Source organism: Halomonas korlensis (genome assembly GCF_900116705.1).
Classification (GTDB): domain Bacteria; phylum Pseudomonadota; class Gammaproteobacteria; order Pseudomonadales; family Halomonadaceae; genus Halomonas; species Halomonas korlensis.
Genome location: NZ_FPBP01000012.1, coordinates 1 through 56,194, shown reverse-complemented (window position 1 = coordinate 56,194; position 56,194 = coordinate 1). Strand labels below are relative to the sequence as shown.

The window sequence follows — 56,194 nt, the reverse complement described above, 5'->3', positions numbered from 1 at the left end:
GGTTCTGCTGTACGGCTTCCGCCCAGCGCGTCCAGGTCTCGCCGTAGGGGAGCGGCAGCAGGCGAACCTCCTCGCCGTCATAGCCCATCTCGTCGAGCAGCTCACGGGCCTTTTCCGGGTCGTGATCGTAGGGCTCGAGGTCTTCTTTCTGGAACTTGGCATTGGAGCCGAAGGCGCCGAGCGGCACCTTGCCCAGGCCATTCCAGAGCACGTCACGGGCGAACTCGCGGTCCATGGCGTACATCACCGCCTGACGGAAGCGCTTGTCAGCGGTGGGTCCCTCGCGATTGTTCATCCACAGCATGGCGAAGGGGCTGAAGTATTCGTGGCCTTGCTCGGTCACGCAGGTGTTGTCCATCTCGGTGAGGCGCGGGATGTCGAAGTTTTCCACGGTGCCGTAGGGCAGGACATCCACCGTGCCATTCTCGTAGGCAATGGCTCGTGAGGCGCCATCGGGAATGATGTGCCAGTTGATGCCATCCAGGTAGGGCAGCCCTTCCTCGTAGTAATCCTCGTTCTTGACCAGCTTGATGACCGTGCCGCGATCCCATTCGTCGAACTTGAACGGCCCGGTGCCGATGGGGTGATTGTTGGCCTCGTTGTTGCGAAAGTCGGTACCGGCATAGATATGCTCGGGCACCATGGTGAACGTGCCGGCCTCGAAGGAAAGGGGGAAGGGGCCAAAGGGTTCGGCGAGCGTGAATTCGACGGTGTAGTCGTCGATAGCCTCGATGGATTCGATGTGCTGCAACACGGCACGGGCACTGGGATTGAGATCACGATGGAAGACGTCCGCCGAGAACACCACGTCCTCGGCATTGAATGCCTCACCATCGTGCCAGGTCACGTCTTCGCGCAGATGGAAGGTCCAGGTGCGGCCATCGTCGCTGACCTCCCACTCCTTGGCGAGCTGCGGCATGGGTTCCAGGTCGGTGGTGTAGCGCATCAGGCCTTCGTAGATATTCCCGGCTACCGTGCGGGTCGGGGCGTTCTGGATCATCCCCAACACCAGGCCAGGGGGTTCCGGCTGGATGATGGTATCGATCACCCCGCCGGATTTCGGCTCTTGGGCAAGGGCGGAGGTGACGTTCATGGCCGCAGCGGTGATGGCCAGGGCAAGGGGAGTCTTCATGAAGCATTCCTCGATTGTTTGTTGTAATCACACTGGAAGTTATAGCTCACCTTGTTTGAAGCTAGCAGGCGCAACCCAGGCTGTCGACAGTCGACAAGTTGTGGCTATCCGCCATACTGACTCCATGACAACATGCCCCATAACCCCTCGTTACATAGAAGGAACGCGCCGCAATGCCACGAACGACCGCGACCAATAGCGGCGCCTTCATTCAGCCGACCAACCTCGTCGAGCAGGTCGCCGACTATCTGACGCAGGCGATCATCGGGCAGCGTTTCGCCCCAGGAGAACGACTCTCCGAGGTACAGCTCGCTAGAGATCTGGGGGTCAGCCGCGCCCCGGTCCGCGAGGCGGCACGGTTGCTGGAAAGCCGCGGTCTGCTGGTGTCGAAGCCGCGCAAGGGCGTGTTCGTGCGCGCCCTTGATGCGAGTGAACTGAACGATATCTATGACCTGCGGTTGTGCCTGGAGCGACATGCCACGGAGCGTCTGACCGTTTCTTTCACCGATGAGATCGAGGTCTCGCTACGATCCCAGGTCGAGAGGCTATGCGAGGCGGCGAGCCATGGCGACGAGACGCAGCGCATCGAGGAGGACCTGGCCTTTCATCGCCTGATGATCGCCTGGACCGGCAATCGTCGCCTGCTCACGTCTTTCGATGCGCTTTCGCATGAACTGCGCCTCTGCATCACCCTGATCACCAAGACCCACGAGGACCCCGACAGCATCGCCGAGTGCCATCACCTGCTGCTCGACGCGCTGAAAAGCGGCGATACGGGGCGATGCCGAGAGGCCGTCGATTACCATATCGGGGTGGCGCGCGACTATGTGATCAAGGCCGTGGCGGAATCTCGAACCTGAGAGGAGTCGACGATAATGCAGGATAGAGAACGCCGGGTGCTGGCGCAGTGCGACGAGGTTCTCGACCAGACACTGGAGATGACGAGCGATCTGGTGCGCGAGTACAGCGTGCTTGGCCATGAGAGGGGGGCGCTGGAGGTGATGGAAGGGTGGTTCGAGCGCCTGGGGCTGCCAGTGGAGCGCATCCCCCTCGATGATCCTTCGCTGGCGCAGAATCCGCATCATGCCCCGGTGGATTGGCCCCTGGGGAACCGCTATAACCTGGTGGCAGCGCTGAATCCCGAGGCCAGCGGGCCTCACCTGGTGTTCAATGGCCATCTCGACGTGGTACCGGCGGAGCCCACCGATACCTGGACTCGGCCACCCTGGGAGCCGTGGCAACAGGAGGGCTGGCTTTACGGCCGCGGCGCCGGCGACATGAAAGCCGGGATTGCGGCGATGGTGATGGCAGTCCATGCGGTACGCCAGGCCGGCGTCGAGATCCGCCTGCCCCTTACCCTGCAGACGGTGATCGAGGAGGAGTGCAGCGGTAACGGCGCCCTGGCGTGCATACATCGTGGCCATGGTGGCGATTTCGTGTTGATTCCCGAGCCGTTTGGCGCGCGCATCTACTCGGGGCAGGCTGGGGTAGTGCGCTTTCGCGTCCGCGTCGACGGCGTGCCGGCCCACGTGCTGGATACCTCCGCCGGCAGCGACGCCATCGAGACCATGCAACGCTTGTTCCCCGCGCTCAAGAAACTGGAAGCGGAGCTCAATGCCGAACGCCTGCCGCCCTATGACGTTATGGCGCATCCCTTCAATCTCAATATTGGTCGCTTCGAGGGGGGCAACTGGGCTTCCAGCGTGCCCGCCCATGCGGTGATCGAGGGGCGTATCGGCTTCGCCCCGGAGGCCTCGCCGGCGAGCGTGATGCAGCGCCTGGTCGTTGCGGTGCAGGACGCTCATGTGGAGCTCGAACTTCCTGGCGAGCCGCCGCGGGTGGACTTTCATGGCTTCCGCTCGGAGGGCCATCTCGTCGATCTTGAGAGCCCCGGTGTCTGCCTGCTGGAGGCCTGTCACCGCGCACTTACCGGGCGCGACGCCGAGCACTACCTCTCCACCTGCACCACCGACCTGCGTGCCTTTCATGTCGCGGCGGGTGTCGCCGGGACCTGCTACGGCCCGGTGGCCGAGCGCATCCATGGCGTCGATGAGCGTGTGAATATCGAATCGATCCGTCACACGCTCAAGGCCTATGCGCTGTTTCTCTGTCGCTGGCAGCAACAAGTCGTTGCACCATGAGCGGCGGGGAGGAGATTTTATGTCCACTCTCGATCCCGACTATCTTCTCGACTGTCTGACCCAGATGCTGGAGATCCCTTCGCCTTCGCTGCACGGCGAGGCGATGGTGGCCTGGCTAACCCCACGGCTCGAGGCCGCCGGGCTGGCGGTGACGCACACGGTGCGAGGTGATCTGCTCGCGCAATGGCCCGGCGATTCGCCGCGTCGGGCGATCACTACACACCTGGACACGCTGGGGGCGATGGTGGTGCAGCTCAAGGCTAGCGGGCGCCTGGCGGTGCGCCCGATCGGCCACTGGAATGCCCGTTTCGCCGATGGCGCCAGGGTACGGGTGCACGGCGATGACCAGGGTGTCGCGGCGCTGGGCACGCTGTTGCCACTGAAGGCCTCTGGGCATGTCTACAACGAGGCGGTGGACGCGCAGCCCTCGGCATGGGATCACCTCGAGCTGCGTCTCGATCTGGTCGATACCACGCCAGCGGGGCTTGCCCGTCAGGGCATCGAGGTAGGCAGTCTGGTCAGCATCGAGAGCCAGACGCGCCTCACCGATACCGGCTTCATCAATGCCCGTCATCTCGACAACAAGGCGGCGATTGCCTGCGTGCTGGCGGCGCTGCGGGCCGGGGCGAGCGTAAAAGGCACGCGGTTGGTCTTCTCCTGTGCCGAGGAGCTGGGCATCGGCATGAGCCGTCCGATGCTCGAGGGTATCGAGGAGGTGCTGAATCTGGATATCGCCGCCCAGGGCGAAGGCCAGAACCTCTGCCACGATGGCGTCACTATCGCCATGATGGACTCATTGGGACCGCTGCATCCGCGGGCCACCCAGGCGCTGCTGCGACTCTGCGAGCAGCACGGTATCGCCCACCGCCGTGACTGCTTTCCGTACTACTTCTGTGATGGTGATTCGGCATCCCAAGCTGGCATGGATCTGCGTAATGCGCTGGCCTGCTTCGGCGCCGATGCCTCCCATGGCTGGGAGCGCGTGCACATCGATTCCTTGATGGCGCTGTCCCGGCTGGTGGAGGTGTGGCTGGCCACCTCCGACCGATGATGCGCTCACCCGGTGATCCGCCGAGTCGTCAGTCCCGCGACGCGTCGGGGTCATGTTCTGCCTCGCCGGAGCGATATGACAAGTCGGGACGATATGACAAGTTGCGCAGCGCCAGGTATTCGCGGCTGGGGCCTTGCGTTGATGCCTCGTCGGCCTTGAAGAATGCCTTGTCGAGCATCGCTTCGCGTGACTCCATCAACGCCTGGGCCGTGAGCATGTGGTCGGCCATGATGGTCCGTGCCTCGTCGATGTTTCCCTGGCGCAGGGCGCCAAGCAGCTGGCGCTGGTAATCGTGTCCGCGGCGGCGTAGCTCGGGGTAGGGTTGCTGGTAGATGCGCTGGCAGGTGGTCAGGCTCATCAGCAGGCGAATCGGGAAGCAATCGGGAAGCGGCACATTAGGGCAAGCAGCGGATTGGGACAGTAGTCAACGAGCAGCAGGTGAAACTCCAGCTCCTTGATGCGCTGCAGGCGCTCTTCTTACAGCGAGGCGGGCGGGTGGTCGTAGAAGGCCATGACCGCCTCGAGGCGCGCGAACGCGTCGTCGTCGAGAACGCCGCCGAGGCTTGCCACCAGTGTTGGCTCCAGCTGCTTTCTGACCTCGTAGATGTCGTGGATCGTCGGTGGGCGAAAGAAGAAGTAATTGCCGAGCAGCTCCATGGCGCGGTTGTCGCTTGCCTCGGCGATGAAGGCGCCGCCGCCCGGGCCGGTGCGCGTCTGCAGCAGCCCCTCGGATTCCAGGCCGCGCAACGCCTCGCGGATCGTGCCCTTGGCGGCGCCCAGCGCCTCGACCAGATGTGACTCCTGGGGCAGCCGGTCGCCCGGCCCGAGGCCATGCACGGCGATGTACTCCTTGATGGCCTCGCCGATCACTTCGGTACGCTTGCGACGCTGGGGCTGACGCGTGGGTCGGTTCATTCGCGGCCTTCCGCCACCGCCTGGATCGGCGGGCCGCCGGGAATCGGCGCGCTGCCGAGCAGCAGCCGGGTGTAGGGGTGGGCTGGCAAGTGGAACAGCTGGCGGGACGGGGACTGCTCGATGACACGATCGAAGTACATGACGGCGATGCGATCGCTGATGGTCTCGACCACCGCTCCCTGCGTCGCGGGATCGGTGATGCCGAGCGGCTTGATATACCGCACCCGGCGGCCGGCGTCGGTGGCGATGAGCTCGATGTCGCCGCGCCGACAGGCCGGCTCGACAAGCTCGCAGTGATCGGCGAAGGCGCAGCCTTCCGGCACCGGCGGAACCTCGACCATCATCATCTCGGCCACGCGGGTATTGGCATCGGTGATCGGCCGGAAGACCACGGCCTCGAGCGACGGCGGGCCATCCCAGTAATTCTCGTTGCGGCTGGCGACGACTCGGCTGTTGCTCTCCCACTCCTCGAACCGAAACGGGCCGGTGCCGGACGGGTTGCGCCCGAAATTCTCGCCGTGCTCCTCGACCGCCGCGGGCGAGACGATCAGGCCGGTGGGATAGGTGAGGTTGGAGAGGAAGGGCGCATAGGGTTTATCGAGGGTGAAGGTGACTTCATGTTCGCCGGTCGCCTCGACCTCCGCGATCGCATCGAAGAAGAAGGCGAGCGGGAAGGGGCCGGTATCGTGATAAGGATGGTCCTCATCGAGCATGCGCTCGAAGTTGAACACCACCGCCTCGGCATTGAAGTCGCTGCTATCGTGGAAGACCACGTCGTCACGCAGGGTGAAGGTATAGATAGAGGGTGCCGTCTTCGCTGATGGACCACTCGCGGGCCAGCGGAGGCTCGACATTCATGGTGCCGTCGGCGTAGCGCACCAGGCCGTCGTAGAGGTTCATCATGATGCGAAGGTCATCTTGTCTCTCCTGATGTCCTTGTTGTCGATCGGCAAGGCAGACGAGGGGTTCTTGTGAGCGGCGGTGTTCTTTGTCAGCGCGAGCGGCTAGGCTGAACATATCGCTTTATTTATCATGACAAATTTGCCTCTATACCTATGGCACAGCCTCGGTGACCCTGCAAGTTGCCCTCGGCGCTGTTCTGGAGCTCGCCATGACGTTCAGCCTGATCGCCATCGATCACGCTACCCAGGCGCTCGGTGTTGCCTGCGCGACGGGAGGGCCGGCACTCGGGGGGTTCGTCCCGCACTTGTTGCCCGGTGTGGGGGCATGCATCACGCAGGGCTACAGCACTAATGTACTGGCCGCCGAACGCGGGCTCGACTTGCTGGCCCAGGGTTGGTCGATCGAGGCCGTCATCGAGCAATTGCGAAGCGATGACCGCGGCCAGGCGTTTCGTCAATTGGCGTTGATGAACGTGGCGGGCGAGAGCAGTGGCTGGACCGGCGACAGCAACGAGCCGGCGATGGCGATGCACCTCGAGCCTGGCTTGGTGGTCGCCGGCAACATGCTCGGCAATGCGCGGGTAGTGCCGGCGATGGTGGCGGCGTTTCGCGAGGGCAACGCAAGAGGCGAGACATTGCCCGAGCGGTTGCTGGCCGCCCTGGCGGCCGGCGAGCTCGCCGGAGGCGACTATCGCGGCGTACGCTCGTCGGCGCTCAAGGTACGCGCGAAGGGTGGCATCCCGCTCGATCTGCGCATCGACGATGCGCACGACGCCGTCCCCGCCCTGGTTCGACTCTATCGGCGTATTCAGGACGATGCGGACTTCCAGGCCTTTCTGGCACGGCTACCTACCGCCGAAGCACCGCATCGCCACTGAAGCCCCGCTCGATACGCGCAGGAGACTGCTCATGAGCCCCACGCCTTCCAATGACTCTTTTGGCAAGCGTCTGATGGCGCGCCTCGACCAGGCCGCTGCGTTTCCCAGCCGGGGGCCGGGGTGAACGTCCTCGGGTGTGTTGAGTCTGAGGGGCGTGCATTGTCGGGAGTCATTCATGTCGGGAGAGGGTCATGATCGATAGAATTCAACGCTTCTTTCAGCAGTCGCTGGCGCAGCCAGGCAGTGAGTCCGGGACTGCGCCGAGTCTTGAGCTCGCGACGGCGGCGCTGCTGTGCGAGGTGGTGCGCGCCGATTACCATATCGATGACGCGGAGCTCGATGCCCTGCATCGGCTGCTCCAGTCGCATTTCGGGCTCTCCGATGCCCAGGTGGTCGAGCTGATGGAGATGGCCCAAGAAGAAGTGGACGATGCCGTCGATCATTACCAGTTTGTCAGCCTGATCAAGGACAATTACGACTACGCGCAGCGTTGTGAACTGATCGGGATGATGTGGTCGCTGGCGCTGGCCGATGGCGAGCACCACCATCTGGAAGAGCATCGGATCAGACGACTCGCCGATCTGCTGCACGTGGCGCATGCCGATTTCATTCGTGGCAAACTGCAGGCCCAGGGCAGCCAGGACTGACGGCACCCATAGACTCATGACAGGCCGATGGACACCCGCCGTTTTTTAAAAGGCATCCAGCGGCGAAGATGAACACCGGCATGCAGGAGAACATCATGTCTCGCGAAATCATCGTTGTTGGGGCCGGGATGGTCGGGGTATCGATTGCCTGGCATCTGGCTCGTCGTGGCCACTCGGTGGTCCTGGTGGACCGACGCGAGCCGGGGCGTGAAACCTCCTTCGGCAACGCCGGCATCATCCAGCGCGAGGCGGTCAAGCCATATCCGTTCCCGCGTGATCTGGGCACCCTGGCACGAGTGCTGCCGAATCGCGCCGTGGATATCCGTTACCGGATCGGCGGTGTCATGGGGTCGGCGCAGTCACTGCTGGGCTACTGGCTCAATTCTTCACCGCGCCGCTACGAGGAGATCGTGCCCGAGTACGCCTCCCTGATCATGCTGTCTCTCGAGACGCACGGTCCGATGATCGAGGCGGCGGGCGCCGAGTCGCTGATCAGCAAGCAAGGGTGGCTCGAGCTCTATCGCAGTGCCGAGAGGCTCGATAACAAGTTGCGCGATGTCGAGGAGGTCACCGAGCGATTCGGTGTGGGACATCGATTGCTCAATGCTGCCGAGCTGAAAACCCAGGAACCACATCTGTCGGGAGATCTGGCCGGCGCCATCCATTGGACCGATTCTTGGACGGTCAGCGATCCCGGTGCGCTGGTACACGCCTATGCGCAAGCCTTTCAGGCCGAAGGTGGTCGTCTGGTGCGTGCCGAGGTGCGTGACATGGCGCGCTCGGGGCAGGGCTGGCGAGTGACGACCGATGACGGCCCGCTCGAAGGCAGCGATCTGGTAATGGCCATGGGACCCTGGTCGGGTGACTGGCTGGCTCGCCAGGGCTTATCGCTGCCGCTTTTCGTCAAGCGTGGCTATCACATGCATTACGCGTCGCGCGAGGGTGCGCATCTCAATCATTGGATCATGGATGCCGAGATCGGCTACTTGCTGGCGCCGATGCATGCCGGGATTCGGTTGACCACGGGTGCTGAGCTGGCGCCCCGCGAGGCGCCCGCCCACTACGGCCAGCTCTCGGCGGCCGAGGCCGTTGCACGCAAGCTGTTTCCGCTGGCGGAGCGCCTTGATCCCGAGCCCTGGAAGGGCGCGCGTCCGTGCTTTCCGGACATGAAACCGGTGATCGGCCCTGCGCCGGGCATCGAAGGGCTCTGGCTCGCCTTTGGCCATGGGCATCAGGGGTTCACGCTGGGTCCGGCGACGGGACGCCTGCTGGCCGAGATGATCGACGGTGAGTCGACGGCGGTCGATATGACGCCATTCCGGGCCGATCGGTTCTAGTGGCCGGTTCTGCTGGAGAGCGTTTCAGGCAGGGCTCGGTTCAGGCTGAGTGCGTTTCAGACGCCGGCTTCTCGGCGTCGGTTGAGGCGGTGCATGATCCACTTGACCAGCAGGGTCAGCACGAAGACGCCCCATCCTGCGGTCGCCATGGCGTTGAACAGCAGCATCTTCTGCTCGCCATCAAGCGGCGTGAAGAGGATCTCGATGACGATGGCGATCAGGAAGGCCAGCGTCAGAGGCAGAGCGAGGATATGCATCCACATTTCGGTGCGGCGCTTACGCACGTGATAGCGGCGCAGCAGCACGCGAATGGGGCGATGCACGAAGCTGACCAGAATCATGCTCCCCAGCGCCAGCAGGGCGGCCAGGAAGGGTTCGATGCTGCCGAGGTGGGCGGAAATGCTGATGGACCAGAAGACCACCAGCCACATCAGCCCGGCCAGCGTGGCGACCAGATCAGCATATTGGCGCACCTTGGGCATGCAGTCTCCCTCGATTGATCTGGCGGCATGATACGGGAAAACCGCCACGGAGGAAGCCCTTGGCGGGCTTGGCAGGTCAACGCCGTCGCGTTGCTGCGGTATACTGACGCCATCTCGCTCACTGACTTCAGGAGTCGCCGTGACTTCGATCACCCTGACCCGCCCCGACGACTGGCATCTGCATCTGCGCGATGGCGAGGTGCTCGACGCCGTGCTGGGCGCCAGTGCCCGGCAAATGGGCCGCGCGATCATCATGCCCAACCTCACGCCGCCGGTCACCACGACCCAGCAGGCGCTTGCCTACCGTGAGCGAATCCTGGCGGCGTTACCGGACGGCAGTCGCTTCGAGCCGCTGATGACACTCTATCTCACCGACGATACGCCAGCGGCCGAGATCGAGCGGGCCAGCGCCAGCGGTCTGATCCATGCCGTCAAGCTCTACCCCGCGGGGGCGACCACCAATTCCGCCTCAGGGGTGACCGACCTTGCCCATTGCGATGGGGCAATCGCCGCGATGGCGCGGCTTGGCATGCCGCTGTTGATGCATGGAGAGGTGACCCATGCCGACATCGATATCTTCGATCGTGAAGCCGTGTTCATCGAGACGGTGCTGGTGCCGCTGCTCGAGCGTCACCCCGACCTGAAGGTGGTCTTCGAGCATATTACCACCCGCCAAGCCGCCGAATTCGTCGCCAAGGCACCTGCCAACGTGGCCGCGACCATCACCGCGCATCATCTACTGTTCAATCGCAACCACATGCTGGTCGGTGGCATCCGCCCGCATTATTACTGCTTGCCGATCCTCAAGCGTGAGCGCCATCGGCAGGCGCTGCTCGAGGCGGCGACGTCCGGTTCCGGCAAGTTTTTCCTGGGCACCGACAGTGCGCCTCATGCCCAGGGCGACAAGGAAAGCGCCTGCGGCTGTGCCGGCGCCTATACGGCGCCGGCTGCCATCGAGCTTTACGCGACGGCCTTCGAGCAGGTCGACGCCCTGGAACGGCTGGAAGGTTTTGCCAGTCACCATGGCCCCGATTTCTACGGCCTGCCGCGCAATGCGGATACGATCACCCTGGTGCGAGACGCCTGGCAATTGCCGACGTCGTTGCCCTATGCCGGTGGCAGGCGCATCGTCCCCTTGATGGCCGGCGAGTCACTGGCCTGGAAGTTCAGTACCCAGTGATCTGCCCCAGCAGTTAGTGACGCAACTGGCTAGCTGGGCATGGGGTCGGCACAGAGGGCATCTTCCAGGGCCAGGCGTTCGACCATGGCCACGACCATGCGCGCCGAGTGGTCAGCCGCCTTCTCGAGAAACTGCGCGAACGAGAGATGGTTGTCGACCCCGCCGGCGATATCCGACAGCGAGCGAATGACCACGAAGGGGCAGTGATAGAGATGGCATGTCTGGGCGATCGCCGCGGCTTCCATCTCGGCGGCCAGCATGGTGGGAAAGCGCGAGCGTGTCTTGGCGACCAGTTCGGGGCAGGCCATGAAGACGTCACCGGTGGCGATCAGCCCTTCGACGACCTTGACTTCCCCGAGTGACTCGACGCATTCCCGCGCGATCGTGATCAGCCTGCGGTCGGGTCGATAGGCGGCCGGCATGTCAGGTACCTGGCCGTGCTCGTAGCCGAACACCACGGCGTCGACGTCGTGGTGGCGAACCTCTGTCGACACCACGACATCACCGATGGCCAGCCCTTGGCCGAAGCCACCGGCAGACCCGGTGTTGATCACGACCTGGGGTCGATACATGTCCAGCAACAGCGTGGTGCCCACTGCGGCGTTGACCTTGCCGATGCCCGATTGAAGGATCACCACGTCGATGTCATGCAGGCGGCCGATATGAAAGGTCGAACCGACATGCGTCGTCGTCCGGCGATCTTCCAGCATGGCGGCCAGGCGATCCACTTCCTGGGCCATGGCGCCGATGATGCCAATTCGTTTCATGGATTCAGTGTGCTCCGCACGGTCGTGAGTGGATCAGGCAAAGACCTGTGTCCATTCATCGCGCTTGGCCAGAAAACCGCGGGCGATCTCCTTGGCGCCTTCGAGGCTGTGGCTAGCCGCCCAGCCACACTGCATCTCGTTGCAGGCAGGGACTTCCTCGGCGACAAGTACGTCCTCGAGGGTCTGCTGCAAGAGGCGCAGTACATCGTCGTAGTCGTCGTGGTTGATCATCGCGACATAGAAGCCCGTCTGGCAGCCCATTGGGCTGATGTCGACCACCTTGTCGGAATGATTGCGCGATAGCTCGGCCATCAGGTGTTCCAGGGAGTGCAGTGCGGGCATCTCCATGTGGGCCTGGTTGGGCTGGCAGATGCGCATGTCGTACTTGTGAATACAATCGCCGTTCTCGCCGGCCTTGATGTCGGCGAGGCGGATATAGGGTGCCTTCACCTTGGTGTGATCCAGGTTGAAGCTCTCCACGTTCATCTTTTCGCTCATCAATGACCTCTTGTCCGGTAATGAAATCAAGCGCCTATTCTAGCGGGAAGCCGATTCAAGCGCGATGGCAAGTCTGGTGCAATGGTAAGCCCAGCGCGATGGCAAGCGCCGAGCATCATCAGACGGGTTGTATGCCCGAGGCCATGGCATCGTGGCGCTCTGCGGCGATCAAGGTGTTTTCCAGCAACGAGGCGACGGTCATCGGACCAACTCCGCCCGGCACCGGGGTAATCCAGCTGGCGCGTTCTACTGCCGGTGCAAACTCGATGTCACCGATCAGCCGGCCATCATCCTCGCGGTTGATGCCGACATCGATGACGATGGCACCATCGCGAACCCATTCCCCCTTGACCAGCCCCGGCTTGCCAACCGCCACGACGAGAAGCTCGGCGCGCCTGACGTGCGATTCGAGATTACGGGTGAAGCGGTGGCAGACGGTGGTGGTGCAACCCGCCAGCATCAGCTCCAGGGCCATGGGGCGGCCGACGATGTTGGAGGCGCCGACGACGGTGGCGTCGAGCCCGCGGACATCCAGTCCACTTTCCTCCAGCAAGGTCATCACCCCCTTGGGCGTGCAGGGGCGAAGCATGGGCAGGCGCTGAGCCAGGCGGCCGAGATTGTAGGGGTGGAAGCCGTCCACGTCCTTGTGGGGCAGGATGCGCTCGAGGATCGGGCGTGAATCGAGATGCGCAGGCAACGGCAACTGGACCAGGATGCCGTCGATGCGGGCATCATCGTTGAGTTCGTCGACCAGCGCCTCCAGCTCCGCCTGGGAAGTGGCCACGGGGAGCTGGTACTTCAAGGATTTGATGCCGGCCTCTTCGCAAGCACGATGCTTGTTGCGTACGTAGACCGCCGAGGCGGCGTCCTCACCGACGAGTATCACCGCCAGGCCCGGCACCCGTGCGCCGGCTGCCCGTCGATCGCGGACCTGAAGGCCGACTTGCTGGCGAACTCGAGCGGCAATGGCCTTGCCATCGATCAATTGGGCGGTCATCTGGCGTCCCCTGGTGGTCTATGGTGATCGAAGTGGGGGCCGGCGAAACGGCCTCCCCAGGCTGGAAAGGTCGCTGATTTTCGCATGTCGGACCGTTCAGGCAAAGCGCCGTCCTATGTTAATGACGGCGTCTGGCTTGACCCACCGCTAAAGATGAGTAGAATACGCAACGCTCGACGAGGCCCCTGCGGCGCGTCTGGGCCGTTTGACGACCGGCGGGGTGTAGCGCAGCCTGGTAGCGCGCCTGCTTTGGGAGCAGGATGTCGGGGGTTCGAATCCCTCCACCCCGACCACAATATATTGATTGTAAAGAGAAATGCTCAATCGATAGTTGTGGTAGAGTGCCTTGGAAAGTAACATGCGCTCATAGCTCAACCGGATAGAGCAACGGCCTTCTAAGCCGTAGGTTGCAGGTTCGAGTCCTGCTGGGCGCGCCAGCGAGGCGTCAAGTGGTGTAAGGATTTGCAGCGGTCGAGTCAGTATCAAGTCCCGTATCGACGATGGTGGATGTAGCTCAGTGGTAGAGCCCCGGATTGTGGCTCCGGTGGTCGTGGGTTCGATCCCCATCATCCACCCCATTTCGATACCCGCATTACCCGTCAAGGCAGTGGTGGATGTAGCTCAGTGGTAGAGCCCCGGATTGTGGCTCCGGTGGTCGTGGGTTCGATCCCCATCATCCACCCCATTTGCCTGGTCTTTTCGTGATCTCCCTCTTGTTTTTTGCTCCCCGTTGTAATGAACGAACGTGCCCCTCGACAATCGAAGGAGCGCCGTTGCCTTGTTGTTTGCCATGTCGTTTTGGTCGAAGCCAACCTTTGCCCTGATTGAATCACAGCTTTACGGCATATTTTTGCGCCTCGGCGCCTTGTATTACTGCCTTGCGCCCCCATTTCACCGGCAAGGCGCTTGCCAGTGCCAGGAGGGATTCATAGAATCGCTCCTTTGACGTTTTTCACGCACCCAACAGAACGCCCCAGTCGGTAGAGGACATTTCATGCAAGTTTCCGTCGATACGACCTCCCAGATCGAGCGCCGCATCACCGTGCAGGTGCCGGCCAACGAGATCGATGAGGCCGTCGCTGCCCGTCTCAAGGATGCCGCCAAGAACGTGCGAATGGACGGGTTCCGCAAGGGCAAGGTGCCGATGTCGGTCATTCGTCAGCGCTACGGTAGTGACGTGCGCAACGAAGTGGTGGGCGAAGTGATGCGTGAGCGCTACGTGCGCGCGATCAGCGACGAGAATCTCAATCCGGCCGGCTACCCGAATATCGAAGCTACCGTCAATGAGGCGGGCAAGGATCTCGAGTTCACCGCGACGCTTGAGATCTATCCGGAAATCGAGCTTGCCTCCATCGCGGGCACCGAGGTCGAGCGTCCGGTGGTCGAGGTCACCGAGGCGGATGTCGACGAGATGATCGAGACGCTGCGCAAGCAGAACGCCTCCTGGGAAGCGGTCGAGCGGGCTGCCGAGGATGGCGATCAGGTAACGATCGACTTTCAGGGCTTTCTGGGCGACGAGCCATTCGAGGGCGGTAGCGCCGAAGGTCACCAATTGGTGATAGGGTCAGGCAATTTCATTCCTGGCTTCGAGGAGCAGCTCATCGGTGCCAAGGCCGGGGAAGAGAAGACACTCAAGGTGACTTTTCCGGAAGATTATCAGGCCGAGAATCTGGCAGGCCAGGAAGCGACTTTTCAGGTCAAGGTTCACACGGTCAGCGGTCAGGCGCTACCCGAAGTCGATGCCGAATTCGTCAAACGCTTCGGCGTCGAGGATGGCGATCTCGACAGGTTCCGCAAAGAAGTCAAGCAGAACATGACGCGCGAGGCCAGCCAGGCCGTTGATAATCGCGTCAAGCAGCAGGTGCTCGAGGCGCTCAAGAAGGCCAACGAGATTCCGGTACCGCAGAATCTCGTTCAGCAGGAAACCGACGGGCTCAAGCGTCAGGCCGCTCAGCAGTTCGGTCTCGGCGAGGACTTCGATGTCAGCCAGTTGCCTAATGAGCTATTTGCCGAGCAGGCCAAGGGCCGTGTTCAGGTGGGCCTGTTGCTTGCCGAAGTGATCAAGACCCATGACGTCGACGCCAGCGATGACGAGATCAAGGCCAAGGTCGAAGAGCTCGCCCAGCAGTACCAGGAGCCCGAACAGGTCGTCGAGTACTACATGGGTAACGAGCAGATGAAGACCCAGGTCAAGTCCGCCATCCTCGAGGAGAAGGCTGTCGATATCCTGCTGGAGCAGGCCTCTGTCAAGGATGTGGAAATGAGTTACCAGGAGGCCCTGGCGGCAGCACAGCAGCAAGCTGAAGTCGGCGATGACGCCGAGGATGACGCTGAAGAGCAAAGCGAAGAAGGCAGTGACCAGGCCAAGGCCTGATGGCTGCGACGCCTCGTGCACTTCAGGCGCGGGGTGCTGCCCTCAAAAACTTTTTCCTTCATCGGATGCAAGGACTTCACGCAAATGAGTAACGAGTTCGATATTCGCAACGCCGGCGGCCTGGTGCCGATGGTGGTCGAGCAGAGCGCGAGAGGCGAAAGGTCTTACGACATCTATTCTCGCCTGCTCAAGGAGCGTGTGATCTTCCTGGTGGGTCCGGTGGAAGACTACACGGCCAATCTGGTGGTCGCGCAGCTGCTGTTCCTTGAATCCGAGAATCCGGACAAGGACATTCATCTTTACATCAACTCGCCGGGCGGCGGCGTGACGGCCGGCATGTCGATCTACGATACGATGCAGTTCGTCAAGCCCGACGTGTCGACCGTCTGCATCGGCCAGGCTGCGAGCATGGGAGCTTTCCTATTGGCAGGGGGGGCCGCAGGCAAGCGCTTCTGTCTGCCCAACTCCCGCATGATGATTCACCAGCCGCTGGGTGGGTATCAGGGGCAGGCCTCGGATATCGAGATCCACACTCGCGAGATCCTGGGCATTCGTGACAAGCTCAACCGTATCCTCGCGCATCATACGGGCCAGGATATCGAGACGATCGCTCGGGATACCGACCGTGATAACTTCATGGACGGCAAGCAGGCCGCCGAGTATGGCCTGATCGATGCGGTGCTGGATAAGCGCCCCACATCCTGATAGCGTAATTCGTATTAGTGACGCCGTTCAGGCGCAGATAGTTTCCCGGCGGCATGCGCCGCCGTGACGAATCCGACGATCCAGGCGGTGACTGTCAGGATCGTCTTTGTTAAAGAGGTACGCGAATGGCCGACGGCAAAGGCAAGGACGAAGGTAGCAAACTGCTTTACTGCTCGTTCTGCGGCAAGAACCAGAACGAAGTGCGCAAGCTGATTGCCGGCCCGTCCGTCTATATCTGCGATGAATGTGTCGATCTGTGTAACGACATCATTCGCGAGGAAGTTCTCGATGCCGATGCCGAGAGCGATGAAGAGCGTCTGCCGGCTCCCCGCGAGATTCGTCACACCCTCGATGATTACGTGATCGGCCAGGACCGCGCCAAGATGGTGTTGTCTGTGGCGGTCTACAATCACTACAAGCGGCTTCGTTCTGGGGTGAAGGGCGAGGATGTCGAACTTGGCAAGTCGAACATCCTGTTGATCGGTCCCACCGGCAGCGGCAAGACCCTGCTGGCCGAGACGCTGGCGCGCCTTCTCAACGTGCCATTTACCATTGCTGACGCGACCACCTTGACCGAAGCCGGCTATGTCGGTGAAGACGTCGAGAACATCATTCAGAAGCTGCTGCAGAAATGCGACTACGATGTCGAGAAAGCGCAGCGGGGTATCGTCTATATCGATGAGATTGACAAGATCTCGCGCAAGTCGGATAACCCGTCGATCACCCGTGATGTCTCCGGCGAGGGTGTCCAGCAGGCCTTGCTCAAGTTGATCGAGGGCACCACGGCCTCGGTGCCGCCCCAAGGTGGGCGTAAGCATCCTCAGCAGGAGTTTCTGCAGGTCGATACCGGCAATATCCTGTTCATCGTTGGCGGCGCCTTCGCTGGCCTGGACAAGGTGGTTCGAGAGCGCACTGAAAAGGGCGGTATCGGGTTCAATGCCGAGATCAAGAGCAAGGACGAAGCCAAGGGTGTGGGTGACCTGCTGACCAACGTCGAGCCTGAAGATCTGGTCAAGTTCGGCTTGATCCCCGAGTTCGTGGGTCGTCTGCCGGTTATCGCCACCTTGACCGAACTGACCGAGGATGCATTGATCGAGATCCTCACCGAGCCCAAGAACTCGCTGGTCAAGCAGTACGCCAAGCTCTTCCAGATGGAAGATGTGGAGCTGGAGTTCCGCGAGGATGCGTTGCGCGCGGTGGCACACAAGGCGATGGCGCGCAAGACGGGTGCCCGTGGTCTGCGCTCTATTCTCGAATCGGTGTTGCTCGACACCATGTACGAGATCCCCTCGCTTGAAGGAGTGTCCAAGGTCGTTATCGATGCGTCAGTCATCACCGGTGAGAGTGAGCCGCTGATGATCTACTCGCAGCAGGAAGAGGCGCGAGTCGACGGTACCGACGGCTGAGATATGAGATAAAGGCGGAGACTGATTCTCCGCGTGTTGGGAGCGGGTTCATTGTGATGGCGTGCTAGTAGGGTGCGTGCAGCAATGGGATCGCTCCCATCATTTTTATAACCTCAAGGCGTTTTTATGCCTTCCCGCCTCTTGCCTTGCAATATGGCAGTGCCGCCCCCATTCCGTTGGTAATACGTCAGTCAGTATTCTTCCGATTCGTTTTTGAGGAACGTCTGCGATGCAGCAGCACGCCGAACAGACCCTGAGTCTGCCCCTTTTGCCGTTGCGGGATGTGGTTGTCTACCCGCAAATGGTCATTCCCTTGTTCGTCGGCCGCGAGAAATCGATCCAGGCTCTCGAGGCGGCCATGGAGGCGGACAAGCGCGTCCTGCTGGTGGCCCAGCGCGAAGCCAGCAAGGATGACCCCGATCATGGCGATCTCTTTTCGATCGGGACGGTTGCCGAGATCATGCAACTGCTCAAGCTGCCCGACGGTACCGTCAAGGTGCTCATCGAAGGCGTCTCGCGCGCCAATGTCGGCGAGATCCTCGTGGTCGATCAAGGGTATACCCGTGCCGAGGTGACGCTGCGCGAGAGCGAGCCGCTCACCGAGCGGGAGCAGGAGGCGCTGGTGCGTGTCTTGCTCAACCAGTTCGAGCAGTATGTGAAGATGTCGAAAAAGGTACCCAACGAGGTGCTCAATTCGCTCTCGGGTATCGAGGATCCCAGCCGTCTGGTCGATACTATCTGCGCGCATCTGTCGCTGAAGATCGACGACAAACAGCAATTGCTGGAGATGGATCGCGTGCGTGACCGCATCGAGCATCTCATGGCGTTGATCGAGTCCGAAATCGATCTCTTGCAGGTCGAGAAGCGTATCCGCTCTCGGGTCAAGGATCAGATGGAGAAGTCTCAGCGCGAGTACTATCTCAACGAGCAGATGAAGGCCATCCAGAAAGAGATGGGCGAGCTTGAGAACGTGCCCAACGAGGCCGAGAAGTACGAGCGGGCCATCAAGGACGCCGGAATGCCCAAGGAGGCGGCCGAGAAGGCGACCCAGGAACTCAACAAGCTGAAGATGATGTCACCGTCATCTGCGGAAGCCACGGTGGTGCGCTCCTACCTCGATTGGCTGGTGGCGGTACCCTGGAAGAAGCGCACGCGGGTGAAGCATGACCTGGTGCATGCTCAGAAAGTGCTCGACGAGGATCACTATGGCCTCGAAGAGGTCAAGGCGCGGATTCTCGAGTATCTGGCCGTTCACAAGCGAGTCAAGACGCTCAAGGGGCCGGTGCTCTGCCTGGTGGGCCCTCCCGGGGTGGGCAAGACCTCGCTGGGGCAGTCCATCGCCCGCGCCACTAATCGCAAGTATGTGCGTCTGGCGCTGGGTGGCGTGCGCGACGAGTCCGAGATTCGGGGGCATCGACGCACCTATATCGGCTCGCTACCGGGCAAGATGATCCAGCGTATGTCCCGGGCCGGCGTCAAGAATCCGCTGTTCCTGCTTGACGAAGTCGACAAGATCGGCATGGATCATCGCGGGGATCCGGCGTCTGCGCTCCTCGAGGTGCTGGATCCGGAGCAGAACAATACTTTCAGCGATCACTATCTCGAACTGGATTACGACCTCTCCGAGACGCTGTTCATCTGTACGGCCAATTCGATGAATATCCCTGGGCCGCTGCTCGATCGTATGGAAGTGATCCGTCTGCCCGGCTACACCGAGGACGAGAAGCTCGCGATCGCCAAGCGCTATCTGGTACCCAAGCAGCTCAAGGCCAATGGCTTCAAGGACGAGGAGCTGGGGTTCACGGATGAGGCATTACTGGAGCTGATACGCTATTTCACCCGCGAGGCCGGGGTGCGTGAACTCGAGCGTCAGATTGCCAAGGTATCGCGTAAGGTGCTGCGCGAGCAGCTCGCCAAGGAAGCCAAGGAGGGGGCCCAGGCGCCGGTAGTGTTGACAGGTACCGATATCGAGCAGTATGCAGGTGTTCGCCGCTACAGCTACGGCCTCGCTGATCAGGAGGACCAGGTGGGGCGCGTGACTGGCCTGGCCTGGACCTCCGTTGGTGGGGAGCTGTTGAGCATCGAGTCGGTAGTTACGCCTGGCAAGGGCCGTATCAACAAGACGGGCTCGCTGGGTGATGTCATGAAGGAGTCCGTGAGCGCTGCCCATACCGTGGTGCGTGCACGCGCCGTGTCACTGGGTATCGACCCTGAGCGCTTCGAGAAGGAAGACTTGCACATCCACGTGCCAGAGGGGGCAACGCCCAAGGATGGTCCCAGTGCCGGTGTCGCCATGGTGACAGCGATGGTGTCGGCCTATTCCGGTCGGGCTGTACGCTGCGACGTGGCCATGACCGGAGAAGTCAACCTGCGTGGCGAGGTAATGCCGATCGGTGGCCTGAAGGAGAAATTGCTGGCGGCCAGGCGCGGTGGTATAAAGACGGTGCTGGTGCCGGAGGAGAATCGGCGTGACCTCAAGGAGGTTCCCGATAACATCAAGGAAGCCCTCGACATCAGACCTGTCCGCTGGATAGATGATATTCTGGAAGTGGCGCTGGCTAAAATGCCGGAGGCCCCTAGCGAGGATTCTCGACCTGATGATCCAGCCGCCGCGCACACGATGATAAGCACGCATTAACGATAATTATCCTGCCATGCCGGTGTATGAATGCCGGTATGACGGGGTCTGGCGCTCAAGATTACTTGACAGTTGTTTGGCCGCATTGCTATAAATCACGTCAAGCTGTGATCGCGTCATTTAGTTTAAAGCTGCGCTGATTAAAGCTAATTTCCGTAAAAGTCAAGGGGTGAAGTGTGAACAAATCCGAGCTGATCGAAGCCATCGCCGCGTCTGCTGATATTCCCAAGGCGGCCGCTACCCGCGCCCTGGACGCCATGGTTGATACCGTAACCGACAGCCTGAAGAAGGGTGATAGCGTCTCGCTGGTAGGCTTTGGCACCTTCACCGTGAAGGAGCGGGCTGCGCGCACCGGCCGCAATCCTCAGACTGGCCAACCGATCGAAATCAGTGCTGCCAAGGTACCGAGTTTCAAGGCCGGCAAGGCTCTGAAGGACTCCGTCAACTGAGCGATCGGCTTATATAAATGCCGTGACGCTTGAGTTTCCTCCAGGCGCATCGCCCACCGGCGGTGCGCCTGTTTTCTTGTGATGCGCCGATTTAGCGTGGCCTGATGGTCGCGTGTCAGGAGTCGATGCGTATAATGTGGCGGGACTCTGCCAATACCACCTACCGAGGCCTGCATGCTGCAAAGTATTCGAGACCGCTCCAAGAGCTGGGGCGCCAAGATCATCATCGGTGCTGTCGTCGTGACCATGGCATTGTTCGGTGTCGAGTCGCTGATTGGACTGCTCGGTAACAGCGGTGACGATGTCGCCGAGGTCAACGGTGAGACGATCACGCGTCAGCAGCTCGAGATGGAGGTCCAGCGAGCCATCCGTAGCGGGCAGGTTCCCCCCGAGCAGGAGCGACAGCTACGCAATGAAATGCTCAATGAGCTTATTGCCGTTCGCCTGCTGACCCAATATACCGACGAAGGTGGAATGCACCTCTCCGAAAACCAGCTCGATGAGCTGATCGTTTCATTGTCGGAATTTCAGGATCAGGAGGGGCGTTTTTCTCAAGAGTTGTTCCGCAATCGGCTGGCCAGCGCCGGATATACGCCGCTTACCTTCCGTGAACAGCTGCGTACCGACATGAAGCGGCAGCAGCTCGAGCAGGGCATGGCGCTCAGTGAGTTCACGTTACCCTCCGAGCGCGAGACGCTGGGCGCTCTACAGCGGCAGACACGCGACTTTCGCTATCATGCATTGACCGTTGAGGATCTCGAGACTCTTCCCGAGGCCGACGAGCAGGACATCCAGCGTTATTACGAAGAAAATGCCGAAGCCTTCCGTCGTCCAGAGCAGGTACGTCTCGATTACGTCGTGCTCGACCGTCAGCAAATGGCGCAAGACGTGGAAGTGGAAGAGGACACCCTGCGCGAGCGCTGGAATGCCAACAGCGCCGATGCGGATCGTCGTATCTCGCACATCATGTTGACCTATGGTGATGAGCGAACACGTGAGGAAGCCGAAGCGGCCCTGCGGGACGTTCGTGAACGTCTCAACAACGGCGAGGCCTTCGAGGACCTGGCCGCGGAAGTATCCGAGGATAATGTCTCTGCCGAGCAGGGCGGTGATCTTGGCGTCGTCAGTCGGGGGTTCTTTGGTGAGGCCTTTGAAAATGCTGCCTTTTCCCTGGACGAAGGTCAGGTTTCAGAGATCGTCGAAACCGATAATGGCTTGCACCTGATCAAGGTGACCGAGTTGGAACGGCCTGCTTTCGAAGAGGTTCGCGATCAGCTTCAGCGCGAAATTGCCTTGTCTAGGGTATCGGATCAGTTCAACGAGCAGGCACAACAATTGATCGATAGAAGCTTTGCGGCGGATGACCTCCAAAGTGTCGCCGACGAGATTGGCCTCACACTTCAGACCAGCGACTGGGTGTCTCGTGACGAGGCCGAAGGGGTGCTATCCGAGCCTGGCGTCATGCAGCAGGCGTTCAGCGAAGACGTCATCGAGGAGGGCTACAACAGCGAAGTCATCGAGCTCGATGAGGATCGCCGGATGGTATTGCGTGTTGCCGAGCATCGTGACGCCAGCGTGCTTGAGCTCGACGAGGTGCGTGACGAGGTGCGCTCGAGGGTCGAGGCGAGGCTGCGTCGTGAGGCGTTGAGGGACTTTGCAGTCGAGCGGGTCGAGCAACTGCGCAGGGACAACTCTGCCGACATCGACTGGCAGACGGCTGAGGATATCGGGCGTCAGTCCTCTGGCGATATCAGCCAATCGGTGATCGATGAAGTGTTCCGCCTGCCGGCTCCCGAGGATGATGAAACAGTCTTTGGTCATGTCGCCGACGGAGATGAAGTGATCCTGATTGCGCTGGACAACGTCGAGGAAGGCGAGGTCAATGAGGAGGTGGAGCAGTTCGTGGCCCGCATGACCGAGCGGTTGCGCGTTCAGGCCGCTATCCAAGGGCTTCTCGCTACTCTTCGCGATCAGGCGGATATCGAGCGTTTGTAGAAACAGGCATATCATGGGGCGCTGAGGCGTCCCATTTTTTTAACCATTAATTTTATACCGTTACCTTAAGCGTATTAATATAATAAGTATTAACATGGTATGGTTACCATTTATGTTACAATATAACAATATGTTTCTCGATTTACGGAACGGAACGAGCCTTAATGCAGAACTCGTCAAACCCGATACCCGTGCACTTGATCACCGGCTTTCTCGGCAGCGGTAAGAGTACCCTGATCCGTCAACTGATCGAGCAAAAACCCCTCGATGAGCGTTGGGCGGTGGTGATCAATGAGTTCGGTCGGGTTGGAATCGATCAGTCAATGTTTGCCGAGCGAGACGACCTGATCATACAAGGGTTGCCGGGAGGATGCCTGTGCTGCCAGTTGGCGTTCGTGCTGCAGGCGTCGCTGGTCAAGCTGGTGCACCGGTATCGCCCGGACCGTTTGATCATCGAACCGTCGGGGGTGGGGCACCCGACGGGGTTGCTCGACGTCTTGCAAGGGGAGGGATTTGCGGGTGTGCTGGAGGTTCGTGACGTCATCGCCGCTCTGGATCCGCGTCGCCTGGAGGACCCACGCTCACGCGACAGCGCGACCTTCAAGGATCAGTTGGCCGTCGCTGACGGGGTCGCGCTAACAATGACTGACCTGTCGACGCCTGCCCAGATTCAAGCCTCGCTCGAATGGGCAGAAGGGCTCTGGCCGCCCCGCAAGTGGGTGGAGCAGGCGCCTCATGGCGCGCTTGCGATATCGTGGCTGCTTCAAGGTGGTCGTCACGATAGACCGAGCAGCGATGGTTCCTCCCCCGCGTCGCCTCATGAATACGCCAAGGCAGCACATGGCGTGCATGAAGAACCCGCGTGGCGCGAGCCCAAACCCGGCGAGCCGGAGCTCGACTGCGGCTCGTCGCTGGGATACGCGTCTCTGAGTTGGCGCTGGCATGTGCAGGATCGTTTCGACCTGGACCGCTTGATGGCTTACTTGGGGGGCCTGCCGAGTGAGCTGCGGGTGAAAGGCGTGTTTCACACCCCGGATGGCTGGAAGCTCTATAACCGCGCCGACGCCGCGGTGACCCTGACGTCTTCGGCCTGGCGTCACGATTCACGATTGGAGATTATCGGCGAACCCGACGCCATGCCGAAAGCAAAGGCAACTCAGGCAGCCTTGCAAGGCTGCAAGACTTGAGAAGGGGGTCGGTAACGGGGTCACGACAGGGTGAAATCGCGGAGCCTTGTTGATAGGCCCGCTTCCACGACGATTTCCCAGCCTTTGTCGGGGTGCCAGTCACCAAGTACGAAGCGTTTGGCTGGTTTACCGTCGACCTCGAACTCGTGTACCGCCGGCCGGTGGGTATGACCATGGATCAGGGTCGTCACGCCATGCTGGCGCAAGGTGTGGGTGACCTCTTCAGGCGTCACGTCCATGATATCTTCGGCCTTGTTGGAATTGGCCTCTCCCGATTGTTCGCGTAGCTGGCGGGCGAGCGCGATACGCTCGATAACCGGCATGGCGAGTATCTGGCGTTGCCACTCGGGATCACGAGCCTGCTCCCGGAAGGCCATGTAGTCGGTATCGCGAGTACACAAGGTATCACCGTGCATCAACAGCACCTTGCTGCCATTGAGTTCCACGACACACGGGTCACTCAGCAGGCGCGCGCCGGCCGCATCCGCAAAACGCTTGCCGAGCAGGAAATCGCGGTTGCCATGCATGATGTAAATCGCAGTCCCCTGAGTGGACAAGCGCTGCAAGGCATCGGCGACCCGCACCGCGAGGGCGGCGCTGCCGGTGGGGTCGCTGTCTACCAGGTCGAGCAGGTCGTCGCCGATCCAGGCGTCGAAGAAGTCACCCAGGATGTACAAGGTGTCAGTATCGCTGGCAAGCTGCTCGAGCCAGCGCAAGAATCCTTCCGTGACCTCGGGGGCGCCAGGATGCAGGTGCAGGTCCGAAATCAGTCGGGTCGTCATGCGATGTAGGCTCGCTGGATTACGACATCCTCGGCGGGCACATCGGCATGCATGCCGCGGCGAGTGGTGGCGACCGCCTTGATGCTCTCGACGACTTCCATTCCCTCGACCACTTCCCCGAACACACAGTAGCCCCAGCCTTGGATCGATTTGCCGCTGTGGTTGAGAAAGTCGTTATCCGCCACATTGATAAAGAACTGTGCGGTGGCCGAGTGCGGGTCCTGGGTGCGTGCCATGGCGAGGGTGCCGGTGGTGTTCTTTACGCCGTTGTCGGCTTCGTTCTCGATGGGATCACGGGTCGGCTTCTGGTTGAAGTCGGTGTCGAATCCGCCTCCCTGGACCATGAAGCCGGGGATGACTCGATGAAAAAGCGTGCCGTCATAGAAACCGTCGCGCACGTATTGCTCAAAATTGGCCGCCGTCTTGGGTGCCTTGTCCTGGTAAAGCTCGATGGTGATATCACCGTAATTGGTCTGCAGTACGATCATTGACGGATTCCTGTGCCGTGGTGTCTCGGTAATGTGTCGGGCGTATGGCGATAACCGGGATGCGCCTTGGCGCTACCCCTAGACGTGGCGCTATAATAGCCCTTTTGCATCGATGCGCGAAGTCGAGGGGCGTTCAAATCGTTCCCCTCCCATTGCCAGGCTCGCGATTCAACCAGAGGTTGCCTCTCCTACCATGACCACCGACACCACCAGTGCGCCGAATTTCATCCGCAACCAGATCCAGGAGGAGGTCGAGGCAGGGCAGACAGCCAGGATCATCACCCGTTTTCCCCCGGAACCCAATGGCTTCCTGCATATTGGCCATGCCAAGTCCATTTGTCTGAATTTCGGGCTGGCGGAACAGTTTGGTGGCGACTGCCATTTGCGCTTCGACGATACCAATCCAGCGAAGGAAGAGCAGGCCTACATCGATGCCATCAAGGCCGACGTCAGCTGGTTGGGTTTCCAGTGGGCCGGCGGCGTGCGCTTCGCCTCCGACTACTTCGACCAGCTCTACGCCTGGGCCCAGCACCTGGTGCGCGAAGGCAAGGCCTATGTCGACGACCTCTCGCCGGACGAGATCCGCGAGTATCGCGGCACCCTGACCGAAGCGGGCAAGCCGAGCCCTTACCGCGAGCGCACTCCGGACGAGAACCTCGACCTGCTCGAGCGCATGCGTACCGGCGAGTTCGCCGAGGGCGAGAAGGTGCTGCGCGCGAAGATCGACATGGCCGCACCCAACATCAACCTGCGCGACCCGATCCTCTACCGCATCCGGCACGCCAGCCATCACCAGACCGGCGAGAAATGGAAGATCTATCCTTCCTACGACTATGCCCACGGCCAGTCGGATGCGATTGAGGGCGTCACGCATTCCATCTGTACGCTGGAGTTCGAGGATCACCGCCCGCTGTATGAGTGGTTCCTGGATAATCTACCGGTCCCCACCAAGCCTCGCCAGATCGAGTTCGCGCGCCTCAACCTCAACTACACGCTGACCTCCAAGCGCAAGCTCAAGTTGCTGGTGGACGAAGGCATCGTCGACGGCTGGGACGACCCACGCCTGCCGACCATCTCCGGCATGCGGCGTCGCGGCTATACGCCGGCCTCGATCCGCAAATTCTGCGACATGATCGGCGTGACCCGCGCCGATGGCGGTCTGGTCGACATCGCCATGTTGACCCATGCAATCCGCTCGGATCTCGAAGACAGCGCGCCGCGTGCCATGGTCGTGCTGAAGCCGCTCAAGGTCGTGTTGACCAACGTGCCGGAAGACCATGAAGAGAGCTATGCAGTCCCCGGTCATCCCGCGCGCGAGGACATGGCGGTGCGCAAGGTGCCGTTCACACGGGAGCTCTACATCGACCAGGATGACTTCATGGAGGAGCCGCCTAAGAAGTACTTCCGCCTGGCACCGGGCAAGGAGGTGCGCCTGCGCAACAGCTACGTGATCCGCTGCGATGAAGTGATCAAGGATGCCTCCGGCGAGATCAGCGAATTGCGCTGCTCCGTAGATTTCGACACCCTCGGCAAGAACCCCGAGGGCCGCAAGGTCAAGGGCGTGATCCACTGGGTCAGCGCCACGCATGGTTTACCCCTCGAAGTGCGCCTCTACGACAACCTCTTCCAGGTCGAGCAGCCGGACAAGGACCGGGACGCCGATTTCCTCGAGCATCTCAATCCCGAGTCGCTGGTCACCGTCGAAGGCATAGGCGAGCCGAGCCTGGCCACCGCTACCCCCGAGAGTCGCTTCCAGTTCGAGCGGGTAGGCTACTTCTGTGCCGACCGTCATGACAGCCGCGATGGCCGCTTGGTGTTCAACCGCACCGTTGGGCTGAAAGACAGCTGGGCCAAGATCAAGAAGAAGGGGTGACATGCAGATCTACAACACGCTGACGCGGCGCAAGGAACCCTTCACGCCCATCGAGCCGGGCAAGGTACGCATGTATGTCTGCGGCATGACCGTCTACGATTTCTGTCATCTGGGTCATGCGCGGGTGATGGTGGCCTTCGACGTGATCACCCGCTACCTGCGCGCCCGTGGCTATGACGTCACCTATGTACGCAACGTGACCGATATCGACGACAAGATCCTCAAGCGTGCCGATGAGAATGGCGAGTCGATCGCGTCGCTGACCGAGCGCATGATCGAGGCCATGCACGAGGACGAGGCGCGCCTCTGGGTGCTGCCACCGGATCATGAGCCGCGTGCCACGCGTCATGTCGATGACATCCTGCGCATGATCGAGACGCTGATCGACAAGTCCTACGCTTATCCTGCCGATAACGGCGATGTCTATTTCCGGGTACGCCGCTTTGAGAACTATGGCCGGCTGAGCAACCGTGATCCCGACGACATGCGTGCCGGTGCGCGCATCGACGTCGACGAGCACAAGGAAGATCCGCTGGACTTCGTGTTGTGGAAAGCCGCCAAGCCAGGCGAGGCCAGCTGGCCTTCCCCTTGGGGCGAGGGGCGACCAGGGTGGCACATCGAGTGCTCGGCGATGTCGACCTGTTGTCTCGGTGAGACCTTCGATATTCACGGTGGCGGCCCCGACCTGCTGTTTCCTCATCACGAGAACGAGATCGCCCAGAGTGAAGCGGCCACCGGGCATCACTACGTCAACACCTGGATGCATGCCGGGGCGGTGCGTGTGAATCAGGAGAAGATGTCGAAGTCGCTGGGCAATTACTTCACCATCCGTGAGGTCCTCGAGCATCACGATCCCGAGGTGGTGCGCTATCTGCTGGTGGCAAGCCACTACCGCAGCCCCATCAATTACGCGCCGGATTCGCTCGCCGAGGCGCGCAAGTCGCTGGAGCGCTTCTACAACGCGCTTGAGGGTCTGGCGCTGGAGAGCGCCGGCTCCGTTGAAGGTAACGTGGACGACCGCTTCCATGAGCGCTTTACCGCGGCCATGGACGACGACTTCAATACCCCCGAGGCGCTCTCGGTGCTTTTCGACCTGGCCCGCGAGTTGAACCGCGCCAAGAAGGAGGCTCCCGAGCAGGCCCCGGCGCTGGCTCACGAGCTTCGCCGGCTAGGCGACGTGCTGGGACTTCTGCAGCAGGACGCGGCAACCTTCCTGCAGGGCGGCGGTACAGACGTGTCTCTTGATGAGGCCGAGATTCAGGCGCGTATCGAGGCGCGTGCCGCGGCCAAGAAGGCCAAGGATTTCGCCGCGGCCGATGCTATCCGCGACGAGCTGGCGGCGAAGGGCATCGTGCTCAAGGATTCCCGCGAAGGCACCCGCTGGGTCTTCGAAAAACCCGAAGGGTAAGGGCCAGTCGCTCATTCCCGTCTCGTCCTCGGCGCTTCGCAAGGTGCCTCGGGTGTCTGGAAAGTTGTCTCAGGCGTCGGTGGACATGGGCGGCAGAGGAATCTGCCGCGGCCAGTCGTCGGCCACCAGGAACAACCGTTGCCGCTGGCCGTCGGGGGTCAGCACGACGAGTTGCAACGGCGAGGCGAAAAGCTGGAAGTGTCGAGTAAGGCCGCTGCCAAGCGCCTGCATCGACCACAGCTGCTCATCGCGGGGCTCGGCGAACCAATGCGGCCTGCTGAGCCAGGCGCCGCGGGTGCCGGCCGGTTGTGATGCACGCCAACGTTGCCAGTCCCTCCAGAACAGCCACTGCCCCGAGAGATGCTCGGGGCCAGCCTCCCTGGGGGCTGGCAGGTGTGCGTGCCAAGGATAGAAGAGGACGCCGGGCATGGCGAGTCGGCGTTCGACGAGCATCGGCCCGTTGGCTGCGTATGCCGTTTCGCCAACCGCGGAACGGATCGCCTCCCTCGCTTCTGCCATGCCGCTTAACGGCAACTGGTGCCGATGCAGGCGTTCACGCTTGATCGCCAGGCTATCGGCGCCACTCGGGCCGATCCAGCGGGCCTGGTCGGTGGCAGCCCCTGGGCCGTCCGGCACCCCCAGGTAGAACTTGATGGCCACTTCGAGGTGAACGGGGGTGGGATCGTCCTTGCGGCGATACAGCAGGTCAAGTTCGCCCAGCGTCAGCTTGCCTCGGAGGATCCGTTGATTGTGGGCCAACAGGCGTATGGCAGGCGCGTGTTCGAGCAGGAATTGCCAGAGCCGCTCATGGTAGAGCCCCATACGGCCGGCCAGCGTCTCGCCGAGGTAACGTTGCAGCTCTTGCGGGGATTGCTCAAGATGACTTAGCCAGGCCTGTAGCGTCGCGTCGTCGCCCAGGCCCAATTCGCTGGCCGATGGCCGCCCCGGGTAGGGAGTGACGATCAGGTCGGGCGCCAGTATCACCCAGGCGAGGTCGCGTACCAGGGGATGATGCAGGCGCGAGAGCAGCGCAAGATGCGATGGTGGCATTACGTTGAGGATTCGCGTTGAGGAAGTTAATGAGCGATTGGCTGATACAGGTTTTATAGTCAGCTTACCTTCACAAGGAATCGGGTGATAATCATGTTTCGACCTTTGTCTCGAGGCGCGGCAGTGGCCGCCGGTACCCTGCTGACGTTTTCCCTGGCGCAGGCCCAGGACCCCGTGGTGGTGTCCTCGAAGATCGACACCGAAGGCTCGGTGCTCGGGCAACTGATCCTGCAGCGGCTGGAGAGTGGTGGCATCGACGTTGAAGATCGTCTCCAGTTGGGTGCCACCAGCATTGTGCGTGAGGCGCTTATTGCCGGTGAGATCGACTTGTATCCGGAGTATACCGGTAACGGTGCTTTCTTCTTCGATATGGCCGATAGCCCGGTATGGAACGATCCCAGCGAGGCATACGAAACGGTTCGCGAGCGTGACCAGGAGGCCAATGATCTGGTCTGGCTGACGCCTGCCGACGCCAACAATACTTGGGCCATCAGCGTACGTGAGGATCTCGCCAGCGAGGAGGGGCTCGAGAGTCTCGAAGACCTGGCAACGTATCTTGAGCAAGGAGGCGAGTTCAAGTTGGCCGCGAGTGCCGAATTCGTCGAATCTGAACAGGCGCTGCCGGCGTTCCAGCAGGCCTATGGGTTCGAGCTCTCTGAAGACCAACTGCTGGTGTTGTCCGGCGGCAATACGGCGGCCACCATGCGCGCCGCCGCCCAGCAGACCAGTGGCGTCAACGCCGCCATGACCTACGGGACCGATGGGGGTATCGGTGCGCTGGGGCTGATCGTGCTCGAAGATACAAAAGGGGTGCAGCCGGTCTATCAGCCAGCGCCAGTGGTTCGCCAGAGTGTTCTCGACACCTACCCGCAAATCGAAACACTGCTGGGGCCGCTCTTCGAGGCGCTCGACCTGGAGACGCTGCAGACGCTCAACGGCGAGGTGGCGGTCAATGGGCGTCCACCCCGCGAGGTGGCATCCGAGTTTCTCGATACGCTGGCCGAGTGATCCGATCAGCGAATGGAAGCTCCACGCCATAACCGCGTTCTGCCAGCCCTGATACTCGCCGCACTGGTGGCCTGGCTTGGCGCCGACCTGGTCAGCGTGGCCGCCAATCGCATCGTGCCCGGCGAGGGCATAGCGACCCTCGACGCCATCGGTTGGGGGGGCATGCTGGCCGGAACCCTGGCGATGCTCTCAGTGGCGGTGTTGGGGTTTCGCCCCAACCCACGCAAGTATCGCATTGCCATGGCCGTGACGGTGGCCACGCTGATGGCGCTGCCGGCCGTGCTCGCTCTTGCCGCCGCCAGGCAGGCCGATTCCGACATGCCCCAGGCGCGCCTGGGTATCGGGCCGGGCTTCTGGGTCGTGCTGTTCGTTATGTTGCTCGCCATGATCGAGTTGCGTACTCGGCTGGGGGGCTCGCGGCTCAACGGCTGGGCGCTGATGTTTCCCGTGCTGCTCAGCTGGTGGCTGTGTCTGAGTTGGTGGCTGGAACCCTTGGCGCTGCTCCAGGAGTTCCGGGGACGCAGTGACCAGTTCGTGGCGGCCGTGCTTTACCATCTGGCACTGGTCGGAGCCGCCGTCGGCACGAGCCTGTTGCTCGGCGTGGCCCTGGCACTCGCCATGCGGCGTTTCCCGGCGCTGCAACGCGCCGGTTTCGGCGTGCTCAATTTTCTGCAGACCATTCCCAGCCTGGCCCTGTTCGGTCTGCTGCTGGCACCGCTCGCCTGGCTAGCGGCTAATGTTGAGTGGCTGTCGGCGATCGGGGTGCGGGGTATCGGCTGGGCGCCGGCGTTGATCGCCCTGGTGGGGTATAGCCTGCTACCGATGGTGCGCAACACCTTCGTGGCGCTCTCGGAAGTCGACCCGGGCGTGATCGATTCGGCGCGGGGCATGGGGATGAGTCGCGGGCAGGTCTTTCTGCAGGTCCGCCTGCCGTTGGCCCTACCGGTCATGCTCGAAGGTGTGCGTATCACCACCGTGCAGGCGATCGGTCTCGCCGCCGTGGCGGCCTTGATCGGCGCCGGAGGGCTGGGTGGTTTCATCTTCCAGGGGCTGGGACAGGCGGCGATGGACTTGGTGCTGTTGGGCGCACTGCCGATTCTGGGCATGGCATTGGTAGCGGATGCCTTGCTCGGCGCCCTGAGCGAGCGACTGCGCCCGGGAGGGGCGAAATGATCGAACTCTTTGACGTCACCAAACGCTTCGGTGAGGAAACTGCCGTCGATGGCATTTCGCTGCGAGTCGAGAGCGGCGAGCTCTGCGCGCTGGTCGGCACCTCTGGATGCGGCAAGTCGACGACGCTGCGCATGATCAATCGCCTGATAGAGCATAGCGAGGGCGAGATTCATATCGACGGCCAGCCGATTCGTCGCTTCGAGGAGGATACGCTCAGGCGACGCATCGGCTATGTGATCCAGAGTACCGGGCTGTTTCCTCACTGGACGGTGGCCCGCAACATCGGCCTGGTGCCGCGGCTTCTCAAGTGGTCGCCCGAGCGAATCGAATCGCGGGTAGATGAACTGATGGCGCTACTGGGGCTGCCGCGCGAGACGTTCGCCGACAAGTATCCCGACCAGCTGTCGGGAGGGCAGGCGCAGCGAGTCGGCGTGGCCCGCGCGCTGGCGGCTGATCCCGACATCTTGCTGATGGACGAGCCGTTCGGTGCCCTCGACCCGATCACCCGCGAGGCGCTTCAGGACGAGCTGCGCGAGTTGCAGGCGCGGCTGCACAAGACCATCGTCTTCGTGACCCACGATATGGACGAAGCACTGCGTCTCGCCGACAAGCTGGTGGTGATGGACGCCGGGCGAATCGTCCAGCAGGGCACACCCTTGGAACTGCTCCACGAACCGGCAACCCCCTTCGTCGAATCGATGCTGGGCGGGGACGATCGTGGCCTCAAGGAGGCCAGTCTGGTAACTGTCGGCGAACGTATGCTAGCGCTCGGGCCACGGTTGAATGCCACGGCCCGCGTGCACCGTGACGCCACCCTGCGCCAGGCGCTCGCGGTGATGTTTCGCGAGCACGCCGATCGGCTGACGGTGATCGATGACGAGGATATACCCGTGGGCGAGCTCTCGTTGCAGCGCCTGGTCGGAAATACCCGCCATGAATGAACGAGGCGTTCCACGGCGGGCAAATCGCGCTGTGCATCGCTGGCGTTTGCCACTGACCTGGCTGGCACTGCTGTTGGTCCTGACCGTTGGCATGGCCGAGCTGGAGGGCGTCTTTCGCTGGATCGAGACCGACAGCCGACAGGTCATCTACGATCGCGCCGACTTCGTCACCTTGCTGGGGCGTCATCTGCTGGTCGTGATGGTGGCCTCGTTGCTCGCCACGTTGGTCGGGGTGAGTGCGGCCATTGCGGTGACGCGCCGAGCCGGTCGGGACTTTCTGCCACTGGTCGCGCAGATTGCCTCCATGGGCCAGACCTTTCCGCCTGTCGCGGTGCTGGCACTGGCCGTGCCGGTGCTGGGCTTCGGCACCTTGCCGATCATCGTCGCCTTGCTGCTTTACGGGCTACTGCCCATCGTGCGCAATACCCTGGCGGGGCTGCAGGGCATCGACTCGTCGATACTCGAAGCGGCGCGTGGCATGGGCATGAGTCGTGGGCAGGTGCTTCGCCAGGTCGAATTGCCCTTGGCCGCGCCGGTGATTGTGGCGGGCATCCGCACCTCGGTGACGGTCAACATCGCTACCGCCGCACTGGGCGCGACGGTCGGCGCCAGCAACCTCGGCGATCCGATCATCTCCGGCATCGTCAACGGCAATACCGCCTATATTTTGCAAGGTGCGCTGATGATCGGATTGCTGGCACTCACCGTGGACAGTACTTTCGAGCGACTGGCGCTGCGGCGCGCCAGACGTTGAGCCGAGTCCACTCCGATAATCTCGCTTGCGACCCGAGACTGCCCACAGAGCCCAGGCAACACTCAGTTAGAAAAAATCTTTCCCCTATATGCCGTTTACGTTAACGTCAAATTTGACTGCGTTGACGGCCGGCGGGGCCGATCCCCTGGCGGCGAGACCCATTAGCGACAACACTGCCCTCAAAAGGGGCTCAGGATCATGGTGATGACAACGACAACGGATATCCACTCGCCGGACTTTCTCGCTGGCGATGAATTCAGTATTCCTACCTTCCGCCTGCTTCAGCAGGACGGCACGCTCTTCGACGGCGCGGTGGCACCCGAGCTTGGCCGCGACGCGGCGCGGCGCATCTACCACGCCATGGTGGCGACCCGGGTGCTCGACGAGCGCATGATGGCGGCGCAGCGTCAGGGCCGGCTGAGCTTCTATATGCAGTGCACCGGCGAGGAAGCGGCGGTCATTGGAGCGACGGCGGCACTCGACGACGCCGATATGATCATGGCCCAGTACCGAGAACAGGGCGCCCTGATGTATCGGGGCTTCAGCTTCGACGAGTTCATGAACCAGCTGTTCGGCAACGAGCTCGACTACGGCAAGGGTCGCCAGATGCCGATCCATTACGGATCGCGCAAGCTTCACTACTTGACCATCTCCTCACCGCTGGCCACGCAGATTCCCCAGGCCACGGGCTTCGCCTACGGGCAGAAGCTGGCCGGGGAAGGGCAGTGCACCACGGTATTCTTCGGCGAGGGCGCCGCCTCGGAAGGCGACTTTCATGCCGCGTTGAACATGGCGGCAGTGCATCAGGTGCCGGTAATCTTCTTCTGTCGCAATAATGGCTACGCGATCTCCACGCCCTCCATCGAGCAGTTCGCCGCGGACGGTGTGGCGCCGCGCGCCTTTGGCTACCGCATGCATGTGATCCGCGTCGATGGCAACGACATCCTGGCCGTCTACGCCGCCACTCAGGCGGCGCGACGCCTGGCCGTCGAGCACAACCAGCCGGTGTTGATCGAGGCGATGACCTACCGTTTGGCGGCCCATTCCTCGTCTGACGACCCCTCGGGGTATCGCTCGAAGAAGGAAGAAGAAGCCTGGCGTGAGAAGGACCCGCTGCTGCGCATGCGTCGCTGGCTGAACGACAGGGGTTGGTGGAGCGACGAGGAAGAGAGGGAGTGCCAGGAGCGCCTGCGTCGCGAGGTGCTCGAGACCATGAAGCGAGCCCAGAAGCGTCCGCCGCCGCCGCTCGATAGCCTGGTCACCGATGTCTATGCCGACGTGACGCCGGCCCTGCAGCGCCAGCTGGATACCCTCAAGACGCACATTCGCCGCTACCCCGAGGCCTATCCGAAAGGCGCCATGTCGCTGGACCCTGATGTCTCGCCGCGTGACGACGCCGACGACAAGGGAGGGGCCTAGGATGCCGACCATGAACATGCTGCAGGCCATCAATAACGCGCTGGATATCGCCATGGCTGAGGACGACAAGGTGCTGTGCTTCGGCGAGGACGTGGGCAGCTTCGGCGGCGTCTTCCGTGCCACCAGCCATTTGCAGGAAAAGTATGGCAGGTCGCGCTGCTTCAATACACCGCTGGTCGAACAGGGAATCATCGGCTTTGCCAACGGCCTGGCCGCCCAGGGCTCGGTCCCGGTCGCGGAAATCCAGTTCGCCGATTACATCTATCCGGCCTTCGACCAGATCGTCAACGAGACGGCCAAGTTCCGTTACCGCTCGGGCGATCTTTTCAATGTCGGCGGGCTGACCATTCGCGCGCCCTACGGGGGCGGCATCGCGGGGGGCCACTACCATTCCCAATCCCCCGAGGCCTATTTTGCGCACACACCAGGGCTCAAGGTGGTGGTGCCGCGCGATCCCTACCAGGCCAAGGGGCTGCTGCTGGCGTCGATCCGTGACGCCGACCCGGTGATCTTCTTCGAGCCCAAGCGTCTCTATCGGGCCTCCACCGGCGAGGTGCCCGAGGAGGATTACCAGCTGCCCATCGGCGAGGCTGAGGTCACCCGCGAGGGCGCCGACATCACCCTGGTGGGATGGGGGGCGCAGATGGAAGTCATCGAGCGCGCCGTCGAGCTTGCCGAGAAGGAGGGCGTTTCCTGCGAGGTCATCGACCTGCGCACCATCGTGCCCTGGGACGAGGACAGCGTGGTTGAGTCGGTGCTCAAGACCGGGCGACTCCTGATCACCCACGAGGCGCCATTGACCGGAGGCTTCGCCGCTGAGATCGCGGCCACCGTCCAGGAGCGTTGTTTCCTGTACCTGGAATCGCCGATCGCCCGGGTGACCGGCCTGGATACGCCTTTTCCGCTTACGCTGGAAAAGGAGTATCTGCCGGACCATCTGAAGATCTTCGAGGCGATCAAGGCCAGCCTGGCCTTCTGACGATTCGGTATCAGGGCTTATGCGAGCCAGGACAGGAGACGCATCATGAGCGAGTTCAAGCTGCCCGATATCGGTGAAGGTATCGTGGAGTGCGAGATAGTCGAATGGCGGGTCGCCGAGGGCGATCTCATCGAGGAGGACCAGCCGGTGGTCGAGGTCATGACCGACAAGGCACTGGTCGAGATCACCGCCCCCGAGGCGGGAAGGGTGACGCGGCTATTCGTCCCCAAGGGCGAGATTGCCAAGGTACATTCGCCGTTGTTTTCCTATGAGGTCCAGGGTGAGGGTCAAGGGCAAGACGACGATCAAGAAGGTGACGTACCGGTCGAGTCGCAGAAAAATGCTCCGGTAAAAGACAGAAATATCAGCGACGATATTGATACGGGGGTCGATGATGCCTCAACCGCCGCTACACGACCTTCTATGGCTGCGGGCGAGCGGGTAGGGAGGGTGGGAGACGCCCCGAGGGGCCAGGGCCCTTATGGACGCATTCCCGCGAGCCCGGCGGTGCGTCGATTACTGCGCGAACATGACCTGGCGCTCGAGGATGTGCCCGGTTCCGGCAAGGACGGCCGAGTGCTCAAGGACGATGTGTTGCATATGCTCGAGCAGGGGGTCGAACAAGACAGCGAGCCGGCGGCCCGAGCCGATGCCGCGGCCGAGACTCGCGTGGAGCCCCTGCGCGGTATGCGGGCGGTCATGGCGCGGCGCATGGTCGAGGCGGCGACCACGATCCCTCACTTCCACTATGGCGAGCAGATCGACGTCACCGACCTGCTCGCCCTGCGCGAACGGCTCAAGCCGCGTGCCGAGGCGCAGGACACACGCCTGACGCTGATGCCCTTCTTCATGAAGGCCCTGGCGCTGGCGGTGCAGGAATTTCCGATTCTCAATGCGCGCCTGAACGACGCTGTTGATGAGATCCATTATCTGCCGTCGGTGAATATCGGCATGGCCGTGGATGGCAAGGCAGGACTGATGGTTCCCAACGTCAAGGGCGTGGAGCGGTTGAGTCTGCTCGCGCTTGCCAGGGAGACGCAGCGCCTGACCGCTGAGGCGCGCGAGGGGCGAGTCGTCCAGCAGGACCTCAAGGGCGGTACCATCAGCATCTCCAATATTGGCGCGCTGGGCGGGACCTACGCCGCGCCGATCATCAACGCCCCGGAAGTGGCGATCGTCGCCATTGGCAAGACGCAGTGGCTGCCGCGCTTCGATGACCACGACAATGTCGTCAAGCGGGCCATTCTGACCGTCACCTGGGCGGGCGATCATCGCCTCATTGATGGCGGCACCATCGCCCGTTTCTGCAACGCCTGGAAAGCCTACCTCGAAGCCCCGGAAACGATGTTGTTGTACCTGAGCTAAGCCCATGAGCCATGGTCCCCTGCAGCAATTCTATATACCCGAAGAGCAATCGGTGTATCTGCTCAGTCATGGCGATGCACGCAAACTCAAGGCGTGGGTAGCGTTGTGCCAGACACAGCTCGAGCAACTGGGTTATCGCCATATCGAGCTGATCGGCAAGGGGGCCTACGGCTTCGTATTCGCCGGGCTCACGGGGCTCGGTGACGAATACGTGTTCAAGTTCACCCGGGTGAACCTGCCCCAGCATCTCCAGGACCGGCTCGAGGAAGAGGCCTTCATGCTGGAGCAGGTCGATCATCCCCGCGTGCCCAAGCTGATCGTCTTCCAGCGCGTGCGTCGCCAGTCGATCCTGGTGATGCAGCGCGCGCCGGGGCTCAACCTGGAAGAAGTCTCGCTTCGCGAGGGGCGGCTTTCGCCGCGGCTGGTGGTCCGTATTGCCGATCAGCTCGCCGATATCCTGCGCACCTTGCGTCGAGAAGCGACAAGCAAGCCGGGCGGTGGGCTCAATGACAGGCCCATCGTGCATGGCGACATCAAGCCCTCCAATCTGGTGTTCGACGCCAGCACCGAGCGAGTGGCGCTGATCGACTGGGGTTCCTCGGTCTTCGCGCAACTCGACGCTAGCCTGCAGTTCGTGGCGGCCAACGTCATGGAGCTGATGTCGGACAACCTGCAGCAGACCAATGCCCGGCTGGGGGATGTCTACTTCATCGGCGAAGAGCAGCTCAACGGGGCGTTGTCATCGCCCCGCTTCGACGAGCAGGGCGCCGCGGCCACCCTCTATGCGCTGGCCTCGGCCCAGTCCTGCCGTTTCGGTCACCGCGCCATCCCCGCGACTTCATTGGGCCTGCCGGTCGAGTTTGCCCGCATGCTCGACGCGATGCTCGACCCCGATCCGCGTACGCGGATGAAGGCAGGCGATCATTTCATCCGCGAGATGCCGCGGCTCGCCAGGCTGGTCATGCTCGACATCCCTCAGAAATCCGCCTCGCCGCTGGTGCCGGTATGGGCGCGGCCGGCGTCCCGTGAGATCGACACCGTGGTCTACAGCTCGCGTAAGGCCTTTCTGCGCGAGGAGGGCGGGCCGGAAACCCTCAACGATGTCAACGACGTGCAGCTCGATCGCTACTACAAGAACTTCATGCAGGGCATGGGTGAAACCGAGAAAGCCTTTCTCGCCGCCGTGAGTCGGCTGGGCAAGTACCCGGTGGTCGGCGGGCTGGCTGTGCGCTGGGAGGCCGAGGGGGTCTACATCGATACCTCGCTCAACCTGCACGATGCCGCACTCAAGCCGGCCTTCGTCGCGGCCGTGAACAACATGGTGACGCTCGCCCGGGCGATTCATCGCCGTGGCATCTTCAAGAGCTGTCTATTCAACGCCCGCGATACCCTGCACCTGGATCGTGAGGGTCCCGATCGCCCCTTCGCGCTCGAACCCGGCATGCGCCTGGCCTTCGAGGTAAGCGCGATGCCGGAGCTGGAGGATCATACTCGCCTGCACAGCTACTTCGAGGATGGTCCCGACCCCGAAGAGTTTCTGGTGTTGCCCCAGGCGATCATCGCCTCGCTTGAAGCGCTCAACGAGATCCATCATACCGGGATGATCATCTTCGAGGCGCTGCCAGAGAATCTCAAGATCCACAGCTACTACCGCTTGCTCGACCCCTCGCGCGAGGCGGAATTTCGCCAGCGGCTGGATGACATCCTCGCGGCGGTGGGGCTGATCGAGGGGCTCGGGGTCTCGGGCTTCATGAAGATGCCCTACAAGGACACCCGCCTGTTCGCGCACGTGGCACGCCAGCCGGAACGGTTCTATCCGCGCAATCCTCGTCAGGTTGCCGAGCTGTCGGCGACCCGGGAGAGCGGGTAGACTCCCGGGCCGGAGTCCGCTTTTGTCCGACAGGGAGGTCAATCGTCGTCCATGCTCCAGCTGATGCTGATCAAGCTGCTGGCGACTGCCGGCATCGTGATTCTCGTGGCGCTCTCGGTAGGCCGCCTTGGGCCAAGGCTAGGCGGAATACTCGCTGGTACGCCAGTGATCCTCGGTCCTGGCTACTTCTTCATGCTACGCGAGCAAGCGGCGGGCTTCGTGCAGGACGCCGTGCTTTTCACCCTGCACGCGCTGGTGGCGACCCTGCTGTTCACAGTGTGCTTCGTGATGACCGCCACACGGCTGTCGGCTCTGCGCAGCCTGGCGCTGGCCAGCCTGCTCTGGGTGCCCGGCGCGTTGTTGTTCACGCAGATACCGGGAGGCCTGCTCGCTGCCATTGCCGCTTACCTGGTGGTGCTGTTGGTTGCAGAGGGAGTCAATCGCTGGCAGCAACTGGGGCAGCCGGTGGTGGTGGCAAGCTCGGGCTGGCTCGACCTGCTGCTGCGCGGGCTGCTGGCGGGGGCGGTGGTGAGCCTGGCGACTACCCTGGCGGCGAGATCAGGCCCCGAGCTGTCCGGTGTCATTCTGGGGTTTCCGGTCGGTATCCTGACCATCGCCTGGGCACTGCACGAGCGCTACGGGGCCGAGGTGGCACGCATGACCGTCAGCATGACCCAGCGCGGCATGCTGAGCCTGCTTGCCTTCTGCGCCGTGAGCTATCTCGGCGTGGGCCACCTGCCGGGCATGCTGGTCTTCACCCTGTCCCTGGCAGCGTCGATGACGACGAGCTTTTTGCTGTTCATGTTCAGCCTGTGGCGGGCCCGCCGGCTCTACCCGCGCTCCTCTGCCTAGCCCAGCAGCCGCATTCGGCTAGAGCGACGCGGCGGAGCGGGCGGCCTGGTCATAGAGCCCGGACATGGCCCGCAGCAGTCCCGCCAGGCGACTCATCTCCTCGCGCTCGATGCCCATCGAGGCGAGCGAATCGACCAGGCAGGCCTCGCGAATCTCGGCATAGCGGCCACAGGCCTCCCGCCCCAGCTCGGTGGTGCGAAAGAAGGTCTCCTTGCCCTGTTTCCCGCCGGTCACCAACTGCAGGCGGGCAAGCTTCTTCAGGGCATAAGTCACCGTATGGGTGTCCTCGACGTTGAGCACCAGGCAGATATCAGCCTGGCGCTTGGCGCGTTCGCGATGGTTGACGCTGTGCAGTACCAGCACGTCCAGGGCACCGAGTTCCGGGTAGCCGCTGGCGGTCATGCAGCGCACCATCCAGCGGTCGAAGGCATGCCCGGCGATAATCAGGCCGAACTCGAACTCCGAGAGCTCCTGGCTGCTGCGCGACAGGTGCTCCGAGGAGACGATGGGGCCGCGAGGTGTCCGTACGGGTGTCACGTGCTGCTCCTTTTCCATGTGTTCCCTGCTCAGTTGCTCATGGCCTGTGGCAGCCAGGTGGCGATGCCGGGGAAGAGGCTGATCAGCACCACCCCGAGCATCATTAAGAAGAAGAACGGCATGGCCGCCCAGGCGATCGACAGGATATTGCGCCCCGTCATGCCCTGCAGCACGAAGAGGTTGAAGCCGACCGGGGGGGTGATCTGCGACATCTCCACCACGATCACCAGGTAGATGCCGAACCAGATCAGGTCGATGCCGGCGGCCTCGACCATGGGCAGCATGATGGAGGTGGTCAGCACCACTACCGAGATGCCGTCCAGGAAACAGCCCAGCAGGATGAACAGGACCGTCAGCGCGGCGAGCAACATGACGGGAGACAGTCCCAGGGTGCCGATCCAGGCGGCGAGTTCCCGGGGCAGGCCGGTGAAGCCCATGGCAGCGGTGAGGAAGGCGGCGCCTGCCAGGATGAAGGCGATCATGGTCGAGGTGCGTACCGCCCCGAGCAGGGCGTCGCGGAACACTGTGCGGTCCATGGTGCCCTGGGTACTGGCCAGCAGCAGCGAGAGCACCACCCCCACGGCGGCGGCCTCGGTGGGGGAGGCCAGACCCGCATAGATCGACCCGATGACCCCGACGATCAGGCCCAGCAGGGGAATCAGGCGGCGTGCCCGGCGCAGCTTCTCGCCCAGTGGCAGGCCGGTCTCGGCGGGGGGAATCTTGCTCGGGAAGCGCCAGGACCAGAGCATCAGGTAGGCGGCGAACAGCGAGATCAGCAGCAGGCCGGGGAAGATGCCGGCCATGAAGAGGCGGGCAATGGACTGGTCGGTGGCCACGCCGTAGACGATCAGGATGATCGAGGGCGGGATCAGCAGGCCGAGGGTCGCCGAACCGGCCAGCGTGCCGATGACCAGCTGTTCGTCATAGCCACGGCGGGTGAGCTCGGGAATGGTCATCCTGCCCATGGTGGCACAGGTCGCCGCCGAGGAGCCGGAAACGGCGGCGAACAGGCCACAACCGATCACGTTGGTATGCAGCAGGCGCCCCGGAATGCGCTGCATCCAGGGCGCCAGGCCGGTGAACATGTCGTCGGCGAGCCGCGAGCGGAAGAGGATCTCGCCCATCCAGATGAACATCGGCAGGGCGGTGAGCTCCCAGCTGTAGCTCTCGCCCCAGACGTTGGAGGCGAGCACGTCGCCGGTGGGCACCGAGGTGAACTGCGAGAGCCCCAGCCAGCCCAGTCCCAGCAGGGAGAAGGCCACCCAGACGCCGCTGCCGAGCAGCAGCAGGAGGACCCCGAAGAGGACCGTCATCATTACGAGCATGGTGTGTCTCCCGGGCTCATTCCTGGCCGCTGTCGTCGATGGTGAAGCTGGAGGGCCGGGTCGCGGCGGTCACCAGGGTGGAAAGCCAGGCTTCGGCCAGTGCCAGGCAGAACAGCACCACGCCGCTGAGCATGGCCGACTGGGGGATCCACAGCGGGATGCTCAGCAGACCATAGGAGGTCTCGTTGAAGGCGATGCTGTCATCCAGCAGCCAGTAGAGGTACCAGCCCAGATAGAGGCAGAGCACCAGGGCGATGCTCAGGCAGAAGAGCTCGACGAAGGCGCGTGGCGCGGCGGGGAGCCGCCCGATCAGCAGTGTCACGCGGATATGGCCCCCATGCACGAAGGTGTAGGCGAGCCCCAGGAAGCTGGCGCCGACCAGCAGGAAGCCTGAGATTTCCGAGAGGCCGGGAATCGCCAGGCCGATGCGGTCGCCGCCGATCCCGGTGGCAATGCGATCGATGATGCGCCCGAGGATCTGGGCGGTGATCAGCGCGCAGATCAGGCAGAGGCAGAGGGCGGCCAGGTAGCCGCCCAGGTTATAGAGTGGTCGTAGACGATAGGTCATGGCGGGAACCGTGAAGCAGGGCCGGGACGAGAGGTCCCGGCGGGTGGCGGGTTCAGTCGCGAGCGGCCTCGTAGGCCTCGAGGATCTCGGCCCCCTGATCACCGGCGCGGCCGGCCCACTCCTCGGTCATGGTCTTGCCGACCTCCTGGAGCCGTTCGGCGAACTCCGGGGTCGGCTCGCTGACCTCGATGCCGTTCTCCTCGAGCACGGCGAGGGCGTCATCGGTCTCCTGACGGCTCATCTCCCAGCCGCGCGTCTCGGCCTCGGCGGCCGCGTCCAGGACCGCCTCTTGGGTGGCCTCGTCGAGGCGCGAGAAGGCCTTCTCGCTGACGATCACCATGTTCTTCGGCAGCCACAGCTGGGCGTGGTTGAAGTGGCTCAGGTAGTCCCAGGCCTTGGTGTCGGCGCCGGTGGCCGGTGAGGTGATCATGGCGTCGACGCGGCCGGTGCTGAAGGCGGTGGGGATATCCGGCACCTCGACCTGGGTCGGGACGGCGCCGAACAGCTGGGCGATCCGTTCGCTGGCAGTGTTGTAGGCACGCATGCTGAGGTTCTTGAGGTCGTCGCCGGACTCGATGGCCTGGTTGGTGTAGATGCCCTGGGGCGGCCAGGGGACGGCGAAGAGCAGGCGCAGCTGCTGTTCGGCGAGTTCCTCGGCGATGACCTCCCGGGAGGCCTCCCACAGGGTCTGGGCATCCTCGTAGCTGGAGGCCAGGTAGGGCACCGAATCGACCTCGAAGATCGGGTTCTCGTTGGCCAGGCGGGACATGATCAGCTCGCCGATGGGTACGATGCCGCGTCGCACCGAGTTCTTGATCTCGGCATGGCCGATCAGCGAGCCATTGGAGTGCACGGTGATGTCCAGTTCGCCATCGGTGGCCTCGCGCACATCGTCGGCGAACTCGCGGATGTTGACGGTGTGGAAGGTCATGTCGCCGTAGGGCGTGGGCATGTCCCATTCGGTCGCGGCCTGGGCGGTGCTGCCCAGGGTGGCTAGGCTGATACCGATGGCGGCAGCCGAGGTCAGATGGAGGAGGGAGTTACGGGCGGTCATGTGCGTTACCTCGTGTCGGGTTCTTGTTGTCGCTGCAGGTCGTCGGACAGCGGGCCGTCCAGAAGGAGTCTAGCGAGTGTTCGCGAAGAAGGTTAAGCGGGCAGTCGACGCCTGGTCAACGATGTGTAGACTAAAGGGCGATGTCTTATCGATAAAACGTTGATAAATTCTCTTTGATGCGCCATCCGGAGGAGGTGAATGATGAAGACCCTGCTGCTCAATGCCGATATGGGCGAGAGCTTCGGTCCCTGGGTCATGGGCCTGGACCACGAGGTGATGCCCCATGTGGACCTGGCCAACGTGGCCTGCGGTTTCCACGCCTCCGACCCGGACGTGATCCGCATGACCGTGCGGCTGGCCAAGCGCCATGGCGTCACCGTCGGCGCGCACCCCGCCTATCCCGACATGGTCGGCTTCGGGCGCCGTTCGATGGCCTGCTCGGCCGAGGAGGTCGAGAACCTGATGCTCTACCAGGTCGGTGCCCTGGCCGGGCTCTGCCGGGCCGAGGGCCTCGAGGTCGGCTACGTCAAGCCCCACGGGGCCCTCTACAACGACATGATGCGCGATCCGGAGATCCTCGACGCCGTGATGCGCGCGCTGGTGGCCTATGATGCCCGCCTGCCGCTGATGGTGATGGCTACCCGGGATACCGCCGCAACGCGGGCACTGGCCGAGCGGCATGGCGCGACCCTGTGGTTCGAGGCCTTCGCCGATCGCGCCTACGATGCCGAGGGACGGCTGGTCTCCCGGCGAGAGCGGGGGGCCGTACACCACGACCCCGAGGTGATCGTCGACCAGGCGCAGCGCATCGCCCGTGGCGAGCCGCTCACGGCCAGCGACGGCAGCGAGCTCGTGCTGGCCGCCGATACCCTCTGCGTGCATGGCGACAATCCCGAGTCGATCGCCGCGGTGAAGGCGATTCGCCAGGCGCTGCGTGAGCTGGAGACCGGTGCATGAGTCAGGCAGAGAGTCTCCCACGGATTGAATCGGCCGGCCTCGACGGTTGGATGGTGCGGCTGTTCGATGACATCGACGAGGCCAATATGGCGTGGCTCACCGCCCTGGTGAGAGACTGCGAGAGGGCGTTCGGCGACGTCTTGGTCGATTTGGTACCGTCCTATACCACCCTGCTGGTGATCTTCGACCCGCTGCGACTCTCGCCGGGCGAGGCTAGAACACGGCTGGTTGACCTCTTGCAGCGGCTGCAACCCGACGAGGCGGCGGCGGACGCGCCGATCATGGAACTGCCGGTCTGGTATGACGCCTCGGTGGGACCCGAATTGTCGCACCTGGCCGAGTTGGCGGGCATGAGCGTCGAGGAGGTGGTGGCCTGCCACAGTGAGCGCAGCTACCGGGTCTTCGCCCTGGGCTTCGCACCGGGTTTCGCCTTCATGGGCAGCGTCGACCCCAGGATTGAAGCGCCCCGTCTGGATACCCCACGGCGTAAGGTGCCGGCTGGGAGCGTGGCGGTGGCAGGTAAACAGACCGCGGCCTATCCCGCGATCACGCCGGGTGGCTGGAACCTGATCGGCCGGACCCCGGCGGTGCTCTTCGACCGCAACCGGGAAGGGTTCAGCCTGCTCCAGGTGGGTGACCGGGTACGCTTCGTGCCCATCGATCGCGCCGAGTTCGAGCGCCAGGGTGGTGATACCCGTGCGATGGAGGAGGGGAGATGACGGAGGCGATAGACGGCCTGAGCGTGACGCGCGCCGGTCCGCTGGCACTGCTCCAGGATGCCGGGCGCTTCGGGGTACGCCGGCTGGGAGTGACCCAGGGCGGGCCGGTAGACCTGCATGGCTGGGCCTGGGCCAACCATCTCGTGGGCAACGCCTGGGGGACGCCGGCCCTGGAGGTGACCTTCGGCGGCCTCGAGCTTGTCGCCGAGCGTGATCTCGCGATTGCGGTTGCCGGAGCCGATCTTGGCGCCACCGTGGAGGGAAAGCCACTGGCTATTTGGCAGCCCGTTACGCTTCGCGAGGGGCAGGTGCTGGCCTTCGCCTCACCCGTCAACGGTCTGCGGGCGTATCTGGCCGTCGCAGGGGGCTTTCGGGCCGTGCCGGTGCTTAACAGCGTGGCGTGCGTTATGCGCGAAGGGTTGGGAGGACATGACGGTGAAGGCCATAAGCTTGCCGAGGGCAATCGCCTTCGCGTGTCTGCCGCGGCCAGCCGAGAGGTGCCTGTCGGCGCTGCCCAGCCCCCTTCGCCGCCCGACTATCAGCAGCCCGGGCCACTCGGTTTGCTCGTCGGTGCGCAAATCGCCGAGTTCTCGGGCACCAGTCTATTTCGCGCCTTCAATACGGCCTGGCGAGTAGATGACCGCGCCGATCGCATGGGTGTTCGACTGACCGGACCGCGGCTGCAATGCCGGCTGTCGACGATGATCTCCGAGGGGATCGGCCTGGGCGCCGTGCAGGTACCACCCGACGGGCAGCCGATCGTGCTGCTCAATGATCGTCAGACCATCGGTGGCTACCCCCGGCTCGGAGCGTTCACGCCGCTGGCCTGTTCGCGGCTGGCCCAGTGCCTGCCGGGTCAGGAGGTGGAAATCAAGGCCGTCACGCACGAGCGAGCGCTGGCCGACCATCGCCGGTTTCGTGGCGTCTTCGGCTGAGCCGTCTTCATGCGCCCAGACCACTCTCGCGCAATAACTGATCGATGGGGCGCTCGACGCGATTGAGAACTGGGGTCTCCAGCAGCAGCTGGTTTTCCAGGCCGTTGAGGCCATCATCCAGACAGCGTTCGATCAGCACGGCTTTGCTGAGCCCGGTCTGACGGCTGAGTCTCTCGAGGCGTCCTTCGATATCACGGGGAAATCGCAGCAGGTGTGGCATGGGGTCTCTCCATCAGCTGGCGCCTCGTGTCGCAAGCGCCCATGGTCTAACGTCAGTTTACCATTGCCGATCGGGTGGCATTGGCTGATATCGAGTCTGGTGACTTCCCATGACGCGCTCATGACATTGAGCCGTATCTCGGCCTGATAGTGCGAAAAAACCCTGACACTTGTTTCATGCCAAGCGACCCATCATGCCAGGCCGTGCCGGTGCATCACTTCGGTAATGACAGGTACGGGAGTCATCAGGTGGTCGTGGATCAATGCCGTGGCGCGCTCGGCGTCGCGCGCCAGGCTGACCTCGACCAGTTCGGCATGTTCCTCACGCTTGCGTGCCAGGGCCGCATCGGAAAAGACGGTCTCGCGCAGCCACAAGTGACGATAGCGTTCGACCTGGTCGAAAAGATTGTTGCGCACCTGTAGCAAGTGAGGCGAGCGACAGCCCTTCACCATGGCTGTGTGAAACGCTTTGTGCCGCGCGTCCCAGATGTCGAGCAGTTCATCGGGGCTCTTGACTTCCATGACCTTGGCCAAGGTATGGGCGCAGGCCAGGATGTCGGCTTCCCAAGCGTCGTCGCCACGCTCGATGGCCAGTCGCAGCATCATGGCTTCCAGCTGGGCGCGGGCGTCGTAAAGGTCGGCAAGCTCGGCCAACGACATCGGCGCCACGCGGTAGCCGCGCTGACTGATCGCCACGACCAGCCGATCGGCAACCAGTTGCGACAACGCCTCGCGCAGCGGCCCGACCCCCAGGTCGTAGCGGGCCTTGAGCCCAGTCATCAGCAGTTTCTCGCCTGGCCGGAACACGCCGCGAATGATGTCGCGCTTGAGCCATTGATAGGCGCTGATACCGAGGTTCTGTCGAGGAATCTGCTCCATGGTGCCGCCGTTTGCCAAATATCACCATGGTAACCGATCGTCGAGATTTTCGTTACTTACAGCCACCGGTGTGCAACCGACGCCATTCGCTGTGATGGAGGCTATTTCTTGCATGGCGTGCAGGAATTTATATCAGCTTGGCATTCTAGCGGGCTCGAACTCCCGCCGGATCCGCTCGGCGACTTCGACCAGACGCGGACCGAGATTTTCCACCAATACCTCGTGCGTCAGCCTCAACCCGGATCCCCCGCAGTTGATCGCCATGACCTCGGCCCCTCCCTCGAGCACCAGCGGCAGGGCCACGGCACTGACCTCTTTCTGCCAGTCTCCCTCGGAAAGACAGAAACCGTGGTGCTCGTACTCGGTCAGGCTCTTGTTGATATTAGCTTCGATGAGTGGCCAGTCATCACCATGGAGTTTTTTCAACTCATCCAATACCTGCTGGCGACGTTCGACCGAGATGCCGCATAACCAGGCGCGGCCGATGGCAGTCGTCGCCATGGGCAGTCGCGAGCCGACCTCGAGGCGCATGATCAGCGGACCGCTGCCATGGCAGGTTTCCAGATACATCATCGAGGTGCGATCGGCGTTGCCCAGGCTGACATTACAGTCGGTAGCGTCAGCAAACCGCTGTAGGTGAGGGCGGGCGATATCGCGGATACCCATGTTGGCTAGATAGCGATAACCCAAGGCGAGTACGCCAGCCCCCAGCCGGTATTTCTCGAGATGCTGGTCGTGCTGCAGATAGCCCAGCAGCGTCAGGGTGTAAGTCAGACGCGAGACCGTTGGGCGTGGGATACCGGTACGCCGGGAGAGTTCGGCATTACCGAGGTACTCCTCGCCGGCGCCGAAAACACGTAACAACTCCAGGCCACGGCCCAGGGCCGTGACGAAGTTACGATCCTTGTCTAGGGTACCTACCCCATCATCGATGATTGTGGACTGCTTCATACAGGGTGTCCTGAGCCGAGTCACAAATTGCGGAATCTAGTATCGCATAACAGAATGAATTTGCCTGCATGTCGCTCTAAGGCCGTCAATCAACGGATCGTAGTCAGCATCAGCGCTCCAGTCGCTCAATGATGGCAGCAATGCCCTGGCCAACGCCGATACACATGGTCACCAGCGCATACCGGCCATCGCTGGCCTCCAACTGGCGCAGGGCAGTGAGCGCCAGGCGTGCTCCCGAGGCTCCCAAGGGATGGCCGATGGCGATGGCGCCGCCGTTGACATTCAGCCGTGAGTCGTCGGGCGACAGGCCAAGGCCCTTGAGGCAGCCCAGTACCTGAACCGCGAAAGCCTCGTTGATCTCGATCACATCCATCTGGTCGAGGGTCATGCCTGCGCGCTCGAGCGCCTTGCGGGAGGCAGGGACTGGCCCCAGCCCCATCACTCGTGGCTCAACCCCGGCCACGGATCCGGCCACGACACGTGCTCGAGGCCTGATGCCGGCCTTCTCACCAGCCGCCCTGCTGCCGACAATCAGCGCGGCGGCACCGTCGTTGAGACCCGAGGCATTGCCGGCGGTGACCACGCCGCCCTCGAACAGCGGCGACAGCCGGCCGAGCTTGTCTACGTCGCTGCCGGGGCGCGGGTGTTCGTCGCGGTCGATAACCAGCGGAGGTAGCTTGCGCCCCTGAGACACCTCAATGGGCAGCAATTCTTCATCATAGAAACCACGGGCCAGGGCCGTGGCATAGCGCGCCTGGGAGCGGGCTGCAAAGGCGTCGCTCGCGTCGCGTCCCAGTCCCAGGTCGTGGGCGACGTTGTCGGCGGTTTCGGGCATGCTGTGGCTGCCGTACTCCTTGCCGATCCAAGGGTTGGGGAAGCGTGAGCCGATCACGGTATCGTACAACGGCTGGTTGCGGGCATAGGGGCTTTCGGCCTTGCCGAGTACATAGGGTGCACGGGACATCGATTCCACCCCACCGGCCAGGAACAGCTCGCCCTCGCCGAGGCGGGTGGCGCGAGCGGCGTCGATAATGGCGGCCAGGCCGCTGCCACACAAGCGATTGACGGTCTGCCCGGCGACCTCGACGGGCAGACCGGCCAGCAAAGCACCGTGGCGGGCCACGTTGCGCGAGTCCTCGCCGGCCTGGTTGGTGCAGCCGGCCAGTACCTCCTCGTAGTCCTCGGGGACGAAACCGTTGCGCTCGACCAGTGCTCTCAAGGTCCTGCCCAGCAGATCATCGGGACGCACGGTGGCCAGGCTGCCGCCATGGCGGCCGAAGGGGGTACGGATTCCGTCATAGATAAAGGCGTCGTGCATGAGAGGCTCCTTTCAGTTCTGTTCAGTTCAGTTCGGTTGTCGCCAGCGGCAGGCCCAGGACGGCGCGTCGGCGCAGCCAGGGGCTGGGGCGGTAGCGAGGGTCGCGGGTGGCGGTGAAGAGGTGATTGAGGATCGTAAGGATGCGCCGGCCACCGTAGTGGTCACCCATGGCCAGCGGTCCCCGTGGATAGCCCAGCCCAAGCTCCACGGCGCGGTCGAGGGTTTCGGGGTCGGCCACGCCCTGTTGAGCAATATCGGCACCAACATTGACGATGCAGGCCACCACGCGCTGGAGCACGAAGCCGTTGCTGTCGCGAAGCGGGCTCACCGGCGTACCGTCATCGCCGAGCAGGGCCCAGGCGGCATCCCGATAGCGCGCCTCGGTGGCCGGGGTCGTCATCAGGCTACGGCGCCTGTCGAGGCCAGCCAGCATATCGATAGCAACGCAGCGACAGGGGTCGAGCCCATGACGGAGTGCACACTCGGTCGTGTCCTCGCCCAGTGGGGTGAGCAGGCACAGCGACTCGTCGCTGGGCATGTCGCTAGAGTCCAGCGGCCAGCCGGCGGCGGAGACGAGCGCCGAAAGCGCCTGGTGGGTTTCGGGGTCTTCGTGGCTGATCCACACCGGCAGGGGGACAGTCGTCGGCGGTGCGGATTCTTCTGCCATCATCGCCTTGCCATCCTCATAGCGATAGAAGCCTTCGCCACTCTTGCGACCCAGCAGCCCGGCGGCGAGGCGTGACCGCGTCAGGGGCGATGGCCGGAAACGCGGCTCTTCATAGTACTGGTGATAGATCGACTCCATCACGGCGTGGGAGACATCGAGACCGGTCAGGTCCAACAGGGTGAAAGGGCCCATGCGAAACCCGCCCTGGTCGACCAGAATGCGGTCGATGGTGATGTGGTCGGCGACGCGCTCGCCGAGAATGCGCAGAGCCTCGGTGCCGAAGGCGCGACCGGCATGGTTGACCAAAAAGCCCGGGGTATCGGTGGCGCGTGCGGTGAAGTGTCCCATGGCCTGGCCCAATGCAACCACTCGGTCGACGATCTCGGGTGCGGTCCGCAGGCCGGGAATCACTTCGACGATCTTCATTAGCGGGACGGGGTTGAAGAAGTGGAAGCCGATCACCCGCTGCGGCACTCGGCAGGCGGCAGCGATGGCTGTCACCGATAATGACGAGGTGTTGGTAGCGAATACGGCGTCGTCGTCCAGGATCGCTTCCAGACGCGTGAACAGGCCCTGCTTGGCCTCGAGGTTCTCGACGATGGCCTCCACCACGACATCGCAGCCCGCCAGATCCGCCAGATCGGACGCTTCGTGCAGTCGGGATCGGTAATGCGCCAGGTCGTCCTCGCTCAGGCGTCCCTTCGCCACTCCACGTGACCAGACGCCGGTAATGAACTCCCTGGCCTCGTCCACCGCGCCCGTACGGGCATCATGAAGCATGACCTCGAGGCCGGCCTGGGCGGCCAGCTGGGCAATGCCACGACCCATGGCGCCGGTGCCGACGAGGCCGAGGCGACGGAAGGGGGTAGCCAAAGTGGCCTCCGGGAGGGCATCGGTCGGCATGGCAAGCTTCTCCTTATGGTTGGGATATCCAGACGCAGGGTGCTTATGTTTCGCAAGGCAAAATCATGTTCCGTTTATTGACTGCTATCCTAGGCTATGCAAAAGTGCCTGGCAATAGATGCGAACGTCAATTCCGTGATGCAGAACCTGTGCCCGTGACGTTGCCGATTCCCTTGAGCCCGCCTGCCACTTCACCTATGAGGACATACCATGATTCGCGATCCCGAACTCCTGAATCAGCTTCTCGATACTCTTTCCCGTTTCGTGCGCGAACGGCTGATTCCCAATGAGGCACGCCTTGCCGAGGAGGATGCCGTACCCATCGAATTGCTCGAGGAGATGAAGGAGATGGGGTTGTTCGGCCTGTCGATCCCTGAAGAATACGGCGGCCTCGGCTTGACCATGGAAGAGGAGGCACTGGTCGCCATGGAGATCGGCCAGACCTCGCCGGCGTTCCGCTCGGTCTTCGGCACCAACAATGGTATCGGCGCCCAGGGCATTCTCATCGACGGCACGCCGGAGCAGAAAACGCGGTACGTGCCGCGGTTGGCCACGGGGGAAATCCTCAGCTCGTTCTGCCTGACCGAGCCCGACGTCGGTTCCGACGCCGCCAGTCTGCGCACCACGGCCGTACGCGATGGTGATCACTATATTCTCAACGGCACCAAGCGCTACATCACCAATGGCCCCGAGGCGGATCTGTTTACCGTGATGGCACGAACCGATCCGGCCAACAAGGGGGCGGGGGGGATCACGGCCTTTATCGTCGAAGGTGATACCCCAGGGCTCGAGCGCGGACCCGCCGACAACAAGATGGGACAGAAGGGCGCCCATACCTGCGACATCATCTTCAACGACTGCCGGGTACCGGCAGAGAACATCATCGGAGGGCGCGAGGGGCAGGGCTTCAAGACTGCCATGAAGGTGCTCGACCGCGGCCGCCTGCACATTTCCGCGGTCTGCGTCGGGGTCGCCGAGCGGCTGGTGGAGGAGTCTCTCAACTATGCCATGGAGCGCCAGCAGTTCGGCGTGCCGCTCTCCAGCCATCAACTGATCCAGGCGATGCTTGCCGACAGCAAGACAGAGGCCTACGCCGGACGCACCATGGTGCTCGACGCCGCACGCCGCAAGGATGCCGGCGAGGATGTCTCGACCTTGGCCTCGTGTGCCAAGCTGTTCTGTGCCGAGATGGTCGGGCGTGTTGCCGATCGTGCGGTTCAAATCCACGGCGGAGCGGGCTATATGGCGGAGTATGCCGTCGAGCGTTTCTATCGTGACGTGCGGCTGTTCCGCATTTATGAAGGTACCACCCAGATCCAGCAACTGGTGATCGCCCGCAACATGGTGCGGGAGGCATCCTGATGGCCCTTTCCGTAACGCGGCAAGCACCCGATGAGTGCATCTTCGGGCGCCTGGCCAGCGATCTGGTGGCCGAGCTGCCCGAGCGCTTGAGCACCCGGGTGCTCGACAATGCCCGGTGCTTTCCCGACCAGGCGGCCCTGGTCGATGGCGAGGTTCGCTGGAGCTATGCCGACCTGGGCCGCGAGATCCTCGAGGCACGGGCGTGGCTGGCCTCACTGGGGGTGCGCCCGGGCGACCGGTTGATGACCGTCGGTGAGAACAGCCGTGCCTTGGTAGTCGTGCTGCTGGCGGCCAGCGAACTCGATGCCTGGGTGGCCATCGTCAACTCGCGGCTGTCGGCCCGGGAGATCGACCTGATCCGCGACGACTGCCAGCCGCGGCAGGTCTTCTATACCAGCGAGGCGTCGCCCGACGCGGAAGCGCACGGCCAACGCCATAGTGCCGAACGCCTGGTGCATCCCGCTTTAGGGGCGTTGCGGGTGGGGACACTGGTCGATAGCGAACCCGAACCGGTCGCAGCCAGTGGCGCCGAACAGGTCGCGGCAATGATCTATACCTCGGGAACGACTGGTACACCCAAGGGCGTCATGCTCACGCACCGCGGCATCCTCTACATTGCCTCGATCTCCGGCGGCATGCGACACTTGGGTAAGGGGCAGCGTGTCTACGGCGTGTTACCGATGTCTCATGTCTTCGGGCTTTCTTCGGTGTGCATGGGATCACTCTACAACGGTGCCTGTCTTTATACGGTGCCGCGCTTCGATGCGGCGATGATGCTCGATGCCCTGAAGCGGGAACGCATCACCGTCCTGCAGGGGGTGCCCGCCATGTACGCGCGAACCCTGGAGTTTCTGCGCCAGCGGGGCCAGACCTTGGAGGCGCCAGCGCTGATCTATATTTCCGCGGGGGGCTCGCCGCTGGATGCCGACATCAAGAGGAGGGTCGAGGCGGCCTTCGGCCTGACGCTGCATAATGGCTACGGCCTGACCGAGGCCAGCCCGACCATCAGCCAGACCCGCATCGACGATCGCCATGCCAGCAATACCGTGGGACGCGTGCTGCCGCTGCTGGAGTATCGCCTCGAGCCGTTAGGCGCGAATGGCGATGCCCCCGATGACGCTGACGAGGTGGGCGAGCTCTGGGTGCGCGGGCCCAACGTGATGAAGGGCTACTTCCGTCAGCCCGAAGCCACGCAGGCCTGTCTTACCGAGGACGGCTGGCTTAATACCGGCGATATCGCGCGTTTCGACGAGGACGATCAGCTCTATATTGTCGGGCGCAGCAAGGAGCTGATCATTCGCTCCGGGTTCAATATCTATCCGCCCGACGTGGAGGCGGTGATCAACGAGCATCCCGGCGTAACGCTGTCGGCCGTGGTGGGGCGTCAGGTACCGGGCAATGAAGAGGTGGTGGCCTTCGTACAGTGCGAACCGGGGGCGGATCTGGATGAGACGGCGCTCCGGGCATTCATTGCCGAGCGATTGGCGCCCTACAAGCGGCCTACCCGGATCGTGCTGGTGGATAGCCTGCCCGCGACGGCCAGTGGCAAGATCCTCAAGGGACGACTTCGTGACCTGGCACAAGGGAAGGATGCGACATGAGTGATGCCTTGCCGTTGTCGTGGCGGATGGTGGGTTTTCAGGATTTCCTGGGAATTCGTGTCGTCGACTGGCAGCCGGATCAGGTGACGCTCGAGCTGGCGGTCGAGCCGCACCACCTCAACCGCAGTGGTATCGTGCATGGCGGGGTCCTCAGCACCTTGCTGGATGTGGCCATGAGCTTTTCAGGATTGCACTGCGAGGCTCCGGATCAGCTGCGCAAGGCGATGACGTTGTCACTCACCACTACCTTCGTCGGGCCGGCGCGCCAGGGTAGGCTCCGTGCCACGGGAACGTTGCGAGGGGGAGGTCGCAAGACCTTCATGGCCAGCGGCGAAGTCGTCGATAGTGTAGGCCGGTTGGTTGCCCTGGGCGAAGGCTCGTTTCGTCGCCGCAGCGGCAGCGAGTCGCCGGAGGACGTGGCCGAGTGACGACCGACCGGCTGCGGGCATCGCTGCTGTTGACGGTGACGCTGGCCACGCTGGTGCATCTAATCGTGGGCAATCCCTTGGCGCAAGGCCTGGGTATTGCGGCCTTGGGGGTTTACCTGCTTACCCTCAGAGGCCAGTTGTCGGGCATGTCAAAGGGACTGCTCTGGGTTGCCGCCGGAGCGACGCTGATCGCCATCGGGTATGCGCAGGAGCCAGACCGGCTGCTGTTCGAGGCGGCAGGGCGCTTCGCCTTCTTCGCCACCTTCGTCGTAGCGCTGGGAATGTTGCGACTGCCCGCTTACCGCTCGCGACTGGTGCGCCGCTGCGGGCAGAGTATGCTGTTGCAGCCGCCGGGTCGGCGCTATCCGATCCTGTCGCTGGGCTCGGCGCTGTTCGGCATCATTCTCAATATCGGCGTGCTGAACCTCTTTGCCGCCATGATCGAGAAGAGCAACACCCTCGGCGCCGCCCAGGGGCGTGTCTGGGTGCAGCGTGCTCGCCGCCGGCGGATGATGCTGGCGCTGTTGCGGGGCTTTTCCCTGGCACCGCTGATCTCGCCCATGGGCATCGGCGTAGCCGTGGTGCTCTCCAGCATGCCTGAGGTGGCGTGGCGCGAGCTGGCGCCTTATGCGCTGGGCGCGGCAGTGCTGATCTTCCTGATTGGTTGGCTGGCCGACCAGCTTGCCGGCCCCCATCCCCTTGCGGTCGACTCCCGTCGAGCACCTTCCTTGTTGCCGCTGGGCCGGTTCGCGCTGTTGTTGGCGGGCATCGTGACGCTGGTGTTCTGCCTTGCCTGGTGGCTCAAGGTGCGCTTGCCGATCGCTGCCCTGCTTGGGGCACCCTTGGGTGCCTTCGTGTGGCTGGCCTGGCAGCGTCGTCGCCTCGGCGGTCTGGGGCTGGTCGCCGCGGGGCGCAGCCTGCATCGCCAGTTGCCTTGGCTACTAGCGCCTACCCGCAACGAGATCGTGGTGCTGGGAGCGGCGGGCTACCTGGGACATCTCTGCGTGGGCCTGGTGGACACAGCGACCCTGGTTACGGCATTGACCGTCCTGGATACTCTGGGTGCCTGGAATGCGGTGCTGGCCATGCTGCTGGTCATGGTGCTGGCGCAGATCGGCATCAATCCCATCGTCACCGTCACCCTGCTGGCGGGGATCCTGCCCACCCTGGCTATCGAGGGATTGGCACCACCGCTGATCGGCGCCTCGCTGATGGTCGGCTGGGCGCTGGCGCTGATGTCCTCACCGATGACGGCCTCGATGTTAATCCTGTCACGCTTCACCGGCGTGCCCTCGACTCGGATCGGCTATCGCTGGAACGGCGCCTTTCTGTGCATGTCCATCCCGCTGTTGGCCAGCTGGTTTCTGCTGGCACGCTTCGGTAGCTGAGGGATCGGGCTTGACGCCGGTGGTAGGGCTTCGTATCGTTTATGGAATGTGGTGAAACTAAATTTCGACACGCGGAATAGCATGAATCCAACCATGGGAGAGCAACCATGAAGATCCTCGTCGCGGTCAAACGCGTCATCGACTACAACGTCAAGATTCGGGTCAAGCCCGACCACAGCGACGTCGACCTCACCAACGTCAAGATGGCCATGAACCCTTTCTGCGAGATCGCCGTGGAAGAAGCGGTACGCCTGAAGGAGCAGGGCGTGGCCACGGAAGTGGTCGCCGTCAGCGTCGGCCCCAAGGCTGCCCAGGAGCAGCTGCGCACCGCCTTGGCCTTGGGCGCCGACCGGGCGATTCACGTCGAGACCGACGACAAGGTCGAGTCGCTGGCCGTCGCCAAGCTGCTGGCCAAGGTCGTCGAACAGGAGCAGCCGGGGCTGGTGATTCTCGGCAAGCAGGCCATCGACACCGACAACAACCAGACCGGTCAGATGCTCGCCGCGCTGGCCGGGCTGCCCCAGGGCACCTTCGCCTCCGAAATCAGTGTCGAGGGCGAAGGGGATGAAAAGCGGCTGCAGGTCACCCGTGAGATCGACGGCGGGCTGCAGACCGTCGAACTCACCCTGCCGGCTATCGTCACCACCGACCTGCGCTTGAACGAGCCGCGTTACGCCAAGCTGCCCGACATCATGAAGGCCAAGAAGAAGCCGCTCGATGTCACCACCCCGGCGGAGCTT

54 protein-coding genes and 4 tRNA genes (1 of these 58 cut by a window edge) are annotated in these 56,194 nt (G+C 62.8%); 37 read left to right on the top strand and 21 right to left on the bottom strand.

Annotation, left to right across the window (positions count from 1 at the left end):
• Positions 1–1,132, bottom strand: partial view of an ABC transporter substrate-binding protein gene (locus BM341_RS15155; protein WP_089796906.1) — the 5' portion only. Its footprint begins 422 nt before the window's first position; the window shows 1,132 of its 1,554 coding nt (coding positions 1–1,132); it begins with the start codon at positions 1,130–1,132; the stop codon falls past the left edge of the window.
• Positions 1,133–1,305: 173 nt separating this feature from the next.
• On the opposite strand from BM341_RS15155, the gene BM341_RS15150 reads away from it, so the two are divergent.
• The 3 genes from BM341_RS15150 to BM341_RS15140 are packed head-to-tail and all read left to right on the top strand — an operon-like array spanning position 1,306 to position 4,324.
• On the top strand, positions 1,306–1,992 hold the full coding sequence (locus tag BM341_RS15150) for a GntR family transcriptional regulator (RefSeq protein WP_089796905.1): 687 nt from the start codon (positions 1,306–1,308) through the stop codon (positions 1,990–1,992).
• Between the two features lie 15 nt (positions 1,993–2,007).
• A complete protein-coding gene (locus BM341_RS15145) occupies positions 2,008–3,273 on the top strand; it encodes an ArgE/DapE family deacylase (protein WP_245784292.1) in 1,266 nt (421 codons plus the stop codon).
• Between the two features lie 19 nt (positions 3,274–3,292).
• Positions 3,293–4,324, top strand: coding sequence for a M20/M25/M40 family metallo-hydrolase (locus tag BM341_RS15140; protein ID WP_175507884.1), 1,032 nt, complete (start codon positions 3,293–3,295; stop codon positions 4,322–4,324).
• A gap of 28 nt (positions 4,325–4,352) precedes the next feature.
• Here the strand turns inward: BM341_RS15140 and BM341_RS15135 are convergent, their stop codons facing one another.
• The 4 genes from BM341_RS15135 to BM341_RS19680 all read right to left on the bottom strand — a co-directional run bounded on the left by BM341_RS15135 (position 4,353) and on the right by BM341_RS19680 (position 6,142).
• Positions 4,353–4,682 (bottom strand): hypothetical protein, encoded by a 330-nt coding sequence (locus tag BM341_RS15135; protein ID WP_089796902.1) that lies wholly within the window; start codon positions 4,680–4,682, stop codon positions 4,353–4,355.
• A gap of 119 nt (positions 4,683–4,801) precedes the next feature.
• Positions 4,802–5,239, bottom strand: a complete 438-nt coding sequence (locus BM341_RS15130; RefSeq protein ID WP_089796901.1) for a FadR/GntR family transcriptional regulator — start codon at positions 5,237–5,239, stop codon at positions 4,802–4,804.
• Entirely contained in the window at positions 5,236–6,012 is a 777-nt protein-coding gene (locus BM341_RS19400; RefSeq protein ID WP_245784291.1) for an ABC transporter substrate-binding protein, read from the bottom strand. Before BM341_RS19400 ends, BM341_RS15130 begins: the two co-directional genes overlap by 4 nt.
• Before the next feature lie 4 nt (positions 6,013–6,016).
• Entirely contained in the window at positions 6,017–6,142 is a 126-nt protein-coding gene (locus BM341_RS19680; RefSeq protein WP_281246501.1) for a hypothetical protein, read from the bottom strand.
• 208 nt (positions 6,143–6,350) lie between these two features.
• Between BM341_RS19680 and BM341_RS15120 the strand changes: the two genes are divergently transcribed.
• The 3 genes from BM341_RS15120 to BM341_RS15110 all read left to right on the top strand — a co-directional run bounded on the left by BM341_RS15120 (position 6,351) and on the right by BM341_RS15110 (position 9,003).
• The gene (locus BM341_RS15120; protein ID WP_089796900.1) at positions 6,351–7,019 is read left to right on the top strand and encodes a DUF1028 domain-containing protein; all 669 of its coding nucleotides are present in this window, start codon (positions 6,351–6,353) and stop codon (positions 7,017–7,019) included.
• Positions 7,020–7,210: 191 nt separating this feature from the next.
• On the top strand, positions 7,211–7,666 hold the full coding sequence (locus BM341_RS15115; RefSeq protein ID WP_089796899.1) for a tellurite resistance TerB family protein: 456 nt from the start codon (positions 7,211–7,213) through the stop codon (positions 7,664–7,666).
• Positions 7,667–7,761: 95 nt separating this feature from the next.
• Positions 7,762–9,003: an NAD(P)/FAD-dependent oxidoreductase gene (locus tag BM341_RS15110; protein WP_089796960.1), complete on the top strand. Its 1,242-nt coding sequence runs from the start codon at positions 7,762–7,764 to the stop codon at positions 9,001–9,003.
• A gap of 56 nt (positions 9,004–9,059) precedes the next feature.
• Here BM341_RS15110 and BM341_RS15105 read toward each other — a convergent pair whose 3' ends face one another.
• On the bottom strand, positions 9,060–9,485 hold the full coding sequence (locus BM341_RS15105; RefSeq protein ID WP_089796898.1) for a hypothetical protein: 426 nt from the start codon (positions 9,483–9,485) through the stop codon (positions 9,060–9,062).
• Between the two features lie 139 nt (positions 9,486–9,624).
• On the opposite strand from BM341_RS15105, the gene pyrC reads away from it, so the two are divergent.
• Positions 9,625–10,665: a dihydroorotase gene (pyrC, locus tag BM341_RS15100; RefSeq protein ID WP_089796897.1), complete on the top strand. Its 1,041-nt coding sequence runs from the start codon at positions 9,625–9,627 to the stop codon at positions 10,663–10,665.
• A 29-nt stretch (positions 10,666–10,694) separates the two neighbouring features.
• Here the strand turns inward: pyrC and mtnN are convergent, their stop codons facing one another.
• The 3 genes from mtnN to folD form a co-directional block, all read right to left on the bottom strand.
• The gene (gene mtnN, locus BM341_RS15095) at positions 10,695–11,432 is read right to left on the bottom strand and encodes a 5'-methylthioadenosine/S-adenosylhomocysteine nucleosidase (protein WP_089796896.1); all 738 of its coding nucleotides are present in this window, start codon (positions 11,430–11,432) and stop codon (positions 10,695–10,697) included.
• Between the two features lie 33 nt (positions 11,433–11,465).
• Positions 11,466–11,933, bottom strand: a complete 468-nt coding sequence (locus tag BM341_RS15090; protein WP_089796895.1) for an S-ribosylhomocysteine lyase — start codon at positions 11,931–11,933, stop codon at positions 11,466–11,468.
• Positions 11,934–12,048: 115 nt separating this feature from the next.
• Positions 12,049–12,927 (bottom strand): bifunctional methylenetetrahydrofolate dehydrogenase/methenyltetrahydrofolate cyclohydrolase FolD, encoded by an 879-nt coding sequence (gene folD, locus BM341_RS15085; protein ID WP_089796894.1) that lies wholly within the window; start codon positions 12,925–12,927, stop codon positions 12,049–12,051.
• A gap of 216 nt (positions 12,928–13,143) precedes the next feature.
• Here folD and BM341_RS15080 point away from each other — a divergent pair.
• The 11 genes from BM341_RS15080 (at position 13,144) to BM341_RS15030 (ending at position 23,681) form a co-directional block, all read left to right on the top strand.
• Positions 13,144–13,220: transfer RNA gene (locus BM341_RS15080), tRNA-Pro, on the top strand.
• Positions 13,221–13,287: 67 nt separating this feature from the next.
• Positions 13,288–13,364 (top strand) — tRNA-Arg (locus tag BM341_RS15075).
• A 66-nt stretch (positions 13,365–13,430) separates the two neighbouring features.
• Positions 13,431–13,505: transfer RNA gene (locus BM341_RS15070), tRNA-His, on the top strand.
• A gap of 32 nt (positions 13,506–13,537) precedes the next feature.
• A tRNA-His gene (locus BM341_RS15065) sits at positions 13,538–13,612 on the top strand.
• A gap of 309 nt (positions 13,613–13,921) precedes the next feature.
• A complete protein-coding gene (gene tig, locus BM341_RS15060) occupies positions 13,922–15,301 on the top strand; it encodes a trigger factor (RefSeq protein ID WP_089796893.1) in 1,380 nt (459 codons plus the stop codon).
• Positions 15,302–15,385: 84 nt separating this feature from the next.
• Positions 15,386–16,006, top strand: coding sequence for an ATP-dependent Clp endopeptidase proteolytic subunit ClpP (clpP, locus tag BM341_RS15055; RefSeq protein WP_089796892.1), 621 nt, complete (start codon positions 15,386–15,388; stop codon positions 16,004–16,006).
• A gap of 125 nt (positions 16,007–16,131) precedes the next feature.
• Positions 16,132–17,412: an ATP-dependent Clp protease ATP-binding subunit ClpX gene (gene clpX / locus BM341_RS15050; protein ID WP_089796891.1), complete on the top strand. Its 1,281-nt coding sequence runs from the start codon at positions 16,132–16,134 to the stop codon at positions 17,410–17,412.
• Positions 17,413–17,641: 229 nt separating this feature from the next.
• Positions 17,642–20,050, top strand: coding sequence for an endopeptidase La (gene lon / locus BM341_RS15045; RefSeq protein ID WP_089796890.1), 2,409 nt, complete (start codon positions 17,642–17,644; stop codon positions 20,048–20,050).
• Between the two features lie 176 nt (positions 20,051–20,226).
• A complete protein-coding gene (locus BM341_RS15040) occupies positions 20,227–20,499 on the top strand; it encodes an HU family DNA-binding protein (protein WP_089796889.1) in 273 nt (90 codons plus the stop codon).
• A 174-nt stretch (positions 20,500–20,673) separates the two neighbouring features.
• A complete protein-coding gene (locus tag BM341_RS15035; RefSeq protein WP_089796888.1) occupies positions 20,674–22,494 on the top strand; it encodes a SurA N-terminal domain-containing protein in 1,821 nt (606 codons plus the stop codon).
• Positions 22,495–22,658: 164 nt separating this feature from the next.
• Positions 22,659–23,681: a CobW family GTP-binding protein gene (locus BM341_RS15030; protein WP_089796887.1), complete on the top strand. Its 1,023-nt coding sequence runs from the start codon at positions 22,659–22,661 to the stop codon at positions 23,679–23,681.
• Between the two features lie 20 nt (positions 23,682–23,701).
• Here BM341_RS15030 and BM341_RS15025 read toward each other — a convergent pair whose 3' ends face one another.
• Positions 23,702–24,463 (bottom strand): UDP-2,3-diacylglucosamine diphosphatase, encoded by a 762-nt coding sequence (locus BM341_RS15025; RefSeq protein WP_089796886.1) that lies wholly within the window; start codon positions 24,461–24,463, stop codon positions 23,702–23,704.
• Entirely contained in the window at positions 24,460–24,951 is a 492-nt protein-coding gene (locus tag BM341_RS15020) for a peptidylprolyl isomerase (RefSeq protein WP_089796885.1), read from the bottom strand. Before BM341_RS15020 ends, BM341_RS15025 begins: the two co-directional genes overlap by 4 nt.
• A 193-nt stretch (positions 24,952–25,144) precedes the next feature.
• Between BM341_RS15020 and BM341_RS15015 the strand changes: the two genes are divergently transcribed.
• A complete protein-coding gene (locus BM341_RS15015) occupies positions 25,145–26,824 on the top strand; it encodes a glutamine--tRNA ligase/YqeY domain fusion protein (RefSeq protein WP_089796884.1) in 1,680 nt (559 codons plus the stop codon).
• Between the two features lies 1 nt (position 26,825).
• Positions 26,826–28,232 carry a cysteine--tRNA ligase gene (gene cysS / locus BM341_RS15010; protein ID WP_089796883.1) on the top strand — a complete coding sequence of 469 codons (1,407 nt, stop codon included), beginning with the start codon at positions 26,826–26,828 and terminating at the stop codon, positions 28,230–28,232.
• Between the two features lie 69 nt (positions 28,233–28,301).
• On the opposite strand, the gene BM341_RS15005 is transcribed toward cysS, so the two are convergent.
• Positions 28,302–29,282, bottom strand: coding sequence for a DUF1853 family protein (locus BM341_RS15005; protein ID WP_089796882.1), 981 nt, complete (start codon positions 29,280–29,282; stop codon positions 28,302–28,304).
• Between the two features lie 93 nt (positions 29,283–29,375).
• Here BM341_RS15005 and osmF point away from each other — a divergent pair, with 93 nt between their 5' ends.
• The 9 genes from osmF (at position 29,376) to BM341_RS14960 (ending at position 39,643) form a co-directional block, all read left to right on the top strand.
• Positions 29,376–30,290: a glycine betaine ABC transporter substrate-binding protein OsmF gene (gene osmF / locus BM341_RS15000; RefSeq protein ID WP_089796881.1), complete on the top strand. Its 915-nt coding sequence runs from the start codon at positions 29,376–29,378 to the stop codon at positions 30,288–30,290.
• A gap of 12 nt (positions 30,291–30,302) precedes the next feature.
• On the top strand, positions 30,303–31,463 hold the full coding sequence (locus BM341_RS14995) for an ABC transporter permease (protein WP_089796880.1): 1,161 nt from the start codon (positions 30,303–30,305) through the stop codon (positions 31,461–31,463).
• The gene (locus BM341_RS14990) at positions 31,460–32,404 is read left to right on the top strand and encodes an ABC transporter ATP-binding protein (RefSeq protein WP_089796879.1); all 945 of its coding nucleotides are present in this window, start codon (positions 31,460–31,462) and stop codon (positions 32,402–32,404) included. Before BM341_RS14995 ends, BM341_RS14990 begins: the two co-directional genes overlap by 4 nt.
• A complete protein-coding gene (locus BM341_RS14985) occupies positions 32,397–33,158 on the top strand; it encodes an ABC transporter permease (RefSeq protein ID WP_281246500.1) in 762 nt (253 codons plus the stop codon). Before BM341_RS14990 ends, BM341_RS14985 begins: the two co-directional genes overlap by 8 nt.
• A 204-nt stretch (positions 33,159–33,362) precedes the next feature.
• A complete protein-coding gene (locus tag BM341_RS14980) occupies positions 33,363–34,577 on the top strand; it encodes a thiamine pyrophosphate-dependent dehydrogenase E1 component subunit alpha (protein ID WP_089796877.1) in 1,215 nt (404 codons plus the stop codon).
• A 1-nt stretch (position 34,578) separates the two neighbouring features.
• Positions 34,579–35,556: an alpha-ketoacid dehydrogenase subunit beta gene (locus BM341_RS14975; protein ID WP_089796876.1), complete on the top strand. Its 978-nt coding sequence runs from the start codon at positions 34,579–34,581 to the stop codon at positions 35,554–35,556.
• A 45-nt stretch (positions 35,557–35,601) separates the two neighbouring features.
• Positions 35,602–36,921: a 2-oxo acid dehydrogenase subunit E2 gene (locus BM341_RS14970; RefSeq protein ID WP_089796875.1), complete on the top strand. Its 1,320-nt coding sequence runs from the start codon at positions 35,602–35,604 to the stop codon at positions 36,919–36,921.
• Positions 36,922–36,925: 4 nt separating this feature from the next.
• Positions 36,926–38,791: a protein kinase domain-containing protein gene (locus BM341_RS14965; RefSeq protein WP_089796874.1), complete on the top strand. Its 1,866-nt coding sequence runs from the start codon at positions 36,926–36,928 to the stop codon at positions 38,789–38,791.
• A gap of 51 nt (positions 38,792–38,842) precedes the next feature.
• The gene (locus tag BM341_RS14960) at positions 38,843–39,643 is read left to right on the top strand and encodes a hypothetical protein (RefSeq protein ID WP_089796873.1); all 801 of its coding nucleotides are present in this window, start codon (positions 38,843–38,845) and stop codon (positions 39,641–39,643) included.
• Between the two features lie 18 nt (positions 39,644–39,661).
• Here BM341_RS14960 and BM341_RS14955 read toward each other — a convergent pair whose 3' ends face one another.
• The 4 genes from BM341_RS14955 to BM341_RS14940 are packed head-to-tail and all read right to left on the bottom strand — an operon-like array spanning position 39,662 to position 43,127.
• Complete coding sequence (locus BM341_RS14955) at positions 39,662–40,180, bottom strand: winged helix DNA-binding protein (protein WP_342713900.1); 519 nt, start codon at positions 40,178–40,180, stop codon at positions 39,662–39,664.
• Between the two features lie 29 nt (positions 40,181–40,209).
• Positions 40,210–41,505 (bottom strand): TRAP transporter large permease, encoded by a 1,296-nt coding sequence (locus tag BM341_RS14950; protein ID WP_089796871.1) that lies wholly within the window; start codon positions 41,503–41,505, stop codon positions 40,210–40,212.
• Between the two features lie 16 nt (positions 41,506–41,521).
• The gene (locus BM341_RS14945; protein ID WP_089796870.1) at positions 41,522–42,073 is read right to left on the bottom strand and encodes a TRAP transporter small permease; all 552 of its coding nucleotides are present in this window, start codon (positions 42,071–42,073) and stop codon (positions 41,522–41,524) included.
• A gap of 52 nt (positions 42,074–42,125) precedes the next feature.
• A complete protein-coding gene (locus tag BM341_RS14940) occupies positions 42,126–43,127 on the bottom strand; it encodes a TRAP transporter substrate-binding protein (RefSeq protein ID WP_089796869.1) in 1,002 nt (333 codons plus the stop codon).
• 201 nt (positions 43,128–43,328) lie between these two features.
• On the opposite strand from BM341_RS14940, the gene BM341_RS14935 reads away from it, so the two are divergent.
• Genes BM341_RS14935 through BM341_RS14925 form a run of 3 tightly spaced genes read left to right on the top strand, consistent with a single transcriptional unit; the run spans position 43,329 to position 45,738 of the window.
• Positions 43,329–44,084 carry a 5-oxoprolinase subunit PxpA gene (locus BM341_RS14935; RefSeq protein ID WP_089796868.1) on the top strand — a complete coding sequence of 252 codons (756 nt, stop codon included), beginning with the start codon at positions 43,329–43,331 and terminating at the stop codon, positions 44,082–44,084.
• Complete coding sequence (pxpB, locus tag BM341_RS14930; protein WP_089796867.1) at positions 44,081–44,803, top strand: 5-oxoprolinase subunit PxpB; 723 nt, start codon at positions 44,081–44,083, stop codon at positions 44,801–44,803. Before BM341_RS14935 ends, pxpB begins: the two co-directional genes overlap by 4 nt.
• Entirely contained in the window at positions 44,800–45,738 is a 939-nt protein-coding gene (locus BM341_RS14925; protein WP_089796866.1) for a 5-oxoprolinase subunit C family protein, read from the top strand. The genes pxpB and BM341_RS14925 overlap by 4 nt, the downstream gene beginning before the upstream one ends.
• Positions 45,739–45,745: 7 nt before the next feature.
• On the opposite strand, the gene BM341_RS14920 is transcribed toward BM341_RS14925, so the two are convergent.
• From BM341_RS14920 to BM341_RS14900, 5 genes are all read right to left on the bottom strand, one after another.
• On the bottom strand, positions 45,746–45,958 hold the full coding sequence (locus tag BM341_RS14920) for a hypothetical protein (protein WP_089796865.1): 213 nt from the start codon (positions 45,956–45,958) through the stop codon (positions 45,746–45,748).
• A 191-nt stretch (positions 45,959–46,149) separates the two neighbouring features.
• A complete protein-coding gene (gene csiR, locus BM341_RS14915; protein WP_089796864.1) occupies positions 46,150–46,836 on the bottom strand; it encodes a DNA-binding transcriptional regulator CsiR in 687 nt (228 codons plus the stop codon).
• 132 nt (positions 46,837–46,968) lie between these two features.
• A complete protein-coding gene (locus BM341_RS14910) occupies positions 46,969–47,787 on the bottom strand; it encodes an IclR family transcriptional regulator (RefSeq protein ID WP_089796863.1) in 819 nt (272 codons plus the stop codon).
• Positions 47,788–47,896: 109 nt separating this feature from the next.
• Positions 47,897–49,105 (bottom strand): 3-oxoadipyl-CoA thiolase, encoded by a 1,209-nt coding sequence (locus tag BM341_RS14905; RefSeq protein WP_089796862.1) that lies wholly within the window; start codon positions 49,103–49,105, stop codon positions 47,897–47,899.
• Between the two features lie 22 nt (positions 49,106–49,127).
• Positions 49,128–50,675: a 3-hydroxyacyl-CoA dehydrogenase gene (locus BM341_RS14900; RefSeq protein WP_089796861.1), complete on the bottom strand. Its 1,548-nt coding sequence runs from the start codon at positions 50,673–50,675 to the stop codon at positions 49,128–49,130.
• Between the two features lie 210 nt (positions 50,676–50,885).
• On the opposite strand from BM341_RS14900, the gene BM341_RS14895 reads away from it, so the two are divergent.
• The 5 genes from BM341_RS14895 to BM341_RS14875 all read left to right on the top strand — a co-directional run.
• A complete protein-coding gene (locus BM341_RS14895) occupies positions 50,886–52,037 on the top strand; it encodes an acyl-CoA dehydrogenase family protein (protein ID WP_089796860.1) in 1,152 nt (383 codons plus the stop codon).
• Entirely contained in the window at positions 52,037–53,638 is a 1,602-nt protein-coding gene (locus BM341_RS14890; protein ID WP_089796859.1) for a class I adenylate-forming enzyme family protein, read from the top strand. Before BM341_RS14895 ends, BM341_RS14890 begins: the two co-directional genes overlap by 1 nt.
• Positions 53,635–54,066, top strand: coding sequence for a PaaI family thioesterase (locus BM341_RS14885; RefSeq protein ID WP_089796858.1), 432 nt, complete (start codon positions 53,635–53,637; stop codon positions 54,064–54,066). Before BM341_RS14890 ends, BM341_RS14885 begins: the two co-directional genes overlap by 4 nt.
• Positions 54,063–55,454, top strand: a complete 1,392-nt coding sequence (locus BM341_RS14880; RefSeq protein WP_089796857.1) for a hypothetical protein — start codon at positions 54,063–54,065, stop codon at positions 55,452–55,454. Before BM341_RS14885 ends, BM341_RS14880 begins: the two co-directional genes overlap by 4 nt.
• A 107-nt stretch (positions 55,455–55,561) precedes the next feature.
• Positions 55,562–56,194: electron transfer flavoprotein subunit beta/FixA family protein (locus BM341_RS14875; RefSeq protein WP_089796959.1), on the top strand; the 633-nt coding region annotated here is incomplete at its 3' end.

Coding starts and splice junctions, on each gene's coding strand:
- BM341_RS14970 (WP_089796875.1), top strand. CDS start 35,602: ATGAGCGAGTTCAAGCTGCCCGATATCGGTGAAGGTATCGTGGAGTGC.
- folD (WP_089796894.1), bottom strand. CDS start 12,927: ATGACCGCCCAATTGATCGATGGCAAGGCCATTGCCGCTCGAGTTCGC.
- clpP (WP_089796892.1), top strand. CDS start 15,386: ATGAGTAACGAGTTCGATATTCGCAACGCCGGCGGCCTGGTGCCGATG.
- BM341_RS14910 (WP_089796863.1), bottom strand. CDS start 47,787: ATGAAGCAGTCCACAATCATCGATGATGGGGTAGGTACCCTAGACAAG.
- BM341_RS14960 (WP_089796873.1), top strand. CDS start 38,843: ATGCTCCAGCTGATGCTGATCAAGCTGCTGGCGACTGCCGGCATCGTG.
- BM341_RS15120 (WP_089796900.1), top strand. CDS start 6,351: ATGACGTTCAGCCTGATCGCCATCGATCACGCTACCCAGGCGCTCGGT.
- cysS (WP_089796883.1), top strand. CDS start 26,826: ATGCAGATCTACAACACGCTGACGCGGCGCAAGGAACCCTTCACGCCC.
- BM341_RS14925 (WP_089796866.1), top strand. CDS start 44,800: ATGACGGAGGCGATAGACGGCCTGAGCGTGACGCGCGCCGGTCCGCTG.
- BM341_RS15115 (WP_089796899.1), top strand. CDS start 7,211: ATGATCGATAGAATTCAACGCTTCTTTCAGCAGTCGCTGGCGCAGCCA.
- lon (WP_089796890.1), top strand. CDS start 17,642: ATGCAGCAGCACGCCGAACAGACCCTGAGTCTGCCCCTTTTGCCGTTG.
- BM341_RS15140 (WP_175507884.1), top strand. CDS start 3,293: ATGTCCACTCTCGATCCCGACTATCTTCTCGACTGTCTGACCCAGATG.
- BM341_RS15030 (WP_089796887.1), top strand. CDS start 22,659: ATGCAGAACTCGTCAAACCCGATACCCGTGCACTTGATCACCGGCTTT.
- BM341_RS14945 (WP_089796870.1), bottom strand. CDS start 42,073: ATGACCTATCGTCTACGACCACTCTATAACCTGGGCGGCTACCTGGCC.
- pxpB (WP_089796867.1), top strand. CDS start 44,081: ATGAGTCAGGCAGAGAGTCTCCCACGGATTGAATCGGCCGGCCTCGAC.
- tig (WP_089796893.1), top strand. CDS start 13,922: ATGCAAGTTTCCGTCGATACGACCTCCCAGATCGAGCGCCGCATCACC.
- BM341_RS14995 (WP_089796880.1), top strand. CDS start 30,303: ATGGAAGCTCCACGCCATAACCGCGTTCTGCCAGCCCTGATACTCGCC.
- csiR (WP_089796864.1), bottom strand. CDS start 46,836: ATGGAGCAGATTCCTCGACAGAACCTCGGTATCAGCGCCTATCAATGG.
- BM341_RS14905 (WP_089796862.1), bottom strand. CDS start 49,105: ATGCACGACGCCTTTATCTATGACGGAATCCGTACCCCCTTCGGCCGC.
- BM341_RS14935 (WP_089796868.1), top strand. CDS start 43,329: ATGAAGACCCTGCTGCTCAATGCCGATATGGGCGAGAGCTTCGGTCCC.
- BM341_RS14895 (WP_089796860.1), top strand. CDS start 50,886: ATGATTCGCGATCCCGAACTCCTGAATCAGCTTCTCGATACTCTTTCC.
- BM341_RS15110 (WP_089796960.1), top strand. CDS start 7,762: ATGTCTCGCGAAATCATCGTTGTTGGGGCCGGGATGGTCGGGGTATCG.
- BM341_RS14985 (WP_281246500.1), top strand. CDS start 32,397: ATGAATGAACGAGGCGTTCCACGGCGGGCAAATCGCGCTGTGCATCGC.
- BM341_RS14965 (WP_089796874.1), top strand. CDS start 36,926: ATGAGCCATGGTCCCCTGCAGCAATTCTATATACCCGAAGAGCAATCG.
- BM341_RS14920 (WP_089796865.1), bottom strand. CDS start 45,958: ATGCCACACCTGCTGCGATTTCCCCGTGATATCGAAGGACGCCTCGAG.
- mtnN (WP_089796896.1), bottom strand. CDS start 11,432: ATGAAACGAATTGGCATCATCGGCGCCATGGCCCAGGAAGTGGATCGC.
- BM341_RS19680 (WP_281246501.1), bottom strand. CDS start 6,142: ATGATGAACCTCTACGACGGCCTGGTGCGCTACGCCGACGGCACCATG.
- BM341_RS15105 (WP_089796898.1), bottom strand. CDS start 9,485: ATGCCCAAGGTGCGCCAATATGCTGATCTGGTCGCCACGCTGGCCGGG.
- BM341_RS14890 (WP_089796859.1), top strand. CDS start 52,037: ATGGCCCTTTCCGTAACGCGGCAAGCACCCGATGAGTGCATCTTCGGG.
- BM341_RS15005 (WP_089796882.1), bottom strand. CDS start 29,282: ATGCCACCATCGCATCTTGCGCTGCTCTCGCGCCTGCATCATCCCCTG.
- BM341_RS14975 (WP_089796876.1), top strand. CDS start 34,579: ATGCCGACCATGAACATGCTGCAGGCCATCAATAACGCGCTGGATATC.
- BM341_RS15020 (WP_089796885.1), bottom strand. CDS start 24,951: ATGATCGTACTGCAGACCAATTACGGTGATATCACCATCGAGCTTTAC.
- BM341_RS14900 (WP_089796861.1), bottom strand. CDS start 50,675: ATGCCGACCGATGCCCTCCCGGAGGCCACTTTGGCTACCCCCTTCCGT.
- BM341_RS15015 (WP_089796884.1), top strand. CDS start 25,145: ATGACCACCGACACCACCAGTGCGCCGAATTTCATCCGCAACCAGATC.
- BM341_RS14980 (WP_089796877.1), top strand. CDS start 33,363: ATGACAACGACAACGGATATCCACTCGCCGGACTTTCTCGCTGGCGAT.
- BM341_RS15150 (WP_089796905.1), top strand. CDS start 1,306: ATGCCACGAACGACCGCGACCAATAGCGGCGCCTTCATTCAGCCGACC.
- osmF (WP_089796881.1), top strand. CDS start 29,376: ATGTTTCGACCTTTGTCTCGAGGCGCGGCAGTGGCCGCCGGTACCCTG.
- clpX (WP_089796891.1), top strand. CDS start 16,132: ATGGCCGACGGCAAAGGCAAGGACGAAGGTAGCAAACTGCTTTACTGC.
- BM341_RS14990 (WP_089796879.1), top strand. CDS start 31,460: ATGATCGAACTCTTTGACGTCACCAAACGCTTCGGTGAGGAAACTGCC.
- BM341_RS15145 (WP_245784292.1), top strand. CDS start 2,008: ATGCAGGATAGAGAACGCCGGGTGCTGGCGCAGTGCGACGAGGTTCTC.
- BM341_RS15130 (WP_089796901.1), bottom strand. CDS start 5,239: ATGAACCGACCCACGCGTCAGCCCCAGCGTCGCAAGCGTACCGAAGTG.
- BM341_RS14885 (WP_089796858.1), top strand. CDS start 53,635: ATGAGTGATGCCTTGCCGTTGTCGTGGCGGATGGTGGGTTTTCAGGAT.
- BM341_RS15025 (WP_089796886.1), bottom strand. CDS start 24,463: ATGACGACCCGACTGATTTCGGACCTGCACCTGCATCCTGGCGCCCCC.
- BM341_RS15035 (WP_089796888.1), top strand. CDS start 20,674: ATGCTGCAAAGTATTCGAGACCGCTCCAAGAGCTGGGGCGCCAAGATC.
- BM341_RS14940 (WP_089796869.1), bottom strand. CDS start 43,127: ATGACCGCCCGTAACTCCCTCCTCCATCTGACCTCGGCTGCCGCCATC.
- BM341_RS14950 (WP_089796871.1), bottom strand. CDS start 41,505: ATGCTCGTAATGATGACGGTCCTCTTCGGGGTCCTCCTGCTGCTGCTC.
- BM341_RS15135 (WP_089796902.1), bottom strand. CDS start 4,682: ATGAGCCTGACCACCTGCCAGCGCATCTACCAGCAACCCTACCCCGAG.